We start from the raw sequence: 56,734 nt of genomic DNA, 5'->3' as shown, positions 1-56,734 counted from the left end.
TGGGCGCCTTGTCCGCGCGCGCACTCGACGCGGGCGCGCTCGCGGTCATCCCGGCGCCGACCGCATCCGACGCGTCCCTCGAACAAGCTGCAATCGACAAATTCCTCTCCACGATCAAGGCCATGGCACAGGTCAAGGTCGTTCGCCAGTGGCGCAAGAAGACAAGCGGAGATCTGCCGGCCGAAGGCGCTGCGCGACCGGTCGCCAGCTCGCCGATCGGCATTGTGGCCATCGCCGCCTCCACCGGCGGGCCGGCAGCGATCCGTTCGATATTGAAGGACTTGCCCGCCGATTTTCCCGCGCCCATTCTCATCGTGCAGCATATGTCAAATGGCTTCATCGACGGTGTTGCCGCATCCCTCGATTCAATGGTTGCGCTTAAGGTGAAGGTTGGAGCGAACGGCGAACGACTGAGACCCGGGACGGTTTATCTCGCTCCGGATGGCCATCAGCTCGGCGTCTCGGGCAAATCGCGCCTGCGCGTCGTGGACGAGGCTCCCATCCAGGGTTTCAAGCCCTCGGGGTCCTATCTCTTCGGCTCGATCGCCCGCTCCTTCAGGGCTGAGTCCCTCGCGGTCATTCTGACGGGGATGGGCGATGACGGTACCGAGGGTCTTCGGGCGCTGCATGTGGCGGGCGGAAAGGTGATCGCTCAGGATGAGAAGAGCTCGATCGTCTTCGGAATGCCGAAATCGGCGATCAGCGCCGGCCTCGTCGATTTCGTCCTGCCGGTTGAAGAGATCGCGCGGAAGATTACCGCTCTCGCTAGCTAAAGTGGATTGAGAATGCCGGAGTCAGTTGCGGCGCTGCACGCCGAACCTCGTGCAGCGCCGCTCTCGCCCCCCAACTCTGCCCGGGCGAATACCTCAATACGTCGGGCGAACTCAGGAACGGCTGTTATGGTCGCCCGACCACGTCATTCATCCGCGTCCTACATATTCATGATCTGGATCGCCGCCGGCGTGATAATCACGGCGAAGAGCACAGGCAGGAAGAAGACGATCATCGGCACCGTGAGCTTCGGCGGAAGGGCAGCCGCTTTTTTTTCCGCCTCGCTCATGCGCATGTCTCGGTTCTCCTGGGCCATCACGCGGAGCGCCTGACCGAGGGGCGTGCCGTATTTTTCCGCCTGGATAAGGCTGGTCACGACCGCGCGCACGCCCTCAGCGCCCGTTCTGTGCCCCAGGTTCTCGAAGGCCTGCCGGCGGTCCTGCAGGTAGGAAAGCTCCGCCGTGGTGAGGAGGATTTCCTCCGCGATCTCCGGTGACTGCGCACCGATCTCCTCGCCCACTTTCCGGAAGGCGCTTTCGATGCCCATACCGGATTCGACGGTGATCAACAGGAGGTCCAGCGCCTCCGGCCATGATCGGCGGATCGCCTGCTGCCGCTTGGTGATCCTGTTCTTGATGAAGATCGCCGGCGCGTAATAGCCGAGCGAACCGACACCGGCGGCCATGCCCAGGACCAGAGGCAGCGGCGCCTCCGGGCGAATGATCAGCAGGATATAGAACAGTGCGGCTGCGAAGATCACGATCGGCGCAATCAGCCTTACCGCCAGAAAGGCCGTGATCGCCGCGTGGCCGCGATAGCCGGCCATGTTCAGTTTGCGGACGATTTCCCCGTCCTCCGCCTGCTTGGCAAGATTGAAGCGATCGACGATCGCCTGGAACAGCCGTTTCGGCTCGACGCGCAGCGACGCTGCACTCTTCTCGGTGCCAAGCCGGGAACGCTCTTTCTGGCGGATACGTTCGCGTTCGCTCTCCACCTTTTTCATACGATCTGCCAACGTGTCCCGAAAGACATAGGGCCAGGAAACGACGACGACCGCGCAAAAGGCGGAGAGCCCTGCCATCAACGCAGATAGCTGTTCCGGATCGGGAATATAGAGGCCGAGGCTCATCTTGTTTCTCAGAAGTCGAAGTTGATCATTTTGCGCATGACGAAAATGCCCGCGCTCATCCAAAGCCCGCAACCCGCAAGGACGAGCTTGCCCGTCAGCGTCGTGAACAACAGCGCCATGTAATCCGGACTCGTCAGGTACACGGCGCCGGCGACGAAAAACGGCAGCGCACCGATGATGCCGGCGGAAGACTTTGCCTCAGCGCTCATAGCCTTGATCTTGGCTTTCATCTTCTTCCGCTCCCGCAGCACCTTGGAGAGGTTTCCGAGCGCTTCGGCGAGGCTTCCGCCGGTCCGCGTTTGAATGGCGATGACGATGGCAAAGAAATTGGCTTCGGGCAGCGGTATCCGTTCGCACATGCGCTGCACCGCTTCATCGACCGGAATGCCGAGCGTCTGGTCCTGTGCAATGGTGACGAACTCGCCTTTGACCGGCTCCTGTGCTTCCGCTGCGATCACCCTCAGGCAATCGGGCATGGGCAAGCCCGCTTTGAGCCCTCGCACGATAACATCGACGGCATTCGGAAACTCGGAAGCGAAACGCGCAAAGCGCGACTTGCGCTTCGCATTCACATAGACGTGCGGCAGCAGCAACCCACCGGCTATCGCGAACCCACCAGCGACCAGCATGCCAAAGCCCAGGAAGAGCATCACGCCCCAGGTGACCAGAGCCGCAGCGGCGCTGATGAGAGAATAAGTTTTCGTCGACCATTGCAGGCCGGCTTGGCGTATCCTGCCCGCCAAGGCTGGTTTGCGGCCCTTGCGGGCGTTCGCCTCGTGCTTGGCTTCGATCTCGCGCAACGTCTTTTCCACCGAACGCCGACGGTCGCGGACATCCTCTTCCGGGCGCTTGCCCCGCTGACGTTCTGGCACGGCAGCAATGCGTTCGAACCTGTGGCGATAGGCGCTTGCCTTGACCACGCGGGGGTAGAAGGCGACGACCATCACGCCGGCAACGCTGCTGGACGCCAACAGAAAGACAATCGCGGGAAGCAGTAGCGAAGACAGCATTTGCCGTGCACCTGTGTTGATCTTGGCTATGCAGCCGCTTTCAATTCCGCTGCGTCGAGGGCGGCGGCAAGACGGGCCTCCTCACCGAAATAGCGGGCGCGGTCCCAAAATGCCGGGCGGCCGATCCCGGTCGAGCGATGCCGTCCGATGATGTTGCCCTTTTCGTCCTCACCAACCATTTCGTAGACGAAGAGGTCCTGGGTTGTGATCACGTCGCCTTCCATGCCGAGCACTTCGGTGATGTGGGTGATGCGGCGGGAGCCATCACGAAGGCGCGCCGCCTGGACGATCACGTCGACGGACGAAACAAGCATCTCCCGAATTGCCTTGCCGGGCAGCGAATGCCCGCCCATGGTGATCATCGCCTCGATGCGGGAGAGCGCCTCGCGCGGCGAGTTGGCGTGCAGTGTTCCCATCGAACCGTCATGGCCGGTGTTCATCGCCTGAAGCAAATCGAAGGCCTCCGGCCCGCGCACCTCGCCGACGATGATCCGCTCCGGACGCATGCGCAGGCAGTTCTTGACGAGCGCGCGCATCGTGATTTCACCTTGACCTTCGATATTGGGCGGGCGGGTTTCGAGGCGTACGACGTGCGGCTGCTGCAATTGCAGCTCTGCTGCGTCTTCGCAGGTGATGATGCGTTCGCCGTCGTCGATATAGCCGGTAAGGCAATTGAGCAGCGTCGTCTTTCCCGAGCCCGTGCCGCCGGAGATGAGGATATTGCAGCGCACGCGGCCGATGATCTTGAGGATCTCGGCGCCTTCGCGCGAGATCGAGCCGAAACGCACCAGCTGGTCGAGCGTCAGTTTTTCCTTCTTGAATTTGCGGATCGTCAGGCTGGGGCCATCGATGGCAAGCGGCGGTGCGATGACGTTGACGCGCGAACCGTCCGCCAGACGTGCGTCGCAGATCGGGCTCGACTCATCGACGCGTCGGCCGACCTGGCTGACGATGCGCTGGCAGATGTTCAGGAGCTGCTCGTTGTCGCGGAAGCGAATACCCGTTTGCTGCACCCGACCGGCCACTTCGATGAAGACCTGGTTCGCGCCATTCACCATGATGTCGGCGATGTCGTCGCGTGCGAGCAAAGGCTCAAGAGGGCCGTAGCCCAGAATGTCGTTGCAGATGTCGTTGAGAAGGTCGTTCTGCTCGGCCATGGAAATGCCGGCCTTCTTCGCCGCGACGATGTCGTTGATGATCGCGCCAATTTCCTTGCGCGCTTGCTCGCCATCCATGGTCGAGAGCACCGCCACGTCGATCGTGGCGATGAGCGCGCTGAAGATTTCCTTCTTCAGAGCATAATATTGTTCAGCTTTTTCTGACTTCACGGCGGCCGGATTTTCGACCGCCCGTGGAGCCGGGACTATTGCCGGCGCGGCTTGCGGTTCGCTTTCTGCCGCTGCCTGCGCCGGAGTTTCAGGAACTCGCTCCTCCAAGATGGATTTCTTGCCGAACATCGTTATCGCTCTTGTTTGTCGAGATTGAGATGTTTGAGATCGTTAAACGCGAAAGCGGAAGGCGATGCCCTCCGCTTCGCTTGCCGACCGGCGTCCAGTTGCTGGAAACGCTCAGAGCGCGTTGGCGATGGAAGTGAACTTCGCAGCCAGGTCAGTGCCGATAGTCGTGACCACACCGATAATGACGACGGAGATGAGACCGGCAATCAGGCCATATTCGATCGCGGTCGCGCCGGATTCGTTGCGGGCAAAGCGGACAAGAAGATTCTTCATGGTTCGGGGTCCTTCAGTGGTTTGAGGTTGCGCCGACGCCAAGTTCGGCATCACAGGGCCGGGCCAGGTTCTGCCTCGTTTCCCGCTTGCTGTGTGGCCCTCATATAGACTTTATTAACCCTCTCGATCCATTCAGCCTGATGGCCGATGGCCGCCCGCGAACGCCTCGGCCGGTTGGCCTAGTCCGATCGTCGGCATTGCACTAGTTCCATGCTTTGCCAGTCTTGTTGGAACGGATGACACATCCATCCGTTGAGATATCGGGAGCAACCGATGGGAGTGATTCCAATGCGCATCGGCGCCGGATGGCTTGTTCTAGCGGTCGCGACCTGCGCCGCCCTTGGCGCGGCGCAGGCTGCGGAAAATGTCCCCCCAGCGGCCACCACACTGCAGCCGACCCGCCAGACCGAGGGTGTCGTCAAGGTGATCGTGGATTTCGCCAGAACGCTCCTGCTGACCCGGCCCGCGAGCACGCTCGTCATTGGCAATCCGGGCGTCGCGCAGGCGACTCTCAGCGATGACAAAACTGTCATTCTGACCGGCAAGGCGCCCGGTTCGACAAACCTCATCGTCATGGGCGCGGATGGCGCCGAGGTCGCCAATGTCATCGTTGACGTAGTGGCCGCAGGCGGCCGCTTGGTCACCGTCGACGAGGGCACGGGTAGGACAACATATAGCTGTACTAGTCGCTGCGATCCGGTTCAATCCGGCGAACAGAGCGCTCCGCAATCTCAGAGCACTGCGCCGCAGTCCGGTGAAGACGCCAATCCCACAGGCGCTGGCAGTCCTTGAATGATCACTGGATCGGAATGCGCCGCGAAAGCTGAAGGTTGAAAGAGCTTTCCCCCAATCCAGGCAGCACGAAGGTGAAGGGGTACTGGATCGACAAAACGCGAAAATCGATGCCGTCCACCGTTTCCTTCCCGGTGACGACTTGAAGCCGCGAGGAATCGCCGCTGTGGAAACTCTCTCGCACCGCGCTCTCCAGCTTGGTTTGCGCTTCGCTGTCAGGGGCATCGCGGGCAATCTGCCGGATGAGCACCTTGCGCGCAGCAATGTCGGCGGCGTGCGAGAGATCGTTGCGTACGTAAAAGACGCGGCCAAATTCCATCACGCCGAGAAGGAGCAGCAGCAGCGGCAGGCACACGAGTGCGAATTCCACCGCCGTCGCGCCGGCTTCGCTGCGCCACAGGGACCGCAGGCCCGGTCGAGGCGACGTCATCGGACCTGCACCTGCATGGTGGAGTTGAGTTCAAACGTGGGGAGCACCTCGGGCAGCGACATAGGCTGATAGCTCTTCGTCGCTGCCAAGCGGTAGTAGATGAACGGCGCCGCTGCATTGGCGCAAAGGCTCGTTCCGCATTGCGGCGCCGTGTCCGGATCGACGTCTGTATCTTCTGGGCAGGCGCAGTAGCGCTTCACCGCTGACACGGTGGCATTGGCCAGCAGCGCGCTTTTGGCCAACGTGGACTGCATCACCTTCTGGACTTGCGTCGGCCCGGGGTCTGCCATGGCAGCTTGCGCGCCGGCGCGCAGCGCATGGTCGATCGTCATCCGTTCGTAAAGCGCAAACCCGACATCGGCCATTGCGACAAGAGCGAGGGCGAGCACCGGCGCTATGAGGGCAAATTCGGTCGCCGAGGCGCCTGCCTGCGACGCGTTGAGTTCGCCTGCTTTCTTGCGCAGTGCCGATGGCCCATTCGATTTGCCGCGCTTGAGGACCGATTGCAGCAGCGCCTTCAACCCGCTCCGATCGGCTCGTCTCTCCCTTGTTCCGCTCACGCGCCACGCCAGGGCGGCGATTGCCCCGCCCGCCGCAGACCCGGGTGCCTGATCGATCACCAACCGGCCATTGTTAGCCGCGGCACCGAATAGCTTCGGATCGAAGGGAACGGACACGCTCTCCTCGAGCCGGACCGCAGCGACGAAGTCCTTCGGCTTGATCTCGGCAAGCTTCGGCGTCTCGGTCTTGTTAAGCACCAGCCTCGGCAGCGGATCGTTCGGCCGCGCCCTCCTCAAGAAGTCGATCAGGTTCTTCGCATTGCGCATGCTGGCGAGATCCGGGGTCGCCGTAATGACGATTTCATCCGCTTCGAGCAGGATCTTGCGCGTCCAACCGGTCCAGATATGCGGGAGGTCGACGACAAGATGCCAGGAACTCGAGCGAGCGACGCCGAGAAGGTGGTCGACCTCGTCCTCGCCGAGGCTGACGAACTTGTCGAGGTTCGCGGGCGCCGGCAGGAGATGCAGGCGATCCGTATGGTGCACCGCGAGACGGCGCAACAGCACCTCGTCCAAGCGGTCGGGGCTCTGCAGAACATCGACCATGCCCTGGCTCGCCTCGATATCGAAGTTCAGGTCCAGGGTACCGGATTGGAGGTCGAGATCGGCCAAGAGCACATCTGCATCCACGCGCTTGGACATTGCATAGGCAACGTTGTGCGCGAGCGTCGAGGATCCGGTTCCGCCTTTGGCGCCGACAAAGGCGACAATACGCCCGAGCTTCTCCTCGACCGGGCTACGAAAGCAGCGATGCACTGCCGCGACGAAATCCATGGGATCGAGCGGCGCGATGAGATAGTCGCTCACGCCGGCATCCATGAGCTTCTTATAGAGCCCGACGTCGTTGGAACGGCCTATTACGATGACCTTGGTACCCGTGACGCACTCCATGGCTAGGCCCTCCAGCGCCGCCATCAGCCGGACTTCGATGTCATCGTTTTCCACGACCACGAGGTTCGGCGAGATGACGCCACCGTAGTGCGCTGTGGCTTCGCTTATTCCTCCGGTCTTTATCGTCACAGTGGCGCGCGCCATGCGACGGTCGGATGCCGCCACACGGACTGCCTGCGTCACCTCCTCGGATCGGCAGAAGACGGCGATGTCGACCTTCGGGATCGGCGGCAGTGCCGACGCCGCCGGGGAGGTTTCGCAGGTCGTGTTGTCGAGCTGTTTCATTGGTTCGAAACTTCCTTGAAAAAATCAGCTTCCGCCGGAGCGGGAGGGAACTTCAATCATTGAGGTCCGGCCGCCACTGATGACGCGGACCACGCCGCGACGATGTCCTTCGGTCTCAACGACCGATGGTTCGTGATTGTCGACCAACGGCCGGAGCGCGAGCGAGACCGTGCCGGAAGCTTCCGCCGCCGCGATCGTTGCGATTTGCTGGGGATCCGCTTCGAGCGTCGCGGTCTTGCCGATGACCGAGGTCCCGTCTGCCCCTTCCGAAACCGTCTGGTCGACCGCGAGTACGCGTATGTTGGAGAGGATGGCGCGGCTGACGACATCGCCCTCATTTCCCGAGCCCGAGCGAGCGACGGTATGGACGACGTCGACATGGTCGTTGGGCAGGATGAACCCGCCGGCCGTGCTTTCCGCAGTCACGCGGACAGCTATCGCCCGTTTCCCTGAAGGCAGCATGCTGGAAAGGAAGCCGGCGCCACGCTGGGCGACCTTGTCTTGACGGATAGGCTCTCCGGCAACGAAGTCGCCCAGGGCCAGCGACCCCGCCAGAGATGCGATGGCATCCGGGCGCGAGCTGCGGCTGATGAACACAGGAGGGATCTCCCCCTCCCATGCCTGCCACCGCACATGACCGTCTTCCAGAACCGTCCCGCGCTTGAGCTCCGCAGACGCGACGAGCACTTCCTGCGAAGGGGCTTCTTGCACTTGTGCGGCCGCGACTGCCGGCTGGTCTGCGGCGCCGAGCGCCAACCAGGAGGCAGCGCCGCCAGCTGCCAGCGCGAGCAGGAGAATAGCAAAACGGATCATTGGTTAGACCTCTATCGATCGGTAAGGGGTCGGGCTGCCGCCGTTCAGAGAAGGGCCGAGAACCAATGGCTTTGCGGCAGCAGCAGGAGCGCCGCAGGCGCCATCGCCGCCCCGTAGGGGACACCCGTGTCGGGGGCGTGCAGGCGCGCGGACCAGGGCGTCTTCTTCAGGACCACCGGCAGGGGCATGCGCCGGAATTGAAGGAGGCCAAGCGTCAGCGCCGCCCCGATCAGGGCCGTGTAAAGGAGGAAGTCGAGCGCGAGGCCTGGCCCGAGCCAGAGGACGGCCACAGGCAAGAGCTTTGCGTCGCCGCCGCCGATCCAGCCGAAGGAAAAGAGCACGAAGGTCGAGACCAGGACGCCGGAGGCAAGGAGAATGCTCGACGAGATCGTGGCTACCCCCAGCCCTGCGGCGGGCGCGAGAAGCGCAAAGGAGACGGCCAGCGCAAGCACGAGGCGGTTCGATATGGTCATGGTCGTCACGTCCCTGACGCCGGCATAGGTCATCATTCCGGCGAAGAGGAAGAATGCGAGCGAAGCTGCGAATGTCGAAATCATCTTAGGTGCCTTTGCGGGAATCTGGAGCCGTTTAGTCCCGTGAAATGTGCCCCCTGAGCCGCGCAATGACCATTCGACCTGATGGCCTAAGCAGGCCAGGGAAGTGCTTACGGGCCGGACTAGACCAACCGGCCGAATCGCTAAGCATCGCAGTGGGTTGTATCGTCCGGCCCCGAAACCTTAGACAACTGGGCATGCGAATGAGCGAAAGAAACGACGTGATCTCTGCGCGACGATCGACGCGGCAGCGGGCGGGTGCGCTTCGATTCCTGACGGATGAAGGTGGCACGGTCGCCGTTATCGCGGCGGTCACGTTTCCCGTTCTCGTCGGAGCCATGGGCCTCGGCGCGGAGACCGGCTTCTGGTATCTGAAACAGCGTAAGCTGCAGCATGCCGCAGACGTTGCTGCGCATGCGGCCGCGGGGCGTCTGCGCGCAGGGGATCAAAGGCCTGCGCTCGAGGCCACGGCAACACTGATCGCCTCCAAAAGCGGCTACTCGCCGGCGGCCGGCACGCTGGCGATAAGCCCATCTTCGTCACCGACCGCAAGTGCCGGGACTCAGGACAGGCTTGAAGTCGTCCTGACGGAGACGCGTTCGCGGCTGTTTTCGTCCATCTTTTCCGGTCAACCCGTCACGATGCGTGCGCGCGCGGTTGCACAGGTGGAGGGGGGGTCGACGGCCTGCGTGCTTGCCCTCTCGAAGACAAAATCGGGCGCCGTAACGGTCTCCGGCTCGGCTTCGGTGGACCTAAGCGGTTGCGATGTGGCATCGAATTCGAGCGCTTCAGATTCGTTTCTCATGGCCGGATCCGCATCGATGAGTGCGGACTGCGTCCACGCAGTCGGTGGAGCGGTGGCGACGCTGGGCCTGAGGTTGAACAAATGCGACACGGTTCACGAGAACGCGCCTGCAAGCATCGACCCGTATGCGAGCGTACCCGAGCCGTACCCGTGGCCCGGCTTCGCCTGCGACTCCGGCAACAGGAATATCGGCAATCCGGGCCAGCTGACGGTTGTGAAAACGACACAGATGCATCCCAGCGGGGTCAGGGTCAGGTGCTTTCCCAACGGGCTGGACGTGAAAGGAACAGTCGAGTTCGAACCGGGCCTGTATATCGTAACTGGCGGCACGTTTACCGCGAACGGCGGTAACCCGACGGCCACCTCGGCAGCCCGGCTGCAGGTAGGCGCTCCAGTGAACGGTTACAGCGGTGTGACCTTCTATTTCGCAAACGACGCTCGATTGGATCTCAAAGGGAACGTCACCCTCGATTTGAAGGCCCCGACATCCGGACCCTATTCCGGAATTCTCTTCTTCGGCAGCCGCAGCCAGACGGCAGTGAGCCATGCCATCAACGGGACGTCGAACTCGGTCCTGACCGGGGCGGTCTATACGCCGGCGTCTTCGCTCGATTACAAGGGGAATTCCGCAACGACGAACGGCTGTACGCAAGTCATCGCCGATAAGATTACGTTCAGCGGGAATTCAACGATGCAGTCGGCCTGCGATAGCGCGGGCACCAGGAAGCTCCTGGCAAACCAGCAAATAGCGCTGATCGAGTAAAAGCACCGCAGCAGGTTTCATCAAAGGAAGTTATTATGCCTAATGCCGAACTCCGCCGCCTCACGAGACGGAAGTCTCTAAAGCGCGCGCGCCTTCTGCAAGAGGGTGCGGGAGGGCTTGGAATCGAATGTCTTATCGTAGATATCAATTCCAAAGGTGCTCGACTGCGATTCAGTACGCCGATATCAACCGGACCAGAGGTTCAACTGCTCTTCATTCCGGAACACGTTTGCGCGTCCGGATGGATAGCCTGGCAGAACGCGTGCGAGATCGGGGTCGAATTCAAGCGGCCGCTGCCATGGCTCAGGAACCTTGACGTAAGCAACCCCGGCAGCGAACGCATTCGGTGACGGAGTGTGTCACTACGTGCGCCGGGGCCCGCGTTAACCTCCGTGCTTAAGCAGGCCGCGCGATTCCGACGATGCGAAGCCTTCAAGTTGAGGATCAAGCCACGTGGTGCGGCGCGCAGTGGACGCCGCAGCAACGCGGGGAAGAACGTGGAGCGCGAGCCCGGCAGCATTTCCTTCGGACCCAGCCTTCAGGTCAGCCTGAGATCGACGCCGGGATGCAGTTTCTTGAGGTTTGGCAGAGACTTCGATTGCCAGGGATACTCCGAGCTTCCGCGGACGGTGAATTGGATATTCGGCCGCTTGCGCGCTTCGATCGTGAGTTTTGCCAGAAGGTTGATTCCGGATGAATTGAGAAACTGCAGTCCCGTCAGATCAACGGTCATGCGATCCGGATCGGACTCTAGCACGCTCATCACCAAGGAAAAGATCGGCGCGTAGGCCTCGGTGCTAGGCAGGCGCATGCTCCCATAGAAATAGATGTCCTTGCCTTCCAACCAAACGCGATACTCGTCTTCCTTGATTTCCATGTCTTCGCTGCCCATCAGTTCGAGAGATCGGGGACTGAAATTGAGGCATAGGTTTCCAGCGGGATCTCGCTGTTCTGCACGCGGGTGCCAAAAACCCACGCGAAGTGAGCACCATAATCGCTCATGAGGGTCAGAAGTCCAAGCCCGGAGCCTGCGCCGGAGCCTGTGGCATTCGCTTCTATCCGCTCTATGAGAAGCTCGCCCGGATCGCCCGCGGTGATTTCCGAAAGCAGGTGCTGGAAGCGGTCGGCCGTATCCCCGTTGATGAAATTGGAGACCTTTGCCCGAAAAGCATTGGTCGCAATCGACGCTTCGACGACGATTTCGCCGGACGTGCGGAACTTAACCGCGTTTTCAATGAGTTCGTTGGTCAGGTAGCCGACATTATGCCGTACTTCCTTGTAAAGGCTGCGGGAGGTTCTATATCGCGACGCGACGAACTCGGCGACGAAATCCGACGTGATTGCGCAGTGTTTCCAACTGAGATCCAGGGGGCCATCGAAGAGACGAAGTCTCGTCACATCTTCGCCCGTGCCGATCGCGAGGTCCTCCAGTCCGTATAAGGTCGTCATCTGATTACCTGTGCCTCATCACCACCAGCGTGATATCGTCATGGATTTTCTGGGTGCCTATATGTGCCATCAGATCGTCGATGATTCCGGTTTTGACATCCTCGGCGCTTTGGCCGTAGTGACGACGCGCACTCTCGCAAAGCCTTTCGATACCAAAGAGCTCGCCGTTCCTGTTCTCTGCCTCGGTTACGCCGTCGGTGTGCAGAATGATCATGTCGCCGTGGCCAAAATTGATGTCGCGTGTCGCCACGAAGGGCGATATGTCCGGCTCCAACCCGATCGGCAGCCCAAGGTCGAGTGTGTCTATCCGCTCCACGTTTCCAAGATTTCTGACCACGATCAGCTCTTCGTGCTGGCCAGAGAGCGTCAGGCGCGCGCCGTCGTAGTCCAGGAAGGCAAGCGAGAGATGCTTGTCGGTGTTGGTCCGGACGATATTCTTGTAGATAGCGCGATTGACCCGGTTGAGGAATTGCGACGGATGCATGTCGCCGGCCTCCTGCAACGCGCGTGCAACCGATTGGACCATCAGCATCAGCACGCCGCTTTCCAGGCCGTGGCCGGTGACGTCGCCGATGCCGATCTTCAGCCGCTCGCCGTCCCTCAGGACGTCATAATAGTCGCCACCGACTTCGTCGGCGGGCCGCATGTAGGCGGCAATCTCCACGTCGGAAATTTCCTCGAGTTCGCCGGCCTTGGGCAGCACCATCATCTGGATCTGCCGGGCGACCGCGAGTTCCGCGCCGAGGCGTAGGTTCTCGCTGCGCAACTGGGTGTTCAGCGCCGAAATCTGGTGGTTCGCGTCCTCGAGCTGTTTCGTGCGCTCGGTCACAAGGTTTTCGAGGTTCTCGGTGTGGTAGCTGATTTCTTCCGCCATGCGGTTGAAGGCGATGCCGGCTTCGCCGACTTCGTCGCGCGTGGAGATCGGAACCCGGACCGAATAGTCCTTGGCCTCGATCCTCGTTGCCGCGCCGGCAAGGGCGCTGATGCCGCGGGTAACGCGCTTGGATATGCCGAACACGGCGGTGATAACGAAGAGCAACGAAGCGAGCAAAGCGAGGGCCTGATAGATCAGGATCCGGTTCGCCGCCTCGGAAATTCCGGCCTGCGCCGCAAACAGCGAGGCGTAGATTTCGCGCTCGGGCACGACGATGCCGAGCGACATGGTTTCGCGGCGAACGGGGCCGGATACCCAGAAATTCTCCGGCTCGAGCTGCTTCAGGAGAATGAGATAGGGCACCTTCTCGCCGTCCTCGTCGAGCAGCACGCGCTGTATCGCGCCGTCAGCGCCGAGCGGCAGTTGCGCGATCGCCGGCTGCACGCTTTGGCGCAGCGAACGATTAAGGCCGGTGACACCCTGGCTGCCGGTCTCGCTCGACCGTTGCAGGCCGATGACCTTTTCTCCTACGCCGTTGATGGCAAGCACGTTGCCGTCGGACATGGCGAGGAAACCGAACCCGCTGCCGCCGACTTTGACGCTTTCGACAACCTCGGCCAGCTGATCGAGCGTGATATCGGTCCCGGCCGCTCCGGCGACACCCTTGCGGTCGCGCGTCCAGAGCGGTTGGAAGAAACTGACGATCAGTTTCCCCGTGGCGGCATCCGTATAAGGTGCCGTTTGCGTGGTATCGGCTGAAACGGGCCTGAGGCTCGGATCCTTTGCCCATCCCTCCCAGGACTCGTAGAGGCCGGGGAAGAAGAAGTTCCAGAAGTTGGCCTCGTTGTGACCGGGGTAGAGACGGTCGAACGTCCGAGCCTGATCGGCATAGGGTGCCATCCGCAAGATCGGCCGCTCCTTTGGTCCGACGTAGTACATCTGCAGTTTGGAGCGGCCGTGCGCAAGCAGGGCGGGAGCAACCAGATCGAGAACGGCGCTGTTCTCGATGTCGGTCTGCACCTCGGGTAGCGGCCGGTGATCGGGGCCAAGGAGATAGCTCCAAACGCTGACGCTCGAGAGCGGTCCCGGAAGGTTCTGCGCCCACCCACCTTTGGGATCGTAAGCCACGGTAACGGATTCCGGTGCGTGCCGCGCCAGTGCCTCTCCGATCTCGGACCTGCGCACGGGGCGGTCGATCTGCGCCTGGAGCACGCCGGCGAGCGTGGCGACGTCGGCGTGAACCTGGCCGATCAGAAGATCAACCCGCGCGGCCGTCGATTCCGCGTAGGTGAGCATGTAATCTTCGTTTGCCTTTTGCAGGCCCTGCCCGACCTCCGTCGTCGCGTCGCGCGACAATCTTTGAACGTTCCAGAGCGCCAGGCCGCCTGTTACCAGGAGGTCGAAGAGCACGGCGCTGCCGACGACCAGCACGAACTTGGCGCGAAAGGATCTCAAACCGAACCGGGGACGTTGGACATTGCTTTCGCTCATAGTGGTTTGCGCCCGGACGCTGCCCAGATCGGCCAGCCTGCATAGCCCTTCGGATGCAGTGCCGCGAAGATGTGATCCCGGAAGCCCTGGCGAAAACGGTCGATGAATTCGGGTGCTTCGCCGTGTCTCGCCGCCATTGCCGCAAACATCTTCTCCCAGCCGGCGATGACGTCGGCGAAATCCTGTGGGTCACCGTCCAGATTGGTGATCATGAAGGATTCGACCAGGATGTCGTCGAATCCGGCGTCGGCGAGATAGCGGCGGCCCTTTGGCCCTAGTTCCACATCCATCTCGAAATGGCTCAAAAGCCTCGCGAGCTCATTGTAGGTCCATTGGATGCTTTGCGCCCGTGGCTCGCCGAGGCAGTGCGAGTTCTTCTCGTTGGTGATGTAGACGCGGCCGCCCGGCTTCACGATCCGATAGAGCTCCTTGAGAAGCAGCTCCGGCTGATTGAAGATCTGCAGCGAATGCCGGCAGGTCACGAAGTCGAACTGGTTGTCCTCGAGTAGCATCTCCGACGCGTCGCCGTAGGTATATTCGATACCCGTCACGCCGAACTCCGCCGCCACCTCGCGGGCATAGGCGAGGCTCGGCTTCGAGTGGTCGAGGGCGACGATCCGCGCCGGCTGAAACTCCTTCTGCGCGAGCACGGCGAAATCGCCGATGCCGCAGCAGATGTCGGCCATGGCGATGCCGGGCCGCATGCCGTGGCGCGGCAGGATGGTGCGCTCGTGGCGCCAGGTCATTTTCGTCTGCGCGCGGAGGATGGGAATGAAGCTCGTATCCTCGACGAAACTTTGACCGGGATAGAATTTCGAATCATAGACCTCGACGGTGATCTGCGGTTCGATCTTGCCGAGATGGCGGAACATGCGTTCGGTCCAGCCGACGACGCTCGACGTGACGACGACGAAGCGGATATCCGAGCGCGTGCGGCAGGCATCCAGAACAACCCGGGAAAAGGCGTGGAAGGCCGTATTGTTCATCTGCGCGAGGCGCTTTACATTGATGTAGAGGACGCCGCGCGCCTCGTCGATTGCTCTGCGGAACTCCGTAATGCTGTGAGCGATCTCGTCGACGGAGCGCGGCCGAATGACGCCGACAAGGGAGAACTCTTGACTATTGGCGTCGAACACTGCCTGGAAGGGCGCCGCAAGAACTGCCGTACTCAACTTACAATTCCTTCAAGCGGGAGATCCACAATGATCGATATCGACGGCGGGTCATCCTCTTCCAGACTAATCTCGGCGTCGAAATTGATCGCCAGGTCCAGGAGAACAATCTCCCGGCTTGGTGCGAGATCGGTTGAAATAGCGTCCAGATAGCGCGCGTATGCGTCGCCCTTGTGGGTTCTCGCGACCGCCTCGCGGAAGAACCGTCGCTGGGTGGGCGAGCATGGGAAGGAGAGCTTCACGCGCTCCTTGGGACCCTGGCGAAAGACCAAGCAGCCGATGCGGCCCTCCGGTGAGCCGCCTCGAAACGAAACCTCCAGCAGCTCGTTGAGCGCGGAGGAGAAAAAATTCGAGTGTCGTACGGGGTCCGTCCGGTTGTGGCTTATCATCCGCGCCATGAAGTTGGACAGCTGATCGCAATGGTGCCAATCGGACAGGAACGTGCCCATCTCCATCTCGAACTGGAGCAGGGGTTCGAACTTTGCTTCCGCCGGCTGCCTTTGGGCTGCGTTCATGCTGCTTTCTCCGACTGCATGAGCGAATCCTGATTCGCTTACTCCCATGACTATATCCGACCGGCTGCGATGACCAGACTCTCTGGCCACTTCGAGCCTCGTCAGGTCCTGAGAGCCCCCACCATGGGCAGGGCCGCCGACTTGCGCAAGAATTCGCCGATTGCTTCGGCAGGGATCGGGAAGCCCAAGAAGTAGCCGTGCAGTCGGTCGCAGCCCTCCTTCTGAAGCCAGGCGGCCTGTCCTTCCGTCTCCACACCCTCGGCGGTGACGTCCATGCCAAGGCCGTGCGAGAGCGCGATTATTGACCTGACGATCGTCTGGCTCTTCTCGTCATGCTCAAGATCCTTGATGAAATACTGGTCGATCTTGATCGTATCGAACGGGAAGTTCTTGAGATAACTGAGCGAGGAATAATAGGTGCCGAAATCATCGAGGGAAATCTGAACGCCAAGCAAATTCAAGGTGTTGAGGGTGTCGAGATTGTTGATGGTGCGTTCGAGCAGCACCGATTCGGTGACTTCCAGTTCGAGGCGGTCGGCGCGGATCCCGGTCAGATCGAGGACCAGCGCGACGCGATCGGTGAGACCCTCATGCAAGAATTCCGCCGGCGACAGGTTGACCGCGACGGTGAAGTAAGAGGGCCAGGTCATGGCGGCCCGGCAGGCCTGTTCCAGCATCCACTGGCCGATCTCGCTCATGAGACCGTCCGCCTCCGCCATGGGAATGAACACGCTCGGAGGGATGATGCCGATCAGCGGATGGCGCCACCGCAACAGCGCTTCGAAGCCAACGACCGACGAGCGGGGTTTCACGAAGGGCTGGTATTCGATGAAGAACTGCCCCTCCTGAAGGGCGGTGCGCAGGCTGCGACGCAGCATCTCGCGCTGCTCCAGCACGATCAGCATCGAACGGGTGAATGTCCTTGCCCGGCCCCGCCCATCCTTCTTTGCGGCATAGAGCGCGATGTCGGCCGCTTTCATCAGCTGTTCGATTTCGTTTCCGTCCGCCGGGGCGATGGCAATACCGACGCTCGCGCCGACAAACAGGCTGATGCCGTCGACGGTGAAGGGCTCCTTGAAGGCGTTGACGATGGCCTCGGCGAGACGCTCCGCCTCTTTGGGCTGGTCGAGCCTCCACTGGATGACGGCGAATTCATCGCCGGCCAGCCGATAGGCGAGCTCACGCTCCTTGAGCACGCCCCGGATCCGTTCCGCCGCCATTTTGAGAACGGTGTCGCCGGCGCCGTGGCCGAGCGTATCATTGATCGGTTTGAAGTCGTCGAGATCGATCTGCATGAGCGCCAGCTTGGCGCCGCTCGGTACGGGCAGGGCGGCTCGCAACTGATCGCTGAACCGTCGGCGGTTTGGCAGTCCGGTCAAGACATCGTGAGTTGCCTGGTGCAACAGGAGTGCTCGATCGCTCTCTCTTTGACTGGATGTCTGGTGGTAGCTTCTTTCCGCTTCAAAGATCCCGATACCGTGAGCACTGCGGAAGATGATGAGTGTGCGACGATTTCCGGACGCCGCATCGGCTATCTCGACGGTTCGCGGCAGTCCGCTTGCAACGACGAATTCGACGGCGGAGCGCGGGCCGGACGCCAGTAGCTCAGGATAGATGTGCCAGAGCGTGGTCTCGACAAGCGAGTCGACGGCATATGCTTTCCTGTGTTCTGCCGAACAGTCGACGAGATGGAAGCTCTCGTCGTACAAAGAAACGAGCTCATCAGCCTTGGCGAGATCGTAGCTCTCAGCGGAAGATGAAGCAGACATCGTCGCATCCGCGTCGGGCATTTTTTGCTCTCCGTTACCCGTTGCTAATCGAGCCGTCGATCGAGAGTTCGCTTTCAAAGCAATCGCTCATTCACCTTATCGAGGAAGATGTCGTGGTCAATGCCGCCCGGCTAGCGAATCAACTGCGCTTTTCACAGATTTGCTATTGAAACACTCAATTTTAAGGGTTGTTTCGCTATCACGCGCCGATGAAAAGATAAGCCGCTGAGGCGTAGAGCGAGGAGGCGAGTATCCGCTGAGCATTGGCAGAATCGCGGTGCGTGGTTGTGTCAATAACACGGTAGCATTTTCCCCGTCTACGCTGCCAGGCAGCAGGCAAGGGCGGTCCAGATGATCCTAAACAATCGCATCACGCGCATTACAGTTGGCATTCTACTCCTGATACTCGCTGCCGCCGTGTTGTTGCCTGGATTAACCGGCCTTACCAGCCTGGATGGGACCGTCAACGCGCGCTTCGCAACCCTAAATGCGCCGATTGACGGCGAGATCACTGGGGCGCCGCCCCGGATCGGAACGCCGGTGGCGGAGGGCGAAACTCTCGCCACAATTCGCAATGAACGCGTCAACCGGACCGTTCTGGCGTCGCTGCGCGCCGAATACCGAACCGCCCTCGATCGCGCCACGGCGCTGGAGCGCGAGCGCGACGAGCTTGTGAGGCTGCGCGACCAGCTTGCCGAACGGCTCTCGGTCTTCCAGAGCGCCACTATTTCCAGCCTGGAACGGGAGCTGCGGATTCTGCGGAAGCGTGTCGAGGTATCGCGCGCCCAGGATGTGGTGGCAAAGGTCGATCTCGACCGCCGGCAAGAGCTGGAGTCGAAAGGAATCTTCACCCGTAAGATGGTTGAGGCGGCCGAGGCCGCCGGAGCCGCCACCGGCGGCGAGCTCGAGATCAGCAATCTGACGGTGGAATTGCTGCAGCAACGCCTCGACGCTGTGCGCCAGGGCATATTCGTCGTCGTGGACGGCCAGAACGATGTGCCTTACTCCCGCCAGCGCCAGGACGAGGTGATTGTTCGCATCAATGATCTCAATACCCGCATTGCCGAGAATAGGACGCGGGCAAACCAGACCGAACAGCAAATGATCGAAGAGGAGAAGCGTGTTCGCAGCCTCGAATCGGCGACTGTCCCGTCTCCTTTCGATGGCGTGATCTGGGCAAGGAGTGTTGTCGGCGGCTCCAACGTCGTGCTGAACAATGAGATGTTGCGCGTTCTCGATTGTCGCGAGCTGTTCGTCGACATTCTCGTTCCCGAAGTCGATTACGACGAGATCTATCCCGGCCGCGAGGCGGAGGTTCGACTCTTGGGACGCGGCGAAGTCTTCAAGGGACAGGTGCAAGCGCTCAAGGGCTCGTCGGCTGTCATAGAAAAGGACTCTCTTGCCGCCAACGAGCCGGAAACTGAGGAGCGCAACGCCCGGATCCGCATCATGCTAGAGCCTTCGGCTCTTAATACGGACTTCGCCAATTTCTGCCAGGTGGGACGGACAGTGCAGGTGCGCATCGCCAAACACAACCTCCGGATCACGCAATGGATCAAAGGCCTGTGGTTCAGTCTCTTCTAACGCTCGCTCCGACCTTCCTGGTCATCGCCTTCTTTCTCATCGGGCCGTCCAACTGGTCGCGCCACCGGACGTGGGCGCGGGCGATCACCTGTGTCTTCGTTGCTATGGTTGCCCTGCGGTATCTGGCCTGGCGTTTTTTTGAGACCGTTCTTCCCTATCCCAATGATGGCGCCAACTTCTACTGGGTCTGGTTTGTGTTCATCATCGAAGTCCTCGCCTTTTCGGAAGTGGTGCTGTTCCTCATCCTGATGAGCCGTTATGTCGATCGCAGCATCGAGGCGAACCAACTCGAACGCGTGTTCTTCGCGCGAAGTGAAAGCGACCTACCGACTGTCGACGTTTTCATACCAACCTACAACGAGCCTCTGGACGTCCTGGAAAGGACGATCGTCGGGGCGCTGGCGCTCGACTATCCAAAGGACAAGCTCACCGTCTATGTGCTCGACGACGGTCGCCGTGCTTGGCTCCGGACCTTCTGCGAAGGGCGCGGCGCGATCCATGTGACGCGAAACGACAATGCCCATGCCAAAGCCGGCAACATGAACAACGGCTTGCGTGTCAGTTCCGGCGATTTCATCGCTGTGTTCGACGCGGATTTCGTGCCCTATCGCAACTTTCTCAGACGGACATTGCCGTTCTTCTCGGACGAGACGATCGGTATCGTGCAGACACCGCAGCATTTCTTCAACGTCGATCCGGTGCAGTCCAACCTTGGCCTGGAGAGCGTTTGGCCGGACGAACAGCGCCTGTTCTTCGATGAGATCGCGCCAAGCCGCGATGGTTGGGATGTGAGTTTCTGCTGCGGCTCCTGTTCTATCGCTCGTCGCAAGGCGATTGATGCGATTGGAGGCTTCCCGACCGAGTCGATCACTGAGGACCTGCTAACGACGCTTTCGATGCTGAACAAGGGTTACAAGACCCGCTACCTCAACGAGCGGCTGTCAATGGGCCTGGCGGCCGAGAACCTGGCCGGCTATTTCGTTCAACGCGAACGCTGGTGCCAAGGCGGCATTCAGACGCTCTACCTGCATAATGGCCCGGTGCGCGGGCCTGGACTATCGCTCTTCCAGCGGATCATGTTTCTGCCGATGTCCTGGCTTGTGCAATATCTGGTGCGCTTTAGCGTACTCGTGGTGCCAATCGTCTACCTCTGGTTCGGCGCCCTGCCGCTCTATTTTACGAACGTCACTGACTATGTTTCCAATCAGGTACCAGTGCTGGCCGCCTATTTCCTGCTGATGTTGTGGATCACACCAACCCGCTACCTGCCGCTCGTCTCCACCGCGGTCGGCACTTTTGCCACCTTCCGCATGCTGCCAACGGTTCTTTCAAGCCTTGCGCGGCCGTTCGGCAAGCCCTTCAAGGTGACCCCCAAAGGCAGCGGCAACGAGGAGAGCGCTTTCGACGCTTATACGTTCACCTGGATCGCGGGCTTCATCGTCGTGACCGCACTCGGCCTCCTGATCAACATCGTTCCGGAAACCGCGCACACGCGCGGCACCTTTTCGACGATCGCGGCTTTCTGGTCCGGGATCAACATCGTCGTGCTCGTCATCGCCTCGCTGATCTGTTTCGAGAAGCCGCGGCGCCTCCTTCAGGCCTTCAAACTCGACGAGGCGGTTGCGGTTGAGGGCGTAGCAGGGCGCCTGGTCAGTCTGTCGCTCGACAAGGCGGTAGTCGCGGTTCCTGCCGAGACCAGGCTCAAGTCGACTCGCGTCATGCTCAATCTTGAAGGCTTCGCGCCGCTTGAGACCGATCTTAAGCAAGTGACCCAGAGGCGAGGGGACATCACGCGCTCTGGCGACGAGCGGCGTTATTACCTCCATCTCCATTTCGATCTACACGGGTTCGAGCGCGACAAGATGATCATCAAGCTCTATACCGGGCGGTATTCCCGGGACATTCCCGACATCGACAGGGTCGCGGTTTCTGTAAACCTGTTGCTGCGCGCTTTTGGGCGCACACGCACTGCCTCGTAGTCTTTGGCAAGGTAGAGTGTGAAAATGCAACTGGCAACCGTGGCGGACCTAGCCGGAAGTGAAGACGCGCAGGCATTTGATGTTCTAGAGCGCCGCGCGTTCAAATGAACGCACAAAGGACGGCCGGTCGAGAGATCTATGGTCACGGCGATGCCGCTGAAAAATGCCATCAGGTCGTCACTGGAGCCGTGCGTGTTTACCGCCTGCTTCGGACGGGCGGCGACAGGTCGTATTCTTTCACATTGCAGGGGAAATGTTCGGCTTTGAAGCGGGCACCAAGCACCGCTTCTTTGCTGAAGCGATCACCGAAACAAGATTGGCAGCTTTCGGCCGGCGTCTGATGCAGGAGCATTCAGGAGAACTTCTCGCCCTTGCCTTGACCGGCATGGCACGCGCTCAAGAGCACCTTCTGGTCCTTGGCAGGCAATGTGCAATGGAACGCATCGCGGCCTTCCTATTGGATCTATCAGACCGGCAGGGAGGCATTCGGGAGCTCAGATTGCCGATGTCGCGGCAAGACATTGCCGATTATCTCGGGCTCACAATCGAGACGGTATCGCGCGTCGTGTCCAAACTGAAAGACAAAAGTGTCATAGCGTTAAGAGATGCAAGGACCGTCGACATCGTGAGAGCGGATGCGCTTCGTTTGCTCTGTAGCTAAGGCAAACAGATGGCTGCTCTTGACCTCGATGGGTCGCTCTGCCGCAAAGTGCCCATGCCATGTTATTCCGAAAGCCGTAGACTACCGCGATAGCGGCCGCTCGGCCCCTCACGTAAGCTCTCCACGCTAGGTCGACCCTGCGCTCGATCGTAGCCGCTTGCACTCCCGGCAACCCGCAACAGGAACTCCGCGCCAGCTCCCGACCAATTCATGCGTCAAAATTTAGACCCATGCAGGAGCTTACGGCGCTTGGAAAGCATTGAGCCAATCAATAAGAAAGCGTCCTGGGAGGAGCGCCAATGAGATTCTCGGTTGGCAACATCGCGGTTTTCAAGTCGATGCTGCCTTTGTTAGTCGCGATGACTCTGATGGGTGGCGTATATTTGGCCGTCCGTTGGTCAACTCAGCAGTCCGACGCTGTCGCAGTCGAACGCCAGCAGCAGCTCATCGAGCTTGTCATTTCCAAGATGCAATACAGCATCGCCCACGATCAGGAGAGTGTCACCGTCTGGGATGATGCGGTCAGGAAAGTATCGAAGGAATGGGATCGTGAGTGGATCGACTCCAACCTCGGTAGCTGGATGCACAGCTATTTCCGACATGACGGCGCATTCGTGATCAGCCCGGATCGTAGGCCGTTATACGCGTTCCTCGTCGGAGAGGCCGACGAGCAGAACGCTTTCAAGAACATAGCACCCGAGGCAATGCCGCTCATTGCCAAGTTGCAGAAGAGGCTCGCAGTAGGCGACGAGGCAGGAATAAGCGAACAGGTGCTGTCGATCGGGGAGAGCGATTTGGTTCGTCTCGGCGGCCGGCCGGCGATAGTCAGCGTGAAGCCGATAGTGTCGGACAGCGGCAATATCGTGCAGGAGCCCGGCGGGGAGTTTCTTCACGTAGCCGTCCGTTTCCTTGATGGCGATTTCCTTACCCGTCTGGGTGAGGAATATGTTTTTGAAGATGTGCGCTTTTCTGTTGTGCCAAACCTTGGCCAGGAGCGATCCTATGCGCCGATCGTGTCGTCGTCTGGTGAAACGATCGGATATTTCTCCTGGCTGCCGTTCAGACCCGGTGCCGACGTGGCGAAAGCCACGGCACCGGTCCTTCTGGTCGCCGCATTCTGTCTTTTCGCACTCACGGGCGTGCTGAGCATGATACTGCGGAAGCGGTCGAGACGCCTGCAGCAAAGTCAAGCTGAGCTCAACCACCTGGCGCTTCACGATCCGTTGACCGGCCTCGCGAACCGCGCGTCTTTCAATCAGTTGCTGGCGGGTGTGGTCGCCGCTTCGGCAGCCGACCAGACAAATGCACTTCTGTATCTCGACCTCGACCGCTTTAAGCAAGTGAATGATACGCTCGGCCATCCCGTCGGCGATCGGCTGATGATCGAAGTCGCGAAACGACTGAGGGAAACCGCCCCCGCTGCTGCAGTTATTTCCAGGATTGGTGGCGATGAATTTACCATCGTGGTCGAGCACTCGCGCCAGGACGAGGTGGAGAATCTCTGCGACTCTCTGATCGCTGCGATCCGTAGACCTTTCGAGATAGACGGACAGCCCGTTCTCATCGGGCTCTCGATTGGTGTGGCGGTTGCGAAAGGGAATGCTGCCGATCCAGTAGAGATCACGCGCAAGGCCGATATCGCGCTTTATCACGCCAAAACATCCGGGCGGAACCGGTACGCAATCTTTGGCCCCCACATGGACGAACTGATCAGGACAAGGCGGGATCTGGAACAAGATTTGCGAGCGGCGCTGGAAGCTGGCAATCAGCTCGAAGTCTTCTACCAACCGGTCTATTCCGCTGCGTCCCAAGAGATAAGCTCGCTTGAAGCTCTCATTCGCTGGCGGCACCCGAACAAAGGCGCAATAGCGCCGGAAGTCTTCGTTCCGCTTGCGGAGACTTCGGGCCTTATCGATCGGCTAGGCGCTTTCGTACTGAAGGAAGCCTGTTCCACCGCGCGTGAGTTTCCCGACCTCGATATTGCAGTGAATGTCTCCGCGGTCGAGCTTGGACAGCGACATTACGCTGCTCAAGTTTTCTCGCTGCTGCGGCAGTTCGGGATTGAGCCGTCGAGACTGGAGCTTGAGATCACCGAAACTGCTCTCCTCGACGAAGCCGGCATCTGCGAAAAAAACATCACGGCACTGCGCGAGTTCGGCGTGAAGTTCGCACTTGACGATTTCGGAACGGGCTTCTCTTCATTTGGCCGATTGCAGCGCCTGGAGGTCGATCGGATAAAGATAGATCGCTCTTTCGTCCAAGCATTTGACCAGCCCGATGGTGGCGTGGCGATCGTGCAGTCCATCGTTGGCGTCGCGCATGCGAAGGGCCTGCGCACGACGGCTGAGGGCGTGGAGACCGAGGAGCAGAGCGAGATCCTGCGCAATCTTGGCTGCGACGAATTGCAGGGTTTCCATTTGGCAAAGCCGATGCCGAAGAATTCGCTTCGCGACCTTCTTGGCACAGAGAGAGTTCAAAGAACCTCTTCCTAAAGCAGAAAAGACTATCCAAACCCGGTAAGAAGCTGCCTGAGTCGCACCGCGTCGTGGCACTTGCTGCCAAAAATACCGGCGGCTGATGGCGCTTGCCTGGCATACTTTTCAACGGTCGACCGCCGGGATATGGACGGCACTTTCCGTCCAGGCGTTTCGGAGCCCCGCGAGCACAGGATACTCGGCGTGAGCTATGGCGGCGCGAAACGGTCGTCGATGGACCATCTGGCGCTGCTCGACGATCTCGCAGTCCATCGAAGACCGCGGAGCGCATCAGCCGCAAGCTTGCTGTTGGCGACAAGCATCAATGCTTCAGCCTCGAGCTCTTGCAGTGGTGCTCGCACGATCGGGCGTGCAGGTGCACCCAGGCGCCGCTGGGAAGAGAAGGCTCGAGCAACCACGGCGCAAATGTCTGTACGCGCGCCGAAGGCACGGGGACCGGATCCGAGTAGCCGAACAGCGGGCAGGTCGACACGGAAATCGGCTGCTGGTGCACCTCCGGTTGCTGCTCGATGCCGCAGACGGGTTCCAGGCGGCGCAGGACCTCGCGTGCCTTCAGCTTGCAGCGAATGTGGTCCGAGTCGTCGGACGCGATCCCGTCGAAACTGAGAAAGGTTGCGCTGGCGGCATCCCTGCGGCCGGCGGCCAGAAGCGTGACTGCGAGCTTATAGCGCATGATGCCCCGATGGGGGTACCGCCCAACGAGTTTCTCGAAGGTTTTGCTTGCCTCGCGATAGAAGCCCTGCTCCATCTGCGTGTCGCCAAGCCGATGAAGGATTTCGTCGGCGTCGGGAAGCGCCGATAACAGCCAGCGATAGAGATATTCCGCCTCGGCGTGGTCGCCCCTGTCGCTGCAAAGCTGCGCAAGTGCGTAGCGGGCTTGCACATGGCCGGGGACGGTGCGGATCACTTGACGATATCCCGCTTCCGCCGCGTCGAGCGTGCCCTCGACATGCAGCGCCATTGCCCTCTCGAACACGAAGCCGACGCTGCGGCGGTTCAGCCTGTCATGCAGGTTTCGGCCCGTCCGGGTTCTGATAAGCACGCTGTGAACCGGATCCTTGCCCAGCTCGCCTCCCGCTCGATCCTCGGAGATTCGGGCAAGCGGCCCACCGGGAAACGCCTGCAGCAATTGTTCGAGCCTGGCGGAAGAGGGCTCGCGAAGCTCGAACCGCATGCTCGTCCAACTCTCGCTCATGAGAAAGCCGACGAAGGCGTCTGCCGCCTCGTTCTCCAGGCCGGGCATGCAGAGGAAGCCACTCGCGCCGCCGTCGCGATTGCCGATCATCAGAAGCTGGTCTGAGAAAAGCCCCGTGTCACCATCCTGGAGAGTCGTGACCTCCAGCGGCAGAAAAGCCTCATAGCGATGGTCAGTCTGCTCCTGCCGCAAGGCCAGAATGAACCATCGTTCTTGGCGTGACAAGTATTCGTTCAGCCAGGTCCAGGAGAGTAAAGGATGCGATTCTGGATCCGAAAGATATACCCTGTTCCAATTTTCCCGAATGTTCTCAAATTCTCTAGAATATCCAATGACATCTATTATCATCTTCGCCTCTCTGAGGCGGTATTCGCAATACCGACCAATAAAAATGTTGATCCAATATAATAAAGCTAAAATAAGAATCTGGCGCCTAACGGCCATCAATGTATCTATACAGTATAGAGCGGAGCGCCCGGTTCCAGTGCGCCTCACGATTGATTTTATCAGGCTAGAGCGCGGAACGCGAGCGGAAAACAACGTGCGGTTTTCTCGCCTTCCCACATGGCGCAGGCGATACGGGAAATTCCGCGACCAACCACTTCTTGAATTCGACCTCGAATGCTGCTGCGATGCGCTCCTTCCATCCCGGGGTGGACCCTGCCGCCTGGCTCATGGGGCCGACCTGTCCTGGTTCTAATCCGGTCAAGGCGAGCGACTTCTAATGTTAAAGGGTTGGAGCAACGAATAGGATGAAGGGTTAGGTCCACGGAGCACGGTACGCTAGGCGGTGGGCATAGTTCACGACGCAACTCCTCGGTTCGCTGTGCGACTACTTGATCCCGTTCGCCTTCGCGATGAAATCGGACAGCATCGGCACATAGTCTTCGCCGCGACCAGCGCCGACGGCTTGGGCGAAGGAATTGCGGACAGCGGCGCCGATCGGGTTGGCGGCGCCGGACGCGTTGGCGAAGGCCGCGAGATAGCTCATGTCCTTGAAGGCGTTGCGGATGGCGAATTTGTGCGCATTCGGGTCGCGCTCCAGTACCCAGCGGAAGAATGTCTGGTAGAACGGGCAATCCATCCGCCCGCCGCGGATGACGCTGTCGAAGACTTCAGGGGTGAGACCTGCCTTCCGTCCGAGCATCAAGGCCTCGGAATAGAGCGCGGCGTAGCCCATCGCCAAAAAGTTGTTGAGGAGCTTCATGGTGTGGCCGGTGCCGGTCGGGCCGGTGTGAACGATGCGTCCGGCGAAGCATTCGAGCACCGGCCAGACACGCCGCACATCGTCGTCAGCGCCGCCGATCATGACATCGAGCGTGCCGGCGGCGGCATCGGCCGGCGTGCGGCTGAGCGGCGCGTCGAGGAGCGTGGTCCCTTTTTCGGCCAGATCCTCGGCGAGCTTCAGGGTGACGGAGGGATCGGAGGTAGAGCAGTCGATGATCGTGAGCGGCTTGCCCGCGGCCGCGATGCCGTCCGCACCCTCGACGACCGACAGCACCTCCGGCGAGCCGGTGACGCAGAGAACGATGATGTCGCATCGTTCGGCCATTTCGCGCGGCGTTTTGACTTCCATCGCGCCCTTGGCGAGGAGCGCTTCGACCGGCGCCCGGTTGCGATGCGCCATCACCGCAAGTGGCCAGCCCTTTCTGACGATGTTCGTCGCCATGCCCTGACCCATCAGCCCGAGCCCGATGAAACCCACATTCACTTTCGCCATTGGTCGCCTCCGTGCCTTGCTTTGTCCGGCCTCGTTATCCTGCACGATTGGACGCACATCGCCAAATGACACCGTCGATTGTCGCGATTTCTAATCACGGCTGCACGTGTACCAGCACCGACAAACTGCCGGCGTGAGGCTAAATGATCGACCTGCGGCGGCCGAAGCGCATCCCATGGGACAATAATTGTGCAGTGACGCCCGAGAATTTGCAACGCAACCTTCCAGGGTCGCTCGTTGACGTCTCAAGTTGGAAGGGAGGCAGGAGCCCGCTCCTGCTTCCCACGTTCGCATGCAGCGGAAGGAGGTTGGGATCACCCGTCGGCCGTGCCGAATGCCGGCGCATCCGACGCCTCGACGCCACGATAGTGGCTTGGGGGTGCGCCGATGACGCGTTTGAAGGCGCGGCTGAAGGAGGCTTCGGAGTCGTAGCCCAGGCGCCTCGCCACGACGGAGATACGCATACGGTCACGGGTTAGCCATTGGCGCGCCTGATGCATGCGCACCTGCGCCAGATAGCGCGCCGGCGTCTCGCCGACGACGGCGGCGAACTGTTGTGCGAAGCCGGAGCGGGAAGCGCCCATGAGTCTCGCGAGGGAATCGACCGTCCAGTTCTTTTCCGGATCGAGATGCATGGCCGCGATCACCCGGCCAATGGCCGGATGGCGGACTGCGGCCACCCAGCCGCTCGTATTGCCGCAGCCGTGTTCCACCCAAGAGCGGATGATCAGTGCAGCCAGCACGTCGGCAAGCCGCGCCAGCACGCCGCCCGACCCGACGCGGCTCGCGCCGACCTCGCGCGCCATGGCGTCAAGCAGATGCGGGATCGCCGGTTCGCTGGCGGTCAGCGCGTCGATGCGCATCACGTCCGGCATCATCCGCAAGAGAGGGTGCATCACGTCGACGTTGAACCGCAGGGTTCCGCAGAAAAGGATGGTGGTTGCACCACGCCCGCCACTGCAGACGTTGTAGACGCAATCGCATACCTCCTGGGCCGAATAGGCCGTGAGCGGCGACAATCTCTCGTCCGGCGAACTTGCCAATGCGTGCTCGCCGCCGCGCGGCAAGAGCACGGCATCACCGCGTTTCAACTCGATCCAGTCGCCTTCGGGAACGCGCAACCAGCAGTCCCCGCAGATGAAATGGAACCGCGCCGTCTCCTGCGCCGGAAATGAGATGCCCCAGGGCGCGGTCAATTCGCAACGCACGTAATCAACCCCGTCGAGGCGCAGTCCGCGCAAGAGCTCGGTTAGGAAATCCTCGGAGGCGGAGGCGTCATTTTTGGACGAATGATCAAGCATTGCGGAATTTCTAGCATGGAACGTCCAGGGCGTCACGTCTTATCTAACCGAAACACACAACGGAGACGCTCTCATGACAGAATCAGCGACAACACTGGATGCCGGACTGATGCCGGAAAACGACGAACGAAGCGATCCGGCCTGGGCTGGCGTGGCCTCGCTTGCACTCGGCGTGTTCGGCCTCGTCACCGCAGAGTTCCTTCCGGTCAGCATCCTAACGCCGATGGCGGCCGATCTCGGCATCAGCACAGGTACAGCGGGCCAGGCGGTCACCGCGACCGCCGTCGTCGGCGCGGTCGCGGGCTTGACGATAGCGATTATCACGCGCCGCCTCGATCGCCGGCTGGTGCTTTGGGGATTCACCCTGGCCCTGATCGCCTCCAGCCTGATCGCGGCCTTCGCCACCAATCTCGCCATGCTCCTTGCCGCCCGGATCGTCCTCGGCATCGGGCTCGGCGGCTTCTGGTCGATGATGGCGGCGATCGCGCTGCGTCTCGTGCCGATGGCTCTCGTGCCGCGCGCCATGTCGATCGTCTTCACCGGCGTCTCCGTCGCGACCGTCTGTGCAGCGCCCGTCGGTGCCTATATCGGTGATCTCTGGGGCTGGCGTGCCGCCTTCCTGATGGCCGCAGCGGTCGGTCTCGTGACGCTCCTCGTCCAGATGGCGAGCATACCGCGCCTGCCACCGCAATCCGTGCCGAGCCTCAGGCTTCTGTTCGACCTCATGCGCAAGCCGAGCATCCGCATCGGTATCATCACGGTTATGCTCTTCGTATCGGGTCACTTCGCTGGCTTCACCTACGTTCGTCCTTTCTTGGAGAGGGTGCCTGTCTTCGGCATCGAGGCGATATCGATGATCCTGCTTGCTTACGGCATCGGCGGCTTTTTCGGCAACCTCGCCGGCGGCTTCATTATCGAACGGAGCATTACCGCGGCTGTGACCCTTGGCACCCTGCTCATCGCGGCGATGGCGCTGACTCTTGTGACTCTCGGTTCGATTGATCTGATTTCTGCCGTTGCGGTAACCCTCTGGGGCTTCGCCTTCGGCGCGTTGCCCGTCGCCGTGCAGACCTGGATGGTGCGCGCAGCGCCAGACCATGCGGAAAGCACCGGCGGCTTGATCGTCGCCACGTTCCAGGTCGGGATCGCCAGCGGTGCCATCCTGGGCGGTCTCTTCGTGGACGGCTTCGGTCCGCTCGGCGCCATCACCTATTGCGCTGTCGCGACACTTTCAAGCGCGCTCTATGTCATGGCCTCGCGGCGGCGCGTCGGGTTTTAGCCTTCGGGAGATGGGCGCAAGGTCCGCCCATCCCGCTACCGCCACCTTCTCCCCCCTTGTGGACCTCGGACGGGGAGGAGGTCTATTAATCTCGCAACGTAATCCACACCGGTGCGTGGTCGCTCGCGCCGTCGACGCCGCGCACGTCCCGGTCGATGCCGGCACCTGCGAGCCGGCGTGTGAGCTTCCGGCTCAAGAGAACGTGGTCGAGACGCAGGCCCGCGTCGCGCTGCCAGCGGTTCCGGCGGTAGTCCCAGAACGTGAAAAGCCGTTCTTCCGGATAAATATTGCGGAGCGCGTCGAGCCAGCCCTGGTCGAGTAGGTGCCGGAAGGCGGCGCGGCTTTCGGGTTGTACGAGCGCGTTCTCGTCGTAGGAGCGGGTCGGGTAGATGTCGCGCGGCTCGGGCACCACGTTGTAGTCGCCAGCAAGCACCACCGGCAGACCGGTCGCCAGCAGTTCGGCAGCATGCAGCCTCAGGCGTTCATGCCAGGCCAGTTTGTAGTCGAATTTCGGTCCGGGCTGCGGATTGCCGTTGGGGGCGTAGAGCGAGGTGATGAGAATGCCGTTCACGGCCGCTTCGATGTATCGGCTCTGCGGATCGGACGGGTCGCCGGGCAACTCCGCCCGGGTCAGGATCGGCTCGCAATCGCGCGCGAGGATCGCGACGCCGTTCCAGGTGGCCTGTCCGCGCCACACCGCACCATAGCCGGCCGCCTCGATTGCTGCCTTGGGGAATTGGCCGTCCGTGGCCTTGAGTTCCTGCAGGCAGACGACATCGGGTTCGGCCGTGGTGAGCCAGGCGAGCAGGTTCTCGAGCCGCCGGTTGACGCCATTGATGTTGAAGGTCGCGATCTTCATGTGCTCAGCGCACCAGCCGATCGGCCCAGGCGCGAACGGTTTCGGACACCGTTTTTAGATGGTCGGCAGCCGAAAAGCCCGACACGCTCTTGCGCGGTTTGAGGTCGTGGTCGCCGTCCTCGAGCCACAGGATTTCGATCGCATCGGAGAGGTTGTAGCCGGCGACGTCGTCGCGGGTGCCGAACTCGTCGCGTGTCCCCTGGCAGATCAATGTCGGCGTCTTCAAGTCTGCGAGATGCTTCGTGCGAAGCTGCTCCGGTTTGGCCGGCGGATGAAACGGATAGCCGAGACAGAGCAGCCCGGCGATTTTACCGCCCGAGTGAAGGCCGTCGGCAATCATGCTGGCGACCCGCCCTCCCATCGACTTGCCGCCGATGACGAGCGGGCCGGTCGCGCCGAGCGCCGCGACGGCGGCCTCGTATTCCGGCTTCAGCGTCTCTGCCCTGGGTGGCGGCTTGCGGCCTTCCGAAGTCCGACGCGCCGCCATGTAACCGAACTCAAAACGGGCGACGCGAAAGCCGGCCTCGGCAAGAGCTTTGGCGGTCGCGCTCATCGAGGCCGAGTCCATCGGTGCGCCTGCGCCGTGCGCCAGCAGGATGGTGACGGCGGCGTCCTCCGGTCCGTCGAACAGGAATTTTTCGCCCATCTCAGCCAGCGCTCCTTGGAAGGAGATGGAGGTCGACGAACTGCACGCCGCGTTCGGCAGCCCGTGCCCACTCCGAATCCTTGTCGAGCTCGAGATAGCGCCTCCACCAGTGGCGCGCCTCTGCGAGATTGTCTGCGTCGAATTCGAGTTTCGCCAGGTTGAAGACAGCGTCTGCATAGTCGCCGTCGAGTTCGATGGCTTTTTTGAGGTACCGGCGCGCAGCGTCGATCCGCCCGCGTTCGCCCATGAGCCCGGCTAGATTGAACCACGCCTCGACGAAGCTGGAGTCCAGTTTGAGCGCGCGGATGTAATCATGCGCCGCTTCCACCTGCCGGCCCGCTGCCTTGAGGCAATTTGCGCGGTTGAAGGCGGCGACGGAGTCCGTCGGGTCGATGGCGAGGCAACGTTGATAGAATGCCGCCGCTTGGTCGTAGCAGCCGTCCTCCTCTGCGGCTTCCGCCTCAGCGAAGAGGTCTTCAAGCTCCGCATCGCTGGACGTTCCAAGATCGAACAGCAACTGCCCGTCGAGTTCGCTGAGGCCCTCGGCGCGGCGGGCGTAAATCGTGTCCGCGCCCTCGTGATGGAGCGAGAGCGCGGTGAGCGCCGCCACGGAGCCGGAGCGGTGCACTGACCGTGCGATCGCGCTCCAGGTGGCGCCGCTGTCGATCAGGCCGGCATATTTCCGGGCCAGGATCAGGTCGCGGAAGGAATAGGGTTCGCTGTCATGCTCGAAGGCGTCGAACAGCGAAAGAAGGTCGAAGGTGCGGGCCGCAAGCCGCGACTGATCGATGAGCGCCTGCCGCGTCAAGGCCGATGCCTCCGGCGTCGACATCAGACCCAGCAGCCGAAGAAAGCCGTTCTCGCTGAGAGGACGTCTGTTCTGGCGTATTTCCGAGTCGAAGCGTGCTTCGATCTCCGCGTCGCTCGCCGTTGAAAGCAGGCTGCGGCCGAAGACGAGGTGCGAGGTCTGGCGCGTAATGCCGCGCCGCAGATGGCCGAACTGCCGTTCGACCTCGCGCGCCGCCAATCGGCGAGGAAACGCGGCAAGGGCGCCGACGATGCCGAATGTCTGCCCTGCAACCGCCATCAGACTTTTTTCTTGGCCGCCGGCTTGCCGCTGGTCGTTGCCGCCTTCGCAGTTCGTTTGGCCGCTGGCTCGGCCTTGGGCTTGCTCTTGGCCGGCGGTTTCGTCTGGGAGAGGCTCGCTTTCAAGGCATCCATGAGATTGATGACGTTACCGCGCTCGGGTGCTGCCGCGATGATCGGCTTGTGGCCCTTGAGCTTCTCGCGGATCATCTGCATCAGAGCGATCTCATAGCGATCTTCGTAATTCTTGGGATCGAAGGTCGTGAGCTTCTGTTCGATGAGCGCTTCGGCCAGCTGCAGCATTTCAGGGTCGGGGTTTCCGACCGGAATATTGCCGAAATATTCGGCCGTGCCGCGCACCTCGTTCGGGTTGCGGAGCGTGCAGACGAACATGCCGGTCTCGCGCGGACCGATTGTGATCACCCGTTCGCGACTGGAGAGCACGAGGCGGGCGATCGCCAGCTTGCCGGTTTTGCGCAAAGCTTCGCGCAGTACGATGAAGGTCTCTTCCGCCATCGCGCCGTCGGGCGCGAGATAATAGGGTGCATCCTGGTAGATGACGTCGACCGACCCCTCGTCGACAAAGGCCTCGATGTTCATCGTGTGGTTGGATTCGATCTTGACGCTTTCGAGATCGGTGTCCTCGATGATGATGTATTTCTTGTCTTCGTATTCGTAGCCCTTCACCAGATCGGACCGTTCGACAAGCCCGAGCTCCGGATCCACCGGCTTCATGTTGATCCGGTTGTGAGTCTTCTTGTGAAGCTGGTTGAAGGTAATGCGTTCACTTGAACTGGTGGCTGGGTAGAGCCTGACTGGACAACTTACGAGACTGAGTCTGAGATAACCTTTCCAACTTGCCCTGGGCGCCATGATCGTCTCCTGCGCGGCAACACGAAACTACTTCCCCGCCTCGGACAACTGCGGCAGATCCCTGGCGAAGGCAGCTATTTCCGCCCATGGATCGCCGGACGTGACCAGGAGGCCAGGCAGCGAAGAATAGTTCAAATCCTCCGGAGCGTCGATAGACTCGAGATCGCTCCAGCTTACCGGGGTTGACGCCGGTAGATTTGTCCTCGCGCGAAGCGAGTAGGGGGCGGCTGCCGTGTGGCCGCGCGCGTTGCGATGGAAGTCGATGAAGATTCGCTTGACGCGGTTTTCCTTGCCCATCGTGGTGGTGAACACCTCGGGCGCGGTCGCGGCCAGACGGGTCGCAATCGCGCTTGTTGCCTGATGCACCTTTTTCCAGTTGAGTTTCGGCACGATCGGCACGACCACGTGCACGCCCCTGCCGCCAGATGTCTTGACGAAGGGAACGAGGTTAAGCGCCTCCAGCTCGCCGCGCACATGGACGGCGGCCTCGACCACCTCGCGCCAGGTGATGCCTTCGCCCGGGTCGAGGTCGAAGACGATGCGGTCAGCCTTTTCAAGCTGCTTGGTGACGGTCCCCCAGGTGTGAAACTCGACGACGCCGAATTGCGCCAGCGCGAGATATCCCTTGGCGTCTCCCACCGAAAGGTAGGATTTCGTCTCGCCTTCCGAGTTGGTTGATTGAAAGGTTTCGACCGAGGACGGCATGCCGGTGAAGGGGTGACGTTGGAAGAAGCAATCCTGGGACCTTCCCGTCGGGCAGCGCACAAGCGAGACCGGGCGATTGAGAATATGCGGCAGCATGAAATCGCCGACGAGCGCATAGTAGACGGCGATGTCGAGCTTGGTCGGGCCGGACTTCCCGAACAGGCGGCGCGTCGGATTTGTGATCGAAATGCTGGCGAGGTCCGCGTCCGAAATCAGCCGCTTTCGCTGCGGCGCGGCGGGCGTCGACAGTTCGATTTCGCGAAGCCCCTTGAACACGGCATGGCGAAGCACATTGTCGGCCGTGCGGTTGCCATAATGGATATGTGCCCACAGCACGGGGCGGACCCAGACGATCTCCTTTGGCGCACCCTCGAGTTTTGCCGCACCGGCGCGAAGCGGCTCCAACCGCGCGAGCAATTCTTGCGCCGTGTGCGCATCGAAGCCGGTTCCGACCTTGCCGCGGTATTGCAGTTCGCCCTCGACCCATTCCCCGAGTGCCAGCGCGGCGAGACCCTCGGCCGCCTCCGAGGTGGTGTATCCGGCAATCACGAAGTCGTCCGGCTGGAGCGCCTTGGTCTTGGTCCAGGTTTTCGATCGGCCGCTCTGGTAGGGCGCCGAGGCTCGCTTGGAGATAATGCCTTCAAGTCCCAATTCCGACGCCCGGTCGTAAAGCGCTCGCCCGTCGCCAGGGACATGATCGCTGAACTGGATGGCCGAGCGCCCCGATACATGCGAGGAAAGCAATTTCGCGAGCAGCGCCTTGCGCTTTTCAAGCGGAGTAGCCAGCAGACTCCAGCCATCGAGATAGAGAAGATCGAAGGCGTAGAAGACAAGCTTGTTACCGGCGCCACTCGAAAGTGCCTCCTGCAACAGGGAAAAGCGACTGATTCCTTGGTCGTCAGGGACGATGATTTCGCCGTCGATAACGGCCTCGCGGCAGGGCAGCCGGCGGAAGGCTTCCGGAAGATCGCCGTAGCGCTTCGTCCAGTCGAGGCCGCCACGGGTGATAAGACGCACCTCACCGTCCGAGATGTGCGCCATCGTCCGGTAGCCGTCGAACTTGATCTCATGCAACCAGTCGCCGCTCTCGATTGCGCCGCCACCCGGAGGCCTGTCGGCAGGCGTCGCAAGCTGCGGTTCGATGCGCGCGGGTGCCGCACCTTTGACGGCGCCCGGTAGTGCGCCCGGATTGAGCTTGACCGGCTTGACAGGTTTGGCTGGCGGTTTCGGCTTCTCCACCAGTTCTTCGATGCGCCGTCCGGATTTGACGCTCTCTGGGCGTGCGGTGAGAATGTCGACAGTGGCATCGGCAGCGAGGTCGCGTTCCTTGAACAGGAGCCAGTTGCGCTGGTCTTCCTCGCCGGGCTTGGCTTTCAACCGCGCCAGCATCCAGCCCCCATTGAGCTTTTCGCCGGCGAGGCGGAACTTGAAGGCGCCCGTGCGCAAGCTCTTCTCGATGTCGTCCATCGGCGCCCAGACGCCCGTGTCCCAGACGATCATCGGGCCGCCGCCATACTCGCCCTCGGGGATGACACCCTCGAAGTCGATGTATTCCAGCGGATGATCCTCGGTCTCGACCGCGAGCCGCTTGTCGGCCGGATTGAGCGATGGCCCTTTCGGGACGGCCCAGCTTTTGAGCACGTCCCCCACCTCAAGCCTCAGGTCGTAGTGATCGGCCGTCGCATGGTGTTTATGGACGACAAAGCGGTTGCCGCTCTCGCCGGCAAGGCTGCCGGGCGGCTCCGACGTTTTCGAAAAATCCCTTTTCTTGCGATAGACCTGTAGCTTCGACGTCGCCATGTCCCCTACGCTATGGCTTGCAGGGCGAACCCGCAATATGACGTTGAAGTCGACGCGGAACATAAAGGGAGGGCAAGGCAAAAATGGGAGAAAACCATCGCTGGTTGAACGAGCCGTCAAGCTGGCAAGGCAACGAAAAGGCGCTGTCGCTCACGACGGACGGCAATACGGATTTCTGGCGCGAGACCTTCTACGGGTTCGTTCGCGACAGCGGCCACGCCTATCTCCGATCGGTATCCGACGATTTCACCGCATCCGCCACGATCACGGGCGTCTATGAGCAGCTCTACGACCAGGCCGGTCTGATGCTGCGGCTCGATGAGGAGAACTGGATCAAGTGCGGTATCGAATATACCGATGGGCTGATGCATTTCAGCGTCGTCGTCACGCGCGGCGTTTCGGACTGGTCGGTCATTCCACTCCACGATGCAACGCCATCCGACGCGATCGAGGTGCGGCTGACGCGCCATGGCGACGCGGTGCGGGTGCAGTTCCGCTTCGGCGACGCGCCCTGGCAGATGGCGCGGCTTTGTCCGTTTTCAGCCGCGGATGCGGAAATCGGTGTCATGGCCTGCTCCCCGGAACGCGCAGGCTTTACGGCAAAGTTCCGCGACCTTACCGTTGGCCCGCCGATTGCCCGTGCGCTGCACGAGGATTGATGGCGCTGAGGCGCATCGCGTGAATGCGAATGCACCTTGTGTCTCTGGTTCTCGGGTTTGCCGCGCCCGAACCGCTGCGCTTTTAGGCGGCAGGCACTAAGCGATCGCACGCGGTGTCAGGCTGATCGGCCTGCAGGACTCGCGGATCATCAGGCGGCCCTGCAGCACAAGCCGGCGCGGTGTCGCCGGGCTCTTGCCGGAAAGACGGTCGAGGATGAGTTGCGCCGCCTGCTCCCCGATCGCCTGAACCGGCTGGGCGATCGTCGTCAGATGCGGCTGGAAAACATCCGCCCAGGGGAAATCGTCGAAGCTTGCGACCGAGACGTCTTCCGGACACTTGAGACCGATGTCGCGGATCGCCTTCATCACGCCGATGACCATCAGGTTGTTGGCAGAAAAGATCGCCGTCGGTCTCTCGGCGCTCGTGAGCAGTTGCATCGTCGCCTTGTAGGCATCCTTCTCGCGGAAATTGCCGATCCGCACGAGGTCTTCCTCGTAGGGCAGCTTGGCGGCTTCCAATGCGGCCTCATATCCGGCCAGGCGCTCTCGTCCCGTCGACGTCTCGAGCGAGCCTGAGATATAGCCGATGCGGCGATGGCCGAGGCCGAGCATATAGGCGGTCGCGTCCTGGACGGCGCGGCGGTTGTCGAGCACGACGGCGTCCGTGTCGATCCCGTCGCAAAGCCGGTCGATCAGCACCGTTGGAAGATTGGCGCTGGCCAGGATGCGCTTCAGGGTCTCGTCGTCTCCCGCGGGCGCAATGATCAGGCCGTCCACGCTGCGATCGATCAGGAGCTCGATCTGTTCATCCTGCATCCCGACGTCCTCGTCGTTGCAGCAGAGCATCACCGCGTAGCCGGCGCGATGGAGAACATCCTGGATCACTGCCACGACATCGGTGAAGAACGGGTTGGTGATGTCGGCCACCATCAGCCCGACCGTGCGGGTGGTGCCGAGCTTGAGACTGCGGGCGATCGCGTTGCGCTTGTAGCCGATGACCTGGATCGCCTCTTCGATGCGGCTGCGCAGTTCGGGGCTGACGGGAGCGGACCCGTTTATCACCGCAGAAACCGTCGCCACGGAAACGCTCGCGGCCTTCGCCACGTCGAGCATCGTGGGTGCGGTGGATTTTCGTGACCGGCGGCGTTGCATCTTTGATCAAAACGTTTCGAAATACGGTTGGAAAAACCTTATGTGAGCCGGCGAATTTGTGCAATAGCCGCGCTGCAGTGGGACTTATAGCCGCTTGACACACTCGAAACGTTTAGAATAGGCTCTCGGAAACATACGAAAATGATCGTGAGATATCGGTGGTGGGGAGGCCGCCAATGTCATGCGCGATGATAATGCGATCTCGCCTCATTCTGGTCCGCATAGCGATGCCCAGCGCACCGTTCTGACCGCCGAAGGCGTGTCCAAATCCTTCGGCGGCATTGCCGCGCTCAAGGACGTGCGTTTCGATCTGCGCGCCGGCGAGATCCACGCCCTCATGGGCGAAAACGGCGCCGGCAAATCGACGCTGATGAAGATCCTTTCTGGCGTTTATCCCGATTATGACGGTCTCGTGCGGGTCGATGGTACGCCGGTGCGCTTCTCGACCGTCAGGGATGCCGAAGCGGCCGGGATCGCCATCATCCATCAGGAGCTGAACCTCGTTCCGGAGCTCCGCGTCGCCGACAACATCTTTCTTGGCCGTGAACGGGTGATCGCCGGCCTCTTCGTCGATCGCAAGGCAAGCCTCGATGCATCGCGCGTGTTGTTGCGTCGTCTTGGCATCGACCTCGATCCCGAGGCCCGCGTCGGTCAGCTGAGAGTCGGCGAGCAGCAGCTTGTCGAGATTGCCAAGGCGCTCTCGCTTGAGGCGCGCATCCTTATCATGGACGAACCGACTTCGGCGCTTTCACCCGGCGAGTGCCAGCGGCTCTTCAAGATCATGCGGCAGCTCGCGGCCGACGGCGTCGGGATCATCTATATTTCCCATCGCATCGATGAGGTGATGCACTTGAGCGACCGCATCACCGTCTTTCGCGATGGCCGCCATGTCTGGACCCGGCCGAGGGCCGAGCTCGACGAAGAGACGGTCATCGCCGCCATGGTCGGGCGCGGCCTGCTCGAGGCGGAGCGCGTCGAGCGATCGACGCAAGGCGGTCCCGTGCTGTCGGTGCGCGGCCTCTCGCTTTCGACGCCGAGCCGGCACGGCTGGCGCGATGTGCTGAAGGCTGTGAGCTTCGACGTCAGCGCGGGCGAAATCTTCGGTATCGGCGGGCTGCTTGGAGCGGGGCGCACCGAGATCCTGGAAACGATCTTCGGTTCGAGCAATGGTCGGCGTGGCGGCGAGGTCAGCCTCGATGGCACGCCGGTCGACATTCGTTCCCCGCTCGATGCCCGCCGCCTCGGCATCGCGCTGGTGACGGAAGACCGCAAAACCCAGGGGCTGCATCTCCATGATTCAATCACCGACAACGTGGCTCTGCCGCTGGTCGGTCGGCTGGCGCGTTTCGGTTTGCGGTCCTTCGATGCGGAGAGTGTGCTGAGCCGGAAGGCCGTCCAGACGCTCGGCGTGCGGTGCGGCAGCATCGACCAGACGGCCGGGACCCTCTCGGGCGGCAATCAGCAGAAGGTGGTGATCGGCAAGTGGCTTGCCACCGGGCCACGGGTGCTACTGCTCGATGAGCCGACACGCGGCATCGACGTCGGCGCCAAACGCGAGATCTACGACCTCATCTTCGCGCTCGCGAGTGAGGGGCTGGCGATCGTGGTGGTAAGCTCCGAGTTGCCGGAACTCTTGCATCTTGCAGACCGTATCCTGGTAATGGCGGAAGGCCGTCAGACCGGGCTTATTTCCCGGGAGGAGGCGAGCGAGGAGCGCATCATGCAACTCGCCGCGCCGCGGGGCGGCGCGCTTGGAAGGGCCGTTGCATGACATTTGTGAGACTACTATCCCGGACGAAACTCTATTGGGGCCTGATCGCCATCTTCCTGATTGGCGTTCTCTCCTCGCCGGTGACCTCGTCGGGGAGAAACATCTTTCTTTCTTCCGGCAACCTTCTCGATGTGCTGCGCCAGGTTTCGACGACGGGTCTTGTCGCCACCGGCATGACGGCCGTCATTTTGACCGGCGGAATTGATCTCTCGGTCGGTTCGATGATGGCGATCTGCAGCGTCGTTTGCGCCATGCTTCTGACCGTGCCCGGCGAAACGCCTGCCGTTTTCCTCGGGATCCCGGCTGTCGGATTGGCGTCGCTGCTCGTCGGCGCGGTCGTCGTTCGCTTCATTTTCGTCAACATCGAAAAGACGCGGGCTGGCGTCGCCAATATCAGGGATGTCCAACTCGATCGGACGCGCGGCACGCTGCTGCCCGCGGTGGGCGGCGTCATCTTGTGCGCCCTCGTCTTGAGCTTCCTGCTGCCGCAGGTGCAGACGAAGTTCGGGGTGCTCGGGGTTCTTTTGGTCGCGCCCGCCGTGGGCTTGCTTTTCGGCGCGATCAACGGCGTGATCATCGTTGTTGGCAGGCTGCAGCCGTTCATCGTCACCCTGGCGATGATGGTGACGGCACTTGGCATCGCCCGGCTGACAGCCGGCCAGAACAACGCGGTTCTGCCCGTTTATACCGGCAGCAACGCCACCGCGGATTTCGACGTGCTTCGCCAGCTCGTCTTCGGCATCGTACCGATGCCGGGCATCTTCTTCATTGCCGCGATCATTCTTTATAGCGTCGTTCTGCGCTTCACGCCCTTCGGCCGATACGTCTATGCGATCGGGGGTAACGAGGAGGCGGCGCGGCTTTCCGGCATCAATGCCGGGCGGGTAAAGATCGTCACCTACGCGATCTCGGGCCTGCTCGCCGGCATCGCCGCGGTTCTCTATGTGGCGCAGTATCGGCAAGGAAAACCGGATGCCGGCGCGGGGCTGGAGCTCGACGCGATCGCGGCTGTGGTGATCGGCGGCACGAGCTTGATGGGTGGACGCGGAAGTCTCGCGGGCACGTTCTGCGGGGTTCTGATCTTCGGTCTGCTCTCCAACATCCTGCAGCTCCACAACATCAACTCTAATCTTCAGCTGGTGCTGAAGGGCGTGATCATCATCGGTACGGTGCTCGTCCAGGAGCGCAACGCCTACGATGTGCTCGCCCATTTGCGGCTGACAAGCCGCCGCCCGGCGCAACGGGAAACGGCCGCGGAGGAGCGGCCGTCAAGAGAGACCTTGTCTCTAACCATGGGAGGAAAGGAAGAATGAAACGTCGTGACATCATGAGACTGGCGGCCTTTGCGGCCGTTCTGGCGGCCACCACCGCCCTCTTGCCGGGCAAGGATGCACTCGCCCAGGACAAGAAGTGGCGCATCGGCTTCAGCCAGGCGACCACCATCGAGCCGTGGCGCGCGCAGTTCAACAAGGACATCATCGCGGAAGCTGCGAAACATCCGGAAGTCGAGCTCATCGTCACGGATGGCGAGGACAAGACGGAAAAACAGGTTGCCGACGTCGAGAACCTGATCCGTCAGGAAGTCGATGCCCTGCTTATTTCGCCGAAGGAATCGGCAGGTCTCACCGGCGTCGTCCAGCAGGCGATCGACGCGAAGATCCCCGTCTTCGTTCTCGACCGCAACGTCGAGACCGACCAGTACACCCAGTTCGTCGGCGGCGACAACAAGCTGATCGGCCGGGCGGCGGGCGAATATGCGGTCGAGCTTCTCGGCGGCAAGGGCAAGGCTCAGGGCAATGTCGTGGAGATCTGGGGCGGCATGGGTACGCAGCCGGCGCACGACAGGCACGACGGCTTCCACGAATTCACCGACAAGGAGCCGGGCATCAAGAACCTGCTCGACCAGCAGTCGGGCGATTGGAAGCAGGATCAGGCCTATAACATCATGGCGACGGCACTCCGCAACAACGAGAAGATCGATCTCGTCTACGGCCACAACGATCCGATGGCCTACGGCGCCTATCTCGCGGCGAAGGACGCCGGCCGCGAGAAGGACATCAAGTTCATCGGCATCGACGCCCTTCCGGGTGAAGGCGTGACCTGGGTCAATAATGGCGAACTGACCGCGACCTTCCTCTATGCGACACCTGGTGCCGAGGGGCTCCGTCAGGCGATCAAGTTCCTGAACGGGGAAAAGGTCGAAAAAACTGTGACGCTCGACACGATGAAGGTGACGAAGGAGAACGCCGGCCAGATCATGAAGGAGAAGGGCCTCTAATTCCCGGGGCGGCTCGGAGTCGGCCCGATCCAATCAGTCGGGTATGGCGCTCATGCATATTGCCCAAAACCGTGAAGCGATTTGGGCATTTCGAATGGCTGCATGTCTTCGTCCTTCAATCGGTTCCGATCGAGGGGAAGCATGCTGCAGGGGGCGGCGGGAGTGGACGAGGGGGCCTCGCCGCCCCTTTATCGCATCATCGCCAGCGCCGTGGCGAAGAAGTCGTCGCCTCCGAAATTGCCGGATTTGAGCGCCATAAGCATCTCGCCTTGTGAGTTGCCGATCGTCCGCAGAACCGGCACGCCGGGCGCGATCTCCGGGCCGATCAGGAACGCCGGAATTCCCAGCCTGTCGACCGTCGCGCCGGAGGTTTCGCCGCCGGCAACGATGAGGCGCCTGACGCCGCGCGCCACCAGTTCGGCGGCGATCGTTGCGGTCGCTGCCTCGATTGCGCGCCCCGATATTTCGCGTCCATAGCGCGACTGAAGATCGGAAACGGCATCCGGCGTGGTGCTGGCGGCAATGATGATCGGCCCTGTCTCCATTCGCTCCCCTGCCCAGGAAAGCGCGGCTGAAATTTCGTCAGGCGCGGCGGTGAGCAACCGTTCGGGGTCGAGCCTCAGGACCGGCATTGCCTGTTCGGCAATGGCAAGCTGGCGAAGGGTGGCGCTGGAGCAACTGCCGGCGACGACGGCTGCATGCCCGCCGACGGGGCGAACGGCATCGGCAGTAGTATCGACCCTCGACGGCACGCGACCGGAGCCCACGAGTGCGCGGGCGAGTCCAAGACCGAGGCCGGATGCGCCGGTCGACACCGGTGCATCGAGTAGAGCCTCGCCGAGGATTTCAAGATCGCGTTCGAAGATCGCGTCCGCGATCGCCGCAGTGGCGCCTTCTGCGCGAAGCGCTTCGATCCTCGCCCGCACCGCGGCCGGCCCGGTAGCTACCGTCGCCAAGTCGATAAGTCCAATGGGGCCGCGAGATTGGCGGGCCAGGACGCGCATCAGATTGGCGTCGCGCATGGGATTGAGAGGATGATCCTTGAGCGGGCTTTCGTCGAGCGGCTGGCCATTGACGAAAAGGTGACCGAGATAGACGGTGCGCCCGGTTTCCGGGAAAGCGGGCGTGACCAGGACCACGCCGCCGCCCGCTGCATCCCTCAGCGCTTCCGTGACCGGGCCAATGTTGCCGGCATCGGTGGAATCGAAGGTCGAGCAGATCTTGTAGAGCACATGGGCCGCACCGCGATCGCGCAACCATTGCTCGGCACGGCTTGCAGCCACGACGGCCTCGTCGGCCACGACTGAACGGATCTTCAGCGAAACGACCACCGCGTCGACATCCGGCAACGGCAGCGACGGATCGGGAATGCCGACCGTCTGCACCGTGCTGAGACCGTTCTTCGTCAGCGTATTGGCGAGGTCTGAGGCGCCGGTGTAGTCGTCGGCGATCGATCCCAGAAGGATGCTCATCGGTTAGCTCCTTGCATACGGCTTGAACCAGTCGAGACCGTCGAGGGTGCGGCCGCGCGGGGCATATTCGCAGCCGACGAAACCGTCATAGCCGATCCGGTCGATCTCTGCGAACAGGTAGGGATAATTCAGCTCTTCGCCGTCCGGCTCATGGCGCGAAGGGACGCTGGCGATCTGGATGTGGCCGGTGATCGGCATGAGGCGCCGGAGTGCCACCGTGACGTCGCCGTGCATGATCTGGCGATGGTAGATGTCGAACTGAAGCTTCAGATTGGCAAGTCCAAGCTCCGCGATCAGCCGCTCTGCGGCGCCGAAATCATTGAGGAAATAGCCCGGCATGTTACGGCCGTTGATCGGCTCGATCAGGAGATCGATCTCCTTCTCAGCCAGCTGCTCGGCAGCGTAGGCCACCGAACGGCGATAGCGGGTCGCAGTCTCGCTGTCGGACGGATCGGCGAGGCCTGCCATCAGATGCAGCCGCTTGACGCCTGTCGCCGCGGCATATTCCAAGCCCCGGTCGATATCCGCTTTGAGCGCATCGAAACGCCCCGGCAGGACTGCAATCCCGCGCTCGCCCGCCGCCCAGTCGCCTGGCGGCAGGTTGAACAGCGCCTGTTGCAGGTTGTTGCGGGCAAGCCGTTCGGCGATCGCCTCCGGCGGCACGTCATAGGGGAAGAGATATTCGACGGCCGTGAAACCGGCCTCGGCTGCGGCGTCGAACCGGTCGAGAAAAGACCACTCGGTAAACATCATCGTCAGATTGGCGGCGAAAAGGGGCATGGTGTCGTCCTTATGCCTTGATCGTGCCTGGCAGTTGCGCGCCGGAAAGCTGCGCATAGAGCCGCGCAAGCGAAGAGTCGTCGTCGCGCCCCATGCCGGCGCCGGAAGCCGCGAGATACATCTGCAAGGCAGCCGCCACGAGCGGCACCGGATAGCGCTCCGCGCGAGCCATATCCTGAACGATGCCGAGGTCTTTTACGAAAATCTCGATGGCACTGAGCGGTGTGTAGTCGCCCGCGAGCACATGCGGGATGCGGTTTTCGAACATCCAGGAATTGCCGGCCGAGGCGGTGATCACCTCGTAGACTTTCTCGAGATTGAGGTCCTGCTTGGCAGCGAAGCTGATGGCCTCGCAGGCGGCAGCGATGTGCACGCCGGCCAGGAGTTGGTTGATCATCTTGAAGGCCGCGCCGGTACCGGCGGCGTCGCCGAGCTCGTACACCTTGGCGGCCATCGCGTCGAGGGCAGGGCGGGCCGCGGCGAAGGCTCGTGCCGACCCGGACGCCATGATCGTCAATTCGCCCTTCGCCGCTTTTGCAGCGCCACCGGAGATCGGCGCGTCGAGATAGTGGAAACCGAGCGCTTCGACCCGCTGCGCGAGATCACGCGCGATCGCCGGGTCCATCGTTGCAGACGAAATGAAGACGGCGCCGGGCTTCATGACGCTTGCGATACCCTCCGGGCCGAACAGGACGGCTTCGGTCTGTACGGCGTTGACGACCACCGAAACGACGATGTCGGCATCGCGAACGGCCTCTCCGAGCGTGCTCGCCCCGCGACCGCCTTCCGCGATGAAGCGCGCGACGGCGGCGGGAGCGACGTCGTAGCCGACGACCGCGAGACCCGCACGCTTCAGCGCCTGCGCCATGCCGAACCCCATCGAGCCGAGGCCGATCACCGCGGCCACGGCACTGCGGCCGGGATTTTCAACATGCAGTGTCATGACGATATCCTCCAGTCTCGGATGTCGGGTTGACCCTCCGGAAAGGCCGGAGGGGTACAGTGTCATTGGTTCTAGCGGTTGACGGTCTTGGCAGGAACCGTCAGCACGGCGAGCGCGCCGACGATAAGAGCCGCGGCCAGGAAATACATGCCCGCGCTGTTGTTGCCGGTGAAGTCCTTCAGATAACCGACCAGGAACGGTCCCAGGAAGCCTGCGAGGTTGCCGACCGAGTTGATCCAGGCGATCCCGGCCGCAGCTCCGGTCCCTGCGAGAAAGGCGGTCGGCAGCGACCAGAAGAGCGGTGCGCAGCTTATGGCGCCTGCGGCAGCGAGCGAGAGGCAGACGATCGCGACGGTGGTGCTCGTCGCTACGGTTGCCGCGACGAAACCGCCGGCAGCAATGACTGCCGGGACGACGAGATGCCAGCGCCGTTCGCGGAAACGGTCCGAAGAACGTCCGAGCACGAGCATGACGACGAAGGTGCAAAGATAGGGGATCGCGGAAATAAGACCGATGTTGAGGTTTCCGGTCACCCCGGTCGCCTTCACGATCGTCGGCATCCAAAAATTCAGTCCGTATTGTCCGAGGACGAAGCAGAAATAGATCAGGCACATGAGCCAGACGCGGCGATCGGTCAGCGCTCCGGCGATGCTGTGCGGGCTCGACGATTTCACCCGATTCTCGGCGTCGATATTGGCCGCCAGCACGTTCTTTTCCTCCTTCGTCAGCCAGTTCGCATGGCCGATCGTGTCGTCAAGATAGAAGAAGGTGGCGATACCGAAAAGGATCGCGGGAACTGCCTCGATCAGGAACATCCATTGCCAGCCGGAAAGGCCATGCGTTCCATGGAAACTATCCATCAGCAGGCCGGAAAGCGGATTGCCGAAGATGGATGAGATCGGGATTGCCGAAGATGGATGAGATCGGGATTGCCGACATGAAGGTGGTGATGATCTTGGCGCGGCGATGCGCCGGGTACCAGGTCGTGAGATAGAGGATGATTCCAGGGAAAAACCCGGCCTCGGCGACACCCAACAGGAAACGCAGGACGTAGAACACGCTTTCCGACGTCGTGAACATGAAAGCGGCGGAGATGACGCCCCACGTGATCATGATACGGGCGATCCATACGCGGGCGCCGACCTTGTTCAGGATGACGTTGCTCGGCACCTCGAACAGAAAATAGCCGATGAAGAAAATGCCGGCGCCGATGCCATAGGCCGCTTCCGACAGGCCAAGCTCGCTCGACATTTGCAGCTTGGCAAAGCCGACATTGACGCGGTCGAGATAGGCGACCACGTAGCAGAGCATCAAGAATGGAACGATTCTCCAGAAAACCTTGGTATAGGCGCGATCCTCGACCGTCCGTTCGAGATGCGCGCCAGCGACCGGCGCCTGCGTTTGCAGCGTCATGATTTCCTCCTCCTCTAGGTTCCCGGGACCCTTGCTCCACCCCGGCGCGGCGCGGCGCCTGTTTGGCAGCGCTGCCATTCTCCCCTATAGGATTTTGGCAGCGCTGCCAAATGAAAAATGGTAGCGCTGCCAAATATTCGGGTTATCTATTGAATCGAACGACAGATCTCGAGCGCCGAGCGGCACCAGGGCTCGGGATGGATGGCAGGCTGTCAGGAGGCGAGAATGTGACTTTGGATTTCAGGCACCATCCGGCGGTGACGCTTGCCGAGGTCGCGGAAGCCGCCGGCGTCGGCGAGAGCACCGTGTCGCGCGTCTTGCGCGATCACGGCTCGTTTTCCAAGAAGACGAGGGACCGGGTGATGGAAGCGGTCGAACGACTCGGCTATGTGCCGAACCGCATCGCCGGCACGCTCGCGTCCGCCGGGTCGCGGCTCGTCGCCTTCGTGATCCCGTCGCTCTCCAACATCGTCTTTCCGGATGTATTGCGCGGGGCGAGCACTGTGCTGGAGGAAAATCAGCATCAGGCCGTCTTCTCCGTCACCGACTACGATCCCGAGCGCGAGGAGGCGCTCGTCGCTGCAATGCTCGCCTGGCGGCCGACGGCGGTGATGCTTGCCGGCTTCGAACACAGCGAGCGCACGCTGAAGATGTTGCGCGCGAGCGGCTGCCGGGTCGTCGAACTGCTCGATCTCGATGGCACGGCGCTGGATCTCGCGGTCGGCTATTCCAATCGTGCTGCCGGGCGTGCAAGCGCCGAGTTCCTGTTGAAGCGCGGCTATCGTCGGATCGGCTATGTTGGGCACGACCTTGATCGCGACACGCGCGCCGGCAAGCGCTTTGCCGGGCTTTCTGAAGCGCTCGGCGCGGCCGGTGCTCCGCTTGCTGATCGGGAAATCTACGCTGGCGGATCGTCGGTGGAAAGCGGGCGGCTGGGACTGGAGCGGCTGCTGGCAAGGCGTCGCGACCTCGACGCGGTCTATTTTTCGAACGACGACATGGCGCTCGGCGGCTATTTTCACTGCCTGGCGCACGGAATCTCGGTTCCCTCACAACTGGCGATCTTCGGTTATAACGGCCTCGATATCGGCCGAGTGACGCCGCAGCCGCTCTCGACCATACGGACGCCTCGCGTCGCGACTGGACGGATAGCGGCGGAACTGGTGGTCACGAACGCGCCACCGCAGGTCGTTGATCTCGGATTCGAACTGGTCGAGGGCGCGACCGCCTGATTTGAAAGGATTTGCCTATGTCCGAGACACGTCTGCGTGAGGAAATCTGCCGTTACGGGCGATCCCTATTCGAACGGGGCCTGACGCCCGGCTCCTCCGGCAACATATCGCTTCGGCTCGACGATGGCGGCTGGCTGGTAACGCCGACCAATGCCTCGCTCGGCTTCCTCGACCCCGCCCGCATATCGCGGCTCGATGCAGCCGGCCGGCTCATCTCCGGCGACAAGCCGACGAAGGAAATCCCGCTTCACTCCGCCCTCTATGAGTCGCGTGGCAGCGCCCGGGCGATCGTGCACCTGCATTCCACCCACGCGGTGGCGCTCACCATGTTGCCGGAGATCGATCCGCGCACCGCGCTGCCGCCGATGACGCCTTACTATCTCATGCGCGCCGGTGAGACGGCGCTCGTGCCCTATTATCGACCCGGCGACCCGGCCGTCGCCGATGCGATCCGCGGACTTGCGGGCAAGTACTCCTCGGTCTTGCTCGCCAATCATGGTCCGGTGGTGGCGGGCGACAGCCTTGAGGCTGCGGTGTTCGTCACCGAAGAATTGGAGGAAACGGCAAAGCTCTACCTGCTGCTGCGCAATCTCAATCCACGCTATCTCAGCCCGGAGCAGGTGGCCGATCTTGCCAAGACCTTCGGGCTCGACCTGCCATCGCTTGGTGGGCATGAGGGGCATGACCACGGGTGATGTCAGCCGGGAGCCAGGGACTCAAACCTGACACGAACGACAAAAAGATCGCCAGACTCTCGGTTCGCGACAGCGGGCTGACCCTTGGCGTTCGATGATCAGTCAGCAACAGTCCGATCTGCGAGTCCGAGAGCCAAAGTCATATCGTTGACGATTCCCAGGTGCGCTTCGATCACGGCAATTTTCTCGGGAGTGTCGGCACAAGAAGCATCGATATCGATAAACAATTGCTCGAAACCGCCCGGGATGACGGTACCGAACATTTGGCCGGGTTCGTCACTGATGTTTCGCCAAGCGTGCCGCACATGCGGTGGCAGAACCACGACGGTTCCTGGTGGCGCGTCAAACTCGTCATCACCGCATTGGAAACGATAGAGGCCACGGATCACGCGAAAGACTTCGGTCTCTCGTGTGTGCGTGTGAGGGGCCGGGCCATGACCTGGAGGCGTGAAGGTCTCCCACATTCCGAATGCACCTCCAGTCTCGGCGGCCGTGGCATGGATAACAACCTTCGCACCAAACGGCGTTTTCGCTATCCGCTCTTTGCCGGGCAAAGAGACGACTGCATTCCGGAAAGTTGACATAGCCACCTCCTTGTCAGTTGCAATCTATATAGCACATCACTCGATGGTAGTTGGTGAGAGCGAGCGGGCCTCTCGACTATTTTTTCTTGCTTGCGTGCGTTGCACAAAATGGTGCGCGCATTTTTGATGCAGTGCCGCGACGAACTTGCCTTGACCATGCCTTCGTTTGCGCAGTCTATTCGTATGACTGATCCGGTGGACCAACCAGTGGATCAGTTGGAGGTGCGGCGCAGTGAATGGCAGTCCCATACTCACGCAAATGCCGAAGATCGGGCGGAGCCTCGAACGCCGCACGGCGCGTGACGTGATTGCCGACAAGCTGATGGTTCTCGTTGCGACCAACATGCTGCATCCGGGCGACGAGCTTCCCGGCGAACGCGAACTCGCCAACGTGCTCCATGTCAGCCGGGAGACGGTGCGCGGCGCCATCCAGATGCTTGCCGCACGCGGGATCATCGAGGTTTCGCAAGGCAGCCGCAGCCGGGTTGCCAATGTCGACCTCAGCGACGTCACCGTCACGATCGCCTCGCCGAATGCCATCGACAGCTATGATCTCGAGGCGGTTCATGCCGCAAGGCTCCATATCGAGCTGAAGGTCGTGGGTGATGCCGCCGAGAACATCGACGACGACACGCTCAGCAAGCTGGAGAGCCTGCTCGAAGCGCAGCGGCTCGGCGGCGACGATGCCATGCGATTCCTGATCTGCGACCGTGAATTCCATGTGGCGATCTATCGGGGTTGCGGCAATCCGCTGCTCTCCGACTTCGTCACCGATCTCTACACCTACATGATGAATTACCGGCGCAGCGCCATGTCCCGACCCGGCGCCATAGATGCCAGCTACAAGGATCACAGCGAGATCGTGGCAGCGCTTGCCCGGCGCGACCGCGAGGCCGTCGTCGCGGCGTTTCGCCATCATCTCATGCGAATCTACGAGACAACGAAGGAATTGCTCGCTGAACACGGGCGGGCGGAAAGGCCGGCAGGCAAGGGTGGGAAGACACGCTGAACCCGGAATTTCCCGGGCCTAAAACGGAGGTTCGCCGCGAATGCATGTCATGGTCATAGGTGCGGCCGGAATGATCGGCCGCAAGCTGGTCGAGAGGCTCGCCGCAGAGCCGGGCGCTCTCGGCTATGAGGTCACCCGGCTTACGCTAGTAGACGTGGTCCAGGCACCAGTGCCCGCGACACTTTCCGCGACTTCGACGGCGCCGGCGGTCGATCTGTCGTCCGAAGGCGGAGCAGAACGGCTCATCGCGTCGCGGCCGGATGTCATCTTTCATCTGGCGGCGATCGTTTCCGGCGAGGCGGAGGCCGATTTCGACAAGGGCTACAGCATCAATCTGGACGGTACGCGTTCGCTTTTCGAGGCGATCCGCCACGAAGGCCGCAACGGCCCCTATTTCCCGCGCGTCATCTTTGCCTCGTCGATTGCCGTCTTCGGCCAGCCCTTCCCGGAAAAGATCGGGGACGAGTTTTTCACGACGCCGCTGACGAGCTACGGCACGCAGAAGGCTATCTGCGAATTGCTGCTCGCCGACTATACGCGCCGAGGCATCTTCGACGGCATCGGCATCCGCCTCCCGACCATTTGCGTTCGGCCCGGCAAGCCCAACAAGGCGGCATCAGGGTTTTTCTCCAACATTCTGCGCGAGCCGCTGGTCGGGCAGGAGGCGGTATTGCCGGTGGACGAGAATGTCCGTCACTGGTTCGCAAGCCCGCGTTCGGCCGTCGGTTTCTTCGTGCATGCGGCGCGCATGGACACGGCGAGCATCGGGCCGCGGCGCAACCTGACCATGCCGGGCCTGTCGGCACTGGTCGGCGAAGAGATCGAGGCGCTTCGGCGGGTTGCCGGCGAGAAGGCGGCACGCCTCATTCGCCGCGAACCGGATCCCGTCATCGCCTCGATCGTTGCCGGCTGGCCCACCGATTTTGATGCCCGGCGGGCGCGCGAGCTCGGTTTCACGGCGGAAAGCAATTTCGACGAGATCATCCGGATCCATATCGAGGACGAACTCGGAGGGAGGATCTGACATGGCGCAGGCGAAAAGATCGGGCGAAGGAAAGATCGTGCTCGTGACCGGCGGCGGTACTGGCGTCGGTCGCGGGATCGCCAAAGCCTTGAGCGCCGAGGGCTACAGCCTCGTGATCACCGGCCGCCGGCCTGACGTGCTTGAGGACGCGGCCGACGAAATCGCGCGGGAGACCGGCGGCACTGTGCGGGCGATCACCTGCGACGTCGGCAACCCGGCTGAGGTCGCTGCGCTATTCGGCGCGATCCGGGACGAATTCGATCGGCTCGACCTGCTGGTCAACAATGCCGGCACGAACGTGCCGCCGGTGCCGCTCGAGGATGTGACGTTCGAGCAGTGGAGCGACATCGTCTCGGCGAACCTGACCGGCGCCTTCCTCTGCACCCAGCATGCCTTCCGGCTGATGAAAAGCCAAAACCCGCGTGGCGGACGGATCATCAACAACGGTTCCATTTCGGCGACGACGCCGAGGCCGAATTCCGCCCCCTATACAGCGACCAAACACGCGATCACGGGGCTGACGAAATCCATCGCGCTCGATGGGCGCGCGCACGACATCGCCTGTGGCCAGATCGACATCGGCAATGCTGCGACCGATATGACCGAGAAGATGAGCACGGGTGTGTTGCAGGCCAATGGAGAGATCGCAGCCGAACCGACCATTCCCGTCGCGCACGTGGCCGAGGCCGTCGTCTACATGGCGAGCCTGCCGCTGACAGCCAACGTGCTGACGATGACCGTCATGGCGACGAAGATGCCGTTAGTCGGCCGCGGATAGGAGAATTCCAAGAGGTCGCTTGCGACGGGCAGGGGGACGGCCGGACGCAGGCGATCAGCATGGGCAGATATTGGGAGGAACGCTTATGGCAGCCGTGGACTTTGTGGACGTCAGGAAATCGTTCGGTGCCTTTCCCGTAATCAAGGGCGTGAACATCGAAATCGAGGACGGCGAGTTCGTCATTCTCGTCGGCCCCTCCGGTTGCGGAAAATCCACGCTGCTGCGGATGCTGGCGGGACTTGAAAACATCTCCGCGGGTGAAATCCGCATCGGCAACCGCATCGTCAATTCGCTGCCGCCGAAGGACCGCGACATCGCCATGGTGTTCCAGAATTATGCGCTCTATCCGCATATGACGGTCGCCGACAACATGGCCTTCTCGCTGATGCTCGCTGGTTCACCGAAGGCCGATATCGACAAGCGCGTCGGCGCGGCGGCGGAGATCCTCGGCCTGTCGAAGCTGCTCGACCGCTATCCGCGCCAACTCTCCGGCGGTCAGCGCCAGCGCGTCGCAATGGGCCGGGCGATCGTGCGCGATCCGCAGGTGTTTCTCTTCGACGAGCCGCTGTCGAACCTTGACGCGAAGCTGCGCGTGGCCATGCGCGCCGAGATCAAGGAATTGCATCAGCGCCTGAAGACCACCACCGTCTATGTCACCCACGACCAGATCGAAGCGATGACCATGGCCGACAAGATCGTCGTCATGCATGACGGCGTCGTCGAGCAGATTGGCGCGCCGCTCGAACTCTATGACAACCCGGTCAATCTGTTCGTCGCCGGCTTCATCGGCTCGCCGGCGATGAACATGATCAAAGGCAGGCTCGATCCGACCGTCGGCAACGCATTCCTCACCGAGGACGGAACGGCGCTGCCGGTCGCGCGCCCCGCCGCTGCCGCCATCGGACATGACCTCGTCTACGGGCTTCGGCCCGAATATATGGCCTTGGACCCGAACGGGCTGCCCGCCGAGATCGTGGTAATAGAGCCGACCGGCTACGAGACGCAGATGATCGTCCGGCTCGGAGGCAGCGATGTCACCTGCGTCTTCCGCGAAAGGGTGAATGCCAAGCCGGGTGACACCATCCGTCTGTCGATCGATGCCGCCCACGTTCACCTGTTCGACGCGGAGAGCGGACGACGCCTGGTCGATTGATGCCGCGCGGCGAGGCAATCGAGGGAAAGAGGAGCCTCGGCCTTGACCGCGCGGAGATGTCCGGCAGGGGCTGGGCATCATTGCCGCCGCATTCGCCAAGCGGGACGGTGAATGTCGGAAGGATGCGCTCCCGCTTTTCCAGGAGGAGTATTATGCCAATAAAGAGACGTGACTTCCTTGCAGCCTCGGCTGCCCTTGCCGGCGTGGCGGGTCTTTCGCCGCTCGGCATCCGCCCGTCCTTCGCGCAGGCTGCCGAGCCGAGCTACAAGCCGGAAGAAGGCGCAACCCTGCGACTTCTGCGCTGGACACCTTTCGTCAAGGGCGACGAGGACGCTTGGCTCGCCAACACCAAGAAATTCACCGAGGCGACAGGCGTCGAGGTGCGCATCGACAAGGAAAGCTGGGAAGACATTCGTCCGAAGGCCGCGGTCGCGGCGAATGTCGGTTCCGGTCCCGACATGGTGATGTGCTGGTTCGACGATGCCCACCAATATCCAGACAAGCTCGTCGACCTGACGGAGCTCGCGAACTATCTCGGCAACAAATATGGTGGCTGGTACGACGGCCTGAAGGGCTACGCGAGCCGCGACGGCCAGTTCATCGCCATGCCGCTGACGGCGATCGGCAACGCCGTCTGTTATCGCGACAGCCACATGAAGGCGGCGGGCTTCAGTGAGTTTCCGAAGGACACGGCAGGCTTCCTCGAGCTCTGCAAGGCATTGAAAGCCAAAGGCACGCCGGCCGGCTTCCCGCATGGCAAGGCCGTCGGCGACGGCAACAACTATGCCCATTGGCTGCTCTGGAGCCACGGCGGCAAGATGGTCGACGAAAGCGGCAAGGTCACCATCAACAGCCCTGAGACACTGGCTGCGATCAATTACGCAAAACAGTTGTACGAGACCTTTATCCCGGGCACCGAAAGCTGGCTCGACATCAACAACAACCGCGCCTTCCTCGCCGGCCAGGTGTCGCTGACGGCAAACGGTGTTTCGCTCTATTACGCGGCGAAGAAGGATCCGGCGCTGGCTGAGCTCGCGGCCGATATCCGCACCACCAACTTCCCCATCGGTCCGGTCGGCCAGAGCGTCGAGCTCCATCAGACGAGTTCGATGCTGCTCTTCAACCACACCAAGTATCCGGAAGCGGCCAAGGCATACATCAAGTTCATGATGGAAGCCGACCAGATGAATGCCTGGATCGAGGGGTCGAGCGCCTATTGCTGCCAGCCGTTGAAGGCCTTCGCCGACAACCCCGTCTGGACCGCCGATCCGATCCACGCGCCCTATGCGCGCGCTTCGGAAACATTGCGTCCGAACGGCTATGCCGGGCCGCTCGGTTATGCTTCGGCCGGCGTCATGGCCGACTACGTGCTGGTCGACATGTTTGCCACGGCCGTGACCGGGCAGATGACGCCGGAGGACGCTGTCACCGAGGCGGAACGGCGGGCAAACCGTTACTATCGCGTCTAGCCAGTTTCGGGCGGCTCTTGAGCGAGCCGCCCGAAGCCTGAAATGCGCCGGCGGAACCTGTCGGCGTAAACTGCGAGATCACCCGCGGAGAAGTTCGATGCCCACCGTACCGTCCGGAAAGCCGCCATCCTTCATGGCTTCGCTCATGCAGAACAACAACGTGCTTGGTTTCCTGTTCATGCTGCCGGCCGCCGTGTTCCTGGTCTGCTTTCTCACCTATCCGCTCGGGCTCGGCGTCTGGCTCGGCTTCACCGACACGCGCATCGGCCGCGACGGCATTTTCATCGGTCTTGAGAACTATATCTTCCTTGCGGAGGACGCGGTTTTCTGGCTCTCGGTCTTCAACACGCTGCTCTACACCTCGGTCGCGTCGATCCTGAAGTTCGTGCTTGGCCTGTGGCTTGCCCTGCTGCTCAACGAAAACCTGCCGTTCAAGTCATTCTTCCGGGCGATCGTGCTGCTTCCATGGGTCGTGCCGACCGTGCTTTCGGCACTTGCCTTCTGGTGGATCTACGATTCGCAGTTCTCGATCATTTCCTGGTCGCTGATGCAGCTCGGGCTGATCGATGGACCAATCAACTTCCTCGGCGATCCGACCAACGCCCGGATTTCGGTTATCGCCGCCAATGTCTGGCGCGGCATTCCCTTCGTCGCCATCTCGCTGCTCGCCGGGCTGCAGACAATCCCGGCGTCGCTGCAGGAGGCGGCCTCGCTCGACGGTGCCACCAACTGGCAACGCTTTCGCTATGTGACCTTGCCGATGCTGACGCCGATCATCGCCGTCGTCATGACCTTCTCGGTGCTCTTCACCTTTACCGATTTCCAGCTGATCTACGTGCTGACCAAGGGCGGACCGGTGAACGCGACCCATCTGATGGCGACGCTTTCCTTCCAGCGCGGCATTCCGGGCGGTCAGCTTGGCGAAGGGGCGGCGATCGCCGTGGCCATGATCCCCTTCCTGCTTGCTGCGATCATGTTCAGCTTCTTCGGGCTGCAGCGCCGCAAATGGCAACAGGGCGGTCAGGACTAGAGCGGGATGAGGAAAAGTGTGCGCGGTTTTCCGCCCGCATCCCGCTCTAACTTATTAGAATCGATCACGTTTATGATTTTGGGTCGATACGACCCCAAATCATCGTGATCCAGGAGGTTTTGCCTTGAACACCACCACGAAAATCCCTGACGACGTCCTTACCGACCACGCGGAGGGCATGAGCTACCTCAACCGCCTCCCGCGCCGGATCGTCGTGCTCTACCTGCCGATGGCGGTCTTCGTGTTCGTGCTTCTGTTTCCGTTCTACTGGATGGCAATCACCGCAGTGAAGCCGAATGCCCAGTTGACCGACTACACCAATTACAGCCCGTTCTGGGTCGTCGGCCCGACGCTCGACCACATCAAGTATCTGTTCTTCGAGACTTCCTACCCAGGCTGGCTGTGGAACACGATGCTCGTCGCCGTCGGCTCCACGATCCTCTCGCTTGCGGCCTCGGTCTTCGCAGCCTACGCGATCGAGCGGGTGCGCTTTACCGGCTCGCGGCCAGTCGGGCTGATGATCTTCCTCGCCTATCTGGTGCCGCCGTCGATCCTCTTCATTCCGCTCGCTTTCATAGTCTTCAAGTTCGGGATCTACGATTCCAGGCTGGCGCTGGTCTTCACCTATCCGACCTTCCTCATCCCCTTCTGCACCTGGCTGCTTATGGGGTATTTCCGCTCGATTCCGTTCGAGCTCGAAGAGAGCGCGCTCGTGGATGGTGCGACACGCTGGCAGATCCTCGTCAAGATCATCCTGCCGCTTGCCGTGCCCGGGCTGATATCGGCGGGCATCTTCGCGTTCACGCTCTCCTGGAACGAATTCATCTATGCACTGACATTCATTCAGTCTTCGGAGAACAAGACCGTTCCTGTGGGCGTACTGACCGAACTCGTGCGTGGCGACGTGTTCGAGTGGGGCGCGCTGATGGCAGGAGCGCTGTTCGGCTCGTTGCCCGTTGTGATCCTCTACTCGTTCTTCGTCGATTACTATGTTTCGTCCATGACGGGCGCCGTGAAGGAGTAGGGGGCATTTTTTGCGGAAGAACGCCGCGGCATTTCGCCGACGGCCGGCACGCTCTGACTCGCACCCGGCACTCGGTTCACGTGCACGGGATAGGCGGGAAGACGCTGATGTCGAGTGGGTGAAACCACGGGGAAAGGTTGGGCGAGGCCTGCAGCGATTTGTAATCGACGGCGCAGGCCCCTGACCGTCAGCTTTTCCAAACGGCTGGATCGATATTTACCACCAGAGCGGGAAAGCTGCCATTCGCCAAAACGGCTTACCACCTGTGTGCGAGCGTGTTAC

The 56,734-nt window shown here is 61.6% G+C and carries 48 protein-coding genes and 2 pseudogenes (1 of these 50 cut by a window edge); 22 read left to right on the top strand and 28 right to left on the bottom strand.

Going from position 1 to position 56,734, the window contains the following annotated elements; genetic code table 11:
• Window positions 1-773 carry the 3' portion of a chemotaxis protein CheB gene (locus GHK62_RS04615; protein ID WP_153437148.1) on the top strand. Its footprint begins 256 nt before the window's first position, so the window shows 773 of its 1,029 coding nt (coding positions 257-1,029); its start codon lies beyond the left edge, outside the window; it ends in the stop codon at window positions 771-773.
• A 158-nt stretch (window positions 774-931) separates the two neighbouring features.
• Here GHK62_RS04615 and GHK62_RS04610 read toward each other — a convergent pair whose 3' ends face one another.
• The 4 genes from GHK62_RS04610 to GHK62_RS04595 form a co-directional block, all read right to left on the bottom strand.
• Window positions 932-1,900, bottom strand: a complete 969-nt coding sequence (locus tag GHK62_RS04610) for a type II secretion system F family protein (protein ID WP_153437147.1) — start codon at window positions 1,898-1,900, stop codon at window positions 932-934.
• Window positions 1,901-1,908: 8 nt separating this feature from the next.
• On the bottom strand, window positions 1,909-2,910 hold the full coding sequence (locus GHK62_RS04605; protein WP_153437146.1) for a type II secretion system F family protein: 1,002 nt from the start codon (window positions 2,908-2,910) through the stop codon (window positions 1,909-1,911).
• A gap of 26 nt (window positions 2,911-2,936) precedes the next feature.
• Window positions 2,937-4,367 (bottom strand): TadA family conjugal transfer-associated ATPase, encoded by a 1,431-nt coding sequence (locus GHK62_RS04600; protein ID WP_153437145.1) that lies wholly within the window; start codon window positions 4,365-4,367, stop codon window positions 2,937-2,939.
• A gap of 111 nt (window positions 4,368-4,478) precedes the next feature.
• Window positions 4,479-4,640, bottom strand: a complete 162-nt coding sequence (locus GHK62_RS04595; protein ID WP_153437144.1) for a Flp family type IVb pilin — start codon at window positions 4,638-4,640, stop codon at window positions 4,479-4,481.
• A 273-nt stretch (window positions 4,641-4,913) separates the two neighbouring features.
• On the opposite strand from GHK62_RS04595, the gene GHK62_RS04590 reads away from it, so the two are divergent.
• Complete coding sequence (locus GHK62_RS04590) at window positions 4,914-5,432, top strand: pilus assembly protein N-terminal domain-containing protein (RefSeq protein ID WP_153437143.1); 519 nt, start codon at window positions 4,914-4,916, stop codon at window positions 5,430-5,432.
• Between the two features lie 4 nt (window positions 5,433-5,436).
• On the opposite strand, the gene GHK62_RS04585 is transcribed toward GHK62_RS04590, so the two are convergent.
• Genes GHK62_RS04585 through GHK62_RS04570 form a run of 4 tightly spaced genes read right to left on the bottom strand, consistent with a single transcriptional unit; the run spans window position 5,437 to window position 8,968 of the window.
• Window positions 5,437-5,862, bottom strand: a complete 426-nt coding sequence (locus GHK62_RS04585) for a TadE/TadG family type IV pilus assembly protein (protein ID WP_153437142.1) — start codon at window positions 5,860-5,862, stop codon at window positions 5,437-5,439.
• Window positions 5,859-7,598 carry a TadE/TadG family type IV pilus assembly protein gene (locus GHK62_RS04580; RefSeq protein WP_153437141.1) on the bottom strand — a complete coding sequence of 580 codons (1,740 nt, stop codon included), beginning with the start codon at window positions 7,596-7,598 and terminating at the stop codon, window positions 5,859-5,861. The genes GHK62_RS04585 and GHK62_RS04580 overlap by 4 nt, the downstream gene beginning before the upstream one ends.
• Window positions 7,599-7,622: 24 nt before the next feature.
• Window positions 7,623-8,411 carry a Flp pilus assembly protein CpaB gene (gene cpaB, locus GHK62_RS04575; RefSeq protein WP_153437140.1) on the bottom strand — a complete coding sequence of 263 codons (789 nt, stop codon included), beginning with the start codon at window positions 8,409-8,411 and terminating at the stop codon, window positions 7,623-7,625.
• Between the two features lie 44 nt (window positions 8,412-8,455).
• Window positions 8,456-8,968: an A24 family peptidase gene (locus tag GHK62_RS04570; RefSeq protein ID WP_153437139.1), complete on the bottom strand. Its 513-nt coding sequence runs from the start codon at window positions 8,966-8,968 to the stop codon at window positions 8,456-8,458.
• 200 nt (window positions 8,969-9,168) lie between these two features.
• Here GHK62_RS04570 and GHK62_RS04565 point away from each other — a divergent pair, with 200 nt between their 5' ends.
• Window positions 9,169-10,533 (top strand): pilus assembly protein TadG-related protein, encoded by a 1,365-nt coding sequence (locus GHK62_RS04565; protein ID WP_153437138.1) that lies wholly within the window; start codon window positions 9,169-9,171, stop codon window positions 10,531-10,533.
• A gap of 35 nt (window positions 10,534-10,568) precedes the next feature.
• Window positions 10,569-10,883: a PilZ domain-containing protein gene (locus GHK62_RS35165; RefSeq protein ID WP_380786314.1), complete on the top strand. Its 315-nt coding sequence runs from the start codon at window positions 10,569-10,571 to the stop codon at window positions 10,881-10,883.
• A 188-nt stretch (window positions 10,884-11,071) separates the two neighbouring features.
• Here the strand turns inward: GHK62_RS35165 and GHK62_RS04560 are convergent, their stop codons facing one another.
• From GHK62_RS04560 to GHK62_RS04535, 6 genes are all read right to left on the bottom strand, one after another.
• On the bottom strand, window positions 11,072-11,410 hold the full coding sequence (locus GHK62_RS04560) for a slr1659 superfamily regulator (protein WP_153437137.1): 339 nt from the start codon (window positions 11,408-11,410) through the stop codon (window positions 11,072-11,074).
• Window positions 11,411-11,424: 14 nt separating this feature from the next.
• Window positions 11,425-11,982: a slr1658 superfamily regulator gene (locus tag GHK62_RS04555; RefSeq protein WP_153437136.1), complete on the bottom strand. Its 558-nt coding sequence runs from the start codon at window positions 11,980-11,982 to the stop codon at window positions 11,425-11,427.
• Between the two features lie 4 nt (window positions 11,983-11,986).
• Window positions 11,987-14,347 (bottom strand): SpoIIE family protein phosphatase, encoded by a 2,361-nt coding sequence (locus GHK62_RS04550; protein ID WP_153437135.1) that lies wholly within the window; start codon window positions 14,345-14,347, stop codon window positions 11,987-11,989.
• Window positions 14,344-15,519: a class I SAM-dependent methyltransferase gene (locus tag GHK62_RS04545; RefSeq protein WP_153437134.1), complete on the bottom strand. Its 1,176-nt coding sequence runs from the start codon at window positions 15,517-15,519 to the stop codon at window positions 14,344-14,346. The genes GHK62_RS04550 and GHK62_RS04545 overlap by 4 nt, the downstream gene beginning before the upstream one ends.
• Window positions 15,516-16,034, bottom strand: coding sequence for a ubiquinone biosynthesis methyltransferase UbiE (locus tag GHK62_RS04540; protein WP_153437133.1), 519 nt, complete (start codon window positions 16,032-16,034; stop codon window positions 15,516-15,518). Before GHK62_RS04540 ends, GHK62_RS04545 begins: the two co-directional genes overlap by 4 nt.
• Before the next feature lie 101 nt (window positions 16,035-16,135).
• Window positions 16,136-17,824 (bottom strand): putative bifunctional diguanylate cyclase/phosphodiesterase, encoded by a 1,689-nt coding sequence (locus GHK62_RS04535; RefSeq protein WP_153437132.1) that lies wholly within the window; start codon window positions 17,822-17,824, stop codon window positions 16,136-16,138.
• Window positions 17,825-18,154: 330 nt separating this feature from the next.
• Between GHK62_RS04535 and GHK62_RS04530 the strand changes: the two genes are divergently transcribed.
• From GHK62_RS04530 to GHK62_RS04515, 4 genes and pseudogenes are all read left to right on the top strand, one after another.
• Window positions 18,155-19,387 (top strand): HlyD family secretion protein, encoded by a 1,233-nt coding sequence (locus GHK62_RS04530; protein ID WP_153437131.1) that lies wholly within the window; start codon window positions 18,155-18,157, stop codon window positions 19,385-19,387.
• Window positions 19,369-21,366 (top strand): glycosyltransferase family 2 protein, encoded by a 1,998-nt coding sequence (locus tag GHK62_RS04525; protein ID WP_184108496.1) that lies wholly within the window; start codon window positions 19,369-19,371, stop codon window positions 21,364-21,366. Before GHK62_RS04530 ends, GHK62_RS04525 begins: the two co-directional genes overlap by 19 nt.
• Window positions 21,367-21,491: 125 nt before the next feature.
• Window positions 21,492-22,027 (top strand): annotated as a pseudogene (locus tag GHK62_RS04520) (helix-turn-helix domain-containing protein); the annotation flags it as partial.
• Window positions 22,028-22,326: 299 nt separating this feature from the next.
• Complete coding sequence (locus GHK62_RS04515) at window positions 22,327-24,519, top strand: putative bifunctional diguanylate cyclase/phosphodiesterase (RefSeq protein ID WP_153437129.1); 2,193 nt, start codon at window positions 22,327-22,329, stop codon at window positions 24,517-24,519.
• Between the two features lie 304 nt (window positions 24,520-24,823).
• Here GHK62_RS04515 and GHK62_RS04510 read toward each other — a convergent pair whose 3' ends face one another.
• From GHK62_RS04510 to GHK62_RS04500, 3 genes are all read right to left on the bottom strand, one after another.
• On the bottom strand, window positions 24,824-26,065 hold the full coding sequence (locus GHK62_RS04510; RefSeq protein WP_153437128.1) for a tetratricopeptide repeat protein: 1,242 nt from the start codon (window positions 26,063-26,065) through the stop codon (window positions 24,824-24,826).
• Between the two features lie 484 nt (window positions 26,066-26,549).
• Window positions 26,550-27,437, bottom strand: a complete 888-nt coding sequence (locus GHK62_RS04505; protein ID WP_153437127.1) for an NAD(P)-dependent oxidoreductase — start codon at window positions 27,435-27,437, stop codon at window positions 26,550-26,552.
• Window positions 27,438-27,751: 314 nt separating this feature from the next.
• The gene (locus GHK62_RS04500; RefSeq protein WP_153437126.1) at window positions 27,752-28,738 is read right to left on the bottom strand and encodes an AraC family transcriptional regulator; all 987 of its coding nucleotides are present in this window, start codon (window positions 28,736-28,738) and stop codon (window positions 27,752-27,754) included.
• A gap of 73 nt (window positions 28,739-28,811) precedes the next feature.
• On the opposite strand from GHK62_RS04500, the gene GHK62_RS04495 reads away from it, so the two are divergent.
• On the top strand, window positions 28,812-30,017 hold the full coding sequence (locus GHK62_RS04495) for an MFS transporter (protein ID WP_153437125.1): 1,206 nt from the start codon (window positions 28,812-28,814) through the stop codon (window positions 30,015-30,017).
• A gap of 85 nt (window positions 30,018-30,102) precedes the next feature.
• Here the strand turns inward: GHK62_RS04495 and GHK62_RS04490 are convergent, their stop codons facing one another.
• Genes GHK62_RS04490 through ligD form a run of 5 tightly spaced genes read right to left on the bottom strand, consistent with a single transcriptional unit; the run spans window position 30,103 to window position 35,986 of the window.
• Window positions 30,103-30,876: an exodeoxyribonuclease III gene (locus GHK62_RS04490; protein ID WP_153437124.1), complete on the bottom strand. Its 774-nt coding sequence runs from the start codon at window positions 30,874-30,876 to the stop codon at window positions 30,103-30,105.
• A gap of 4 nt (window positions 30,877-30,880) precedes the next feature.
• Window positions 30,881-31,522 (bottom strand): alpha/beta hydrolase family protein, encoded by a 642-nt coding sequence (locus GHK62_RS04485; RefSeq protein WP_153437123.1) that lies wholly within the window; start codon window positions 31,520-31,522, stop codon window positions 30,881-30,883.
• A gap of 1 nt (window position 31,523) precedes the next feature.
• Window positions 31,524-32,609, bottom strand: a complete 1,086-nt coding sequence (locus GHK62_RS04480) for a tetratricopeptide repeat protein (protein WP_153437122.1) — start codon at window positions 32,607-32,609, stop codon at window positions 31,524-31,526.
• On the bottom strand, window positions 32,609-33,481 hold the full coding sequence (gene ku, locus GHK62_RS04475) for a non-homologous end joining protein Ku (protein WP_153437121.1): 873 nt from the start codon (window positions 33,479-33,481) through the stop codon (window positions 32,609-32,611). Before ku ends, GHK62_RS04480 begins: the two co-directional genes overlap by 1 nt.
• A gap of 27 nt (window positions 33,482-33,508) precedes the next feature.
• On the bottom strand, window positions 33,509-35,986 hold the full coding sequence (gene ligD / locus GHK62_RS04470; protein ID WP_153437120.1) for a DNA ligase D: 2,478 nt from the start codon (window positions 35,984-35,986) through the stop codon (window positions 33,509-33,511).
• A gap of 83 nt (window positions 35,987-36,069) precedes the next feature.
• Between ligD and GHK62_RS04465 the strand changes: the two genes are divergently transcribed.
• Window positions 36,070-36,645 carry a DUF1349 domain-containing protein gene (locus tag GHK62_RS04465; RefSeq protein WP_153437119.1) on the top strand — a complete coding sequence of 192 codons (576 nt, stop codon included), beginning with the start codon at window positions 36,070-36,072 and terminating at the stop codon, window positions 36,643-36,645.
• Between the two features lie 96 nt (window positions 36,646-36,741).
• Here the strand turns inward: GHK62_RS04465 and GHK62_RS04460 are convergent, their stop codons facing one another.
• Entirely contained in the window at window positions 36,742-37,758 is a 1,017-nt protein-coding gene (locus tag GHK62_RS04460) for a LacI family DNA-binding transcriptional regulator (RefSeq protein ID WP_153437118.1), read from the bottom strand.
• A gap of 220 nt (window positions 37,759-37,978) precedes the next feature.
• Between GHK62_RS04460 and GHK62_RS04455 the strand changes: the two genes are divergently transcribed.
• From GHK62_RS04455 to GHK62_RS04445, 3 genes are read left to right on the top strand one after another with little or no spacing between them, the layout of a single operon-like run.
• Entirely contained in the window at window positions 37,979-39,568 is a 1,590-nt protein-coding gene (locus tag GHK62_RS04455) for a sugar ABC transporter ATP-binding protein (RefSeq protein ID WP_153437117.1), read from the top strand.
• On the top strand, window positions 39,565-40,881 hold the full coding sequence (locus GHK62_RS04450; RefSeq protein ID WP_153437116.1) for an ABC transporter permease: 1,317 nt from the start codon (window positions 39,565-39,567) through the stop codon (window positions 40,879-40,881). Before GHK62_RS04455 ends, GHK62_RS04450 begins: the two co-directional genes overlap by 4 nt.
• A complete protein-coding gene (locus tag GHK62_RS04445; protein WP_153437115.1) occupies window positions 40,878-41,846 on the top strand; it encodes a substrate-binding domain-containing protein in 969 nt (322 codons plus the stop codon). Before GHK62_RS04450 ends, GHK62_RS04445 begins: the two co-directional genes overlap by 4 nt.
• Before the next feature lie 188 nt (window positions 41,847-42,034).
• Here the strand turns inward: GHK62_RS04445 and otnK are convergent, their stop codons facing one another.
• The 4 genes and pseudogenes from otnK to GHK62_RS04425 form a co-directional block, all read right to left on the bottom strand.
• A complete protein-coding gene (gene otnK / locus GHK62_RS04440) occupies window positions 42,035-43,318 on the bottom strand; it encodes a 3-oxo-tetronate kinase (protein ID WP_153437114.1) in 1,284 nt (427 codons plus the stop codon).
• A gap of 3 nt (window positions 43,319-43,321) precedes the next feature.
• Window positions 43,322-44,098 (bottom strand): 2-oxo-tetronate isomerase, encoded by a 777-nt coding sequence (otnI, locus tag GHK62_RS04435; RefSeq protein WP_153437113.1) that lies wholly within the window; start codon window positions 44,096-44,098, stop codon window positions 43,322-43,324.
• A gap of 10 nt (window positions 44,099-44,108) precedes the next feature.
• On the bottom strand, window positions 44,109-45,041 hold the full coding sequence (ltnD, locus tag GHK62_RS04430) for an L-threonate dehydrogenase (RefSeq protein WP_153437112.1): 933 nt from the start codon (window positions 45,039-45,041) through the stop codon (window positions 44,109-44,111).
• 71 nt (window positions 45,042-45,112) lie between these two features.
• A pseudogene (locus GHK62_RS04425) lies at window positions 45,113-46,454 on the bottom strand (MFS transporter).
• A gap of 197 nt (window positions 46,455-46,651) precedes the next feature.
• Here GHK62_RS04425 and GHK62_RS04420 point away from each other — a divergent pair.
• Window positions 46,652-47,686 carry a LacI family DNA-binding transcriptional regulator gene (locus GHK62_RS04420; protein ID WP_153437159.1) on the top strand — a complete coding sequence of 345 codons (1,035 nt, stop codon included), beginning with the start codon at window positions 46,652-46,654 and terminating at the stop codon, window positions 47,684-47,686.
• A 17-nt stretch (window positions 47,687-47,703) separates the two neighbouring features.
• Window positions 47,704-48,381 (top strand): 3-oxo-tetronate 4-phosphate decarboxylase, encoded by a 678-nt coding sequence (otnC, locus tag GHK62_RS04415; RefSeq protein ID WP_153437111.1) that lies wholly within the window; start codon window positions 47,704-47,706, stop codon window positions 48,379-48,381.
• A gap of 98 nt (window positions 48,382-48,479) precedes the next feature.
• Here the strand turns inward: otnC and GHK62_RS04410 are convergent, their stop codons facing one another.
• Window positions 48,480-48,965, bottom strand: coding sequence for a cupin domain-containing protein (locus GHK62_RS04410; RefSeq protein WP_153437110.1), 486 nt, complete (start codon window positions 48,963-48,965; stop codon window positions 48,480-48,482).
• 232 nt (window positions 48,966-49,197) lie between these two features.
• Here GHK62_RS04410 and GHK62_RS04405 point away from each other — a divergent pair, with 232 nt between their 5' ends.
• The 7 genes from GHK62_RS04405 to GHK62_RS04375 all read left to right on the top strand — a co-directional run bounded on the left by GHK62_RS04405 (window position 49,198) and on the right by GHK62_RS04375 (window position 56,452).
• Window positions 49,198-49,974 carry a FadR/GntR family transcriptional regulator gene (locus GHK62_RS04405; RefSeq protein WP_184108461.1) on the top strand — a complete coding sequence of 259 codons (777 nt, stop codon included), beginning with the start codon at window positions 49,198-49,200 and terminating at the stop codon, window positions 49,972-49,974.
• A gap of 40 nt (window positions 49,975-50,014) precedes the next feature.
• Window positions 50,015-50,998: a D-erythronate dehydrogenase gene (gene denD, locus GHK62_RS04400; protein ID WP_153437109.1), complete on the top strand. Its 984-nt coding sequence runs from the start codon at window positions 50,015-50,017 to the stop codon at window positions 50,996-50,998.
• A 1-nt stretch (window position 50,999) separates the two neighbouring features.
• Entirely contained in the window at window positions 51,000-51,776 is a 777-nt protein-coding gene (locus GHK62_RS04395; protein ID WP_153437108.1) for an SDR family oxidoreductase, read from the top strand.
• An 85-nt stretch (window positions 51,777-51,861) separates the two neighbouring features.
• Entirely contained in the window at window positions 51,862-52,929 is a 1,068-nt protein-coding gene (locus GHK62_RS04390; protein WP_153437107.1) for an ABC transporter ATP-binding protein, read from the top strand.
• Between the two features lie 152 nt (window positions 52,930-53,081).
• Complete coding sequence (locus tag GHK62_RS04385) at window positions 53,082-54,398, top strand: ABC transporter substrate-binding protein (protein ID WP_153437106.1); 1,317 nt, start codon at window positions 53,082-53,084, stop codon at window positions 54,396-54,398.
• Window positions 54,399-54,495: 97 nt separating this feature from the next.
• On the top strand, window positions 54,496-55,428 hold the full coding sequence (locus tag GHK62_RS04380) for a carbohydrate ABC transporter permease (RefSeq protein ID WP_153437105.1): 933 nt from the start codon (window positions 54,496-54,498) through the stop codon (window positions 55,426-55,428).
• Window positions 55,429-55,552: 124 nt separating this feature from the next.
• Window positions 55,553-56,452 (top strand): carbohydrate ABC transporter permease, encoded by a 900-nt coding sequence (locus GHK62_RS04375; protein WP_153437104.1) that lies wholly within the window; start codon window positions 55,553-55,555, stop codon window positions 56,450-56,452.
• The last annotated feature ends 282 nt before the right edge of the window (window positions 56,453-56,734 follow it).

This window comes from Sinorhizobium terangae (genome assembly GCF_009601505.1).
Classification (GTDB): domain Bacteria; phylum Pseudomonadota; class Alphaproteobacteria; order Rhizobiales; family Rhizobiaceae; genus Sinorhizobium; species Sinorhizobium terangae.
This window is presented reverse-complemented; position numbering and strand designations above follow the sequence as displayed.

What these genes read in the sequence shown, in the direction of transcription:
- GHK62_RS04610 (WP_153437147.1), bottom strand. Translation starts at nt 1,900, where the DNA reads ATGAGCCTCGGCCTCTATATTCCCGATCCGGAACAGCTATCTGCGTTG.
- GHK62_RS04605 (WP_153437146.1), bottom strand. Translation starts at nt 2,910, where the DNA reads ATGCTGTCTTCGCTACTGCTTCCCGCGATTGTCTTTCTGTTGGCGTCC.
- GHK62_RS04600 (WP_153437145.1), bottom strand. Translation starts at nt 4,367, where the DNA reads ATGTTCGGCAAGAAATCCATCTTGGAGGAGCGAGTTCCTGAAACTCCG.
- GHK62_RS04595 (WP_153437144.1), bottom strand. Translation starts at nt 4,640, where the DNA reads ATGAAGAATCTTCTTGTCCGCTTTGCCCGCAACGAATCCGGCGCGACC.
- GHK62_RS04590 (WP_153437143.1), top strand. Translation starts at nt 4,914, where the DNA reads ATGGGAGTGATTCCAATGCGCATCGGCGCCGGATGGCTTGTTCTAGCG.
- GHK62_RS04585 (WP_153437142.1), bottom strand. Translation starts at nt 5,862, where the DNA reads ATGACGTCGCCTCGACCGGGCCTGCGGTCCCTGTGGCGCAGCGAAGCC.
- GHK62_RS04580 (WP_153437141.1), bottom strand. Translation starts at nt 7,598, where the DNA reads ATGAAACAGCTCGACAACACGACCTGCGAAACCTCCCCGGCGGCGTCG.
- cpaB (WP_153437140.1), bottom strand. Translation starts at nt 8,411, where the DNA reads ATGATCCGTTTTGCTATTCTCCTGCTCGCGCTGGCAGCTGGCGGCGCT.
- GHK62_RS04570 (WP_153437139.1), bottom strand. Translation starts at nt 8,968, where the DNA reads ATGATTTCGACATTCGCAGCTTCGCTCGCATTCTTCCTCTTCGCCGGA.
- GHK62_RS04565 (WP_153437138.1), top strand. Translation starts at nt 9,169, where the DNA reads ATGAGCGAAAGAAACGACGTGATCTCTGCGCGACGATCGACGCGGCAG.
- GHK62_RS35165 (WP_380786314.1), top strand. Translation starts at nt 10,569, where the DNA reads ATGCCTAATGCCGAACTCCGCCGCCTCACGAGACGGAAGTCTCTAAAG.
- GHK62_RS04560 (WP_153437137.1), bottom strand. Translation starts at nt 11,410, where the DNA reads ATGGAAATCAAGGAAGACGAGTATCGCGTTTGGTTGGAAGGCAAGGAC.
- GHK62_RS04555 (WP_153437136.1), bottom strand. Translation starts at nt 11,982, where the DNA reads ATGACGACCTTATACGGACTGGAGGACCTCGCGATCGGCACGGGCGAA.
- GHK62_RS04550 (WP_153437135.1), bottom strand. Translation starts at nt 14,347, where the DNA reads ATGAGCGAAAGCAATGTCCAACGTCCCCGGTTCGGTTTGAGATCCTTT.
- GHK62_RS04540 (WP_153437133.1), bottom strand. Translation starts at nt 16,034, where the DNA reads ATGAACGCAGCCCAAAGGCAGCCGGCGGAAGCAAAGTTCGAACCCCTG.
- GHK62_RS04535 (WP_153437132.1), bottom strand. Translation starts at nt 17,824, where the DNA reads ATGCCCGACGCGGATGCGACGATGTCTGCTTCATCTTCCGCTGAGAGC.
- GHK62_RS04530 (WP_153437131.1), top strand. Translation starts at nt 18,155, where the DNA reads ATGATCCTAAACAATCGCATCACGCGCATTACAGTTGGCATTCTACTC.
- GHK62_RS04515 (WP_153437129.1), top strand. Translation starts at nt 22,327, where the DNA reads ATGAGATTCTCGGTTGGCAACATCGCGGTTTTCAAGTCGATGCTGCCT.
- GHK62_RS04510 (WP_153437128.1), bottom strand. Translation starts at nt 26,065, where the DNA reads ATGATAATAGATGTCATTGGATATTCTAGAGAATTTGAGAACATTCGG.
- GHK62_RS04505 (WP_153437127.1), bottom strand. Translation starts at nt 27,437, where the DNA reads ATGGCGAAAGTGAATGTGGGTTTCATCGGGCTCGGGCTGATGGGTCAG.
- GHK62_RS04500 (WP_153437126.1), bottom strand. Translation starts at nt 28,738, where the DNA reads ATGCTTGATCATTCGTCCAAAAATGACGCCTCCGCCTCCGAGGATTTC.
- GHK62_RS04495 (WP_153437125.1), top strand. Translation starts at nt 28,812, where the DNA reads ATGACAGAATCAGCGACAACACTGGATGCCGGACTGATGCCGGAAAAC.
- GHK62_RS04490 (WP_153437124.1), bottom strand. Translation starts at nt 30,876, where the DNA reads ATGAAGATCGCGACCTTCAACATCAATGGCGTCAACCGGCGGCTCGAG.
- GHK62_RS04485 (WP_153437123.1), bottom strand. Translation starts at nt 31,522, where the DNA reads ATGGGCGAAAAATTCCTGTTCGACGGACCGGAGGACGCCGCCGTCACC.
- GHK62_RS04480 (WP_153437122.1), bottom strand. Translation starts at nt 32,609, where the DNA reads ATGGCGGTTGCAGGGCAGACATTCGGCATCGTCGGCGCCCTTGCCGCG.
- ku (WP_153437121.1), bottom strand. Translation starts at nt 33,481, where the DNA reads ATGGCGCCCAGGGCAAGTTGGAAAGGTTATCTCAGACTCAGTCTCGTA.
- ligD (WP_153437120.1), bottom strand. Translation starts at nt 35,986, where the DNA reads ATGGCGACGTCGAAGCTACAGGTCTATCGCAAGAAAAGGGATTTTTCG.
- GHK62_RS04465 (WP_153437119.1), top strand. Translation starts at nt 36,070, where the DNA reads ATGGGAGAAAACCATCGCTGGTTGAACGAGCCGTCAAGCTGGCAAGGC.
- GHK62_RS04460 (WP_153437118.1), bottom strand. Translation starts at nt 37,758, where the DNA reads ATGCTCGACGTGGCGAAGGCCGCGAGCGTTTCCGTGGCGACGGTTTCT.
- GHK62_RS04455 (WP_153437117.1), top strand. Translation starts at nt 37,979, where the DNA reads ATGCGCGATGATAATGCGATCTCGCCTCATTCTGGTCCGCATAGCGAT.
- GHK62_RS04450 (WP_153437116.1), top strand. Translation starts at nt 39,565, where the DNA reads ATGACATTTGTGAGACTACTATCCCGGACGAAACTCTATTGGGGCCTG.
- GHK62_RS04445 (WP_153437115.1), top strand. Translation starts at nt 40,878, where the DNA reads ATGAAACGTCGTGACATCATGAGACTGGCGGCCTTTGCGGCCGTTCTG.
- otnK (WP_153437114.1), bottom strand. Translation starts at nt 43,318, where the DNA reads ATGAGCATCCTTCTGGGATCGATCGCCGACGACTACACCGGCGCCTCA.
- otnI (WP_153437113.1), bottom strand. Translation starts at nt 44,098, where the DNA reads ATGCCCCTTTTCGCCGCCAATCTGACGATGATGTTTACCGAGTGGTCT.
- ltnD (WP_153437112.1), bottom strand. Translation starts at nt 45,041, where the DNA reads ATGACACTGCATGTTGAAAATCCCGGCCGCAGTGCCGTGGCCGCGGTG.
- GHK62_RS04420 (WP_153437159.1), top strand. Translation starts at nt 46,652, where the DNA reads ATGGATGGCAGGCTGTCAGGAGGCGAGAATGTGACTTTGGATTTCAGG.
- otnC (WP_153437111.1), top strand. Translation starts at nt 47,704, where the DNA reads ATGTCCGAGACACGTCTGCGTGAGGAAATCTGCCGTTACGGGCGATCC.
- GHK62_RS04410 (WP_153437110.1), bottom strand. Translation starts at nt 48,965, where the DNA reads ATGTCAACTTTCCGGAATGCAGTCGTCTCTTTGCCCGGCAAAGAGCGG.
- denD (WP_153437109.1), top strand. Translation starts at nt 50,015, where the DNA reads ATGCATGTCATGGTCATAGGTGCGGCCGGAATGATCGGCCGCAAGCTG.
- GHK62_RS04395 (WP_153437108.1), top strand. Translation starts at nt 51,000, where the DNA reads ATGGCGCAGGCGAAAAGATCGGGCGAAGGAAAGATCGTGCTCGTGACC.
- GHK62_RS04390 (WP_153437107.1), top strand. Translation starts at nt 51,862, where the DNA reads ATGGCAGCCGTGGACTTTGTGGACGTCAGGAAATCGTTCGGTGCCTTT.
- GHK62_RS04385 (WP_153437106.1), top strand. Translation starts at nt 53,082, where the DNA reads ATGCCAATAAAGAGACGTGACTTCCTTGCAGCCTCGGCTGCCCTTGCC.
- GHK62_RS04380 (WP_153437105.1), top strand. Translation starts at nt 54,496, where the DNA reads ATGCCCACCGTACCGTCCGGAAAGCCGCCATCCTTCATGGCTTCGCTC.